Origin of the sequence: Kytococcus aerolatus (assembly GCF_900187395.1) — a bacterium.
GTDB lineage: Bacteria > Actinomycetota > Actinomycetes > Actinomycetales > Dermatophilaceae > Kytococcus > Kytococcus aerolatus.
In genome coordinates this window covers 1,294,008-1,351,279 of sequence record NZ_FYEZ01000001.1, presented here as the reverse complement: position 1 = coordinate 1,351,279, position 57,272 = coordinate 1,294,008, and the positions used below count along the sequence as shown (strand labels likewise).

The 57,272-nt window shown below is 72.8% G+C and carries 45 protein-coding genes and 3 tRNA genes (1 of these 48 only partly in view); 24 read left to right on the top strand and 24 right to left on the bottom strand.

Translation table 11 applies throughout. From position 1 onward, the window contains the following. Positions 1-405: 405 nt before the first annotated feature. The 11 genes from dnaN to CFT82_RS12050 all read left to right on the top strand — a co-directional run bounded on the left by dnaN (position 406) and on the right by CFT82_RS12050 (position 10,766). Complete coding sequence (gene dnaN, locus CFT82_RS06365; protein WP_088818137.1) at positions 406-1,542, top strand: DNA polymerase III subunit beta; 1,137 nt, start codon at positions 406-408, stop codon at positions 1,540-1,542. 101 nt (positions 1,543-1,643) lie between these two features. Then, a complete protein-coding gene (gene gnd / locus CFT82_RS06360) occupies positions 1,644-2,624 on the top strand; it encodes a phosphogluconate dehydrogenase (NAD(+)-dependent, decarboxylating) (protein ID WP_088818136.1) in 981 nt (326 codons plus the stop codon). Between the two features lie 37 nt (positions 2,625-2,661). Then, positions 2,662-3,831, top strand: coding sequence for a DNA replication/repair protein RecF (gene recF / locus CFT82_RS06355; protein WP_088818135.1), 1,170 nt, complete (start codon positions 2,662-2,664; stop codon positions 3,829-3,831). After that, complete coding sequence (locus tag CFT82_RS06350) at positions 3,828-4,373, top strand: DUF721 domain-containing protein (RefSeq protein WP_234994295.1); 546 nt, start codon at positions 3,828-3,830, stop codon at positions 4,371-4,373. The genes recF and CFT82_RS06350 overlap by 4 nt, the downstream gene beginning before the upstream one ends. Positions 4,374-4,601: 228 nt before the next feature. Then, positions 4,602-6,692: a DNA topoisomerase (ATP-hydrolyzing) subunit B gene (gene gyrB / locus CFT82_RS06345; RefSeq protein ID WP_088818134.1), complete on the top strand. Its 2,091-nt coding sequence runs from the start codon at positions 4,602-4,604 to the stop codon at positions 6,690-6,692. A gap of 189 nt (positions 6,693-6,881) precedes the next feature. After that, on the top strand, positions 6,882-9,473 hold the full coding sequence (gyrA, locus tag CFT82_RS06340; RefSeq protein WP_088818368.1) for a DNA gyrase subunit A: 2,592 nt from the start codon (positions 6,882-6,884) through the stop codon (positions 9,471-9,473). Further along, on the top strand, positions 9,470-9,943 hold the full coding sequence (locus tag CFT82_RS06335; protein WP_088818133.1) for a DUF3566 domain-containing protein: 474 nt from the start codon (positions 9,470-9,472) through the stop codon (positions 9,941-9,943). The genes gyrA and CFT82_RS06335 overlap by 4 nt, the downstream gene beginning before the upstream one ends. 124 nt (positions 9,944-10,067) lie before the next feature. Beyond that, positions 10,068-10,144 (top strand) — tRNA-Ile (locus CFT82_RS06330). A gap of 12 nt (positions 10,145-10,156) precedes the next feature. Then, a tRNA-Ala gene (locus tag CFT82_RS06325) sits at positions 10,157-10,232 on the top strand. 82 nt (positions 10,233-10,314) lie between these two features. Then, positions 10,315-10,617 (top strand): hypothetical protein, encoded by a 303-nt coding sequence (locus tag CFT82_RS06320; protein ID WP_088818132.1) that lies wholly within the window; start codon positions 10,315-10,317, stop codon positions 10,615-10,617. Positions 10,618-10,634: 17 nt separating this feature from the next. After that, positions 10,635-10,766: a DLW-39 family protein gene (locus tag CFT82_RS12050; RefSeq protein WP_234994294.1), complete on the top strand. Its 132-nt coding sequence runs from the start codon at positions 10,635-10,637 to the stop codon at positions 10,764-10,766. 110 nt (positions 10,767-10,876) lie between these two features. Here CFT82_RS12050 and CFT82_RS06315 read toward each other — a convergent pair whose 3' ends face one another. Then, positions 10,877-11,983: a hypothetical protein gene (locus tag CFT82_RS06315; protein WP_088818131.1), complete on the bottom strand. Its 1,107-nt coding sequence runs from the start codon at positions 11,981-11,983 to the stop codon at positions 10,877-10,879. A gap of 118 nt (positions 11,984-12,101) precedes the next feature. On the opposite strand from CFT82_RS06315, the gene CFT82_RS06310 reads away from it, so the two are divergent. Both CFT82_RS06310 and CFT82_RS06305 read left to right on the top strand, forming a co-directional pair. Next, positions 12,102-12,620, top strand: coding sequence for a peptidylprolyl isomerase (locus CFT82_RS06310; protein WP_088818130.1), 519 nt, complete (start codon positions 12,102-12,104; stop codon positions 12,618-12,620). A gap of 11 nt (positions 12,621-12,631) precedes the next feature. Continuing rightward, positions 12,632-13,579: a rhomboid family intramembrane serine protease gene (locus CFT82_RS06305; RefSeq protein WP_088818129.1), complete on the top strand. Its 948-nt coding sequence runs from the start codon at positions 12,632-12,634 to the stop codon at positions 13,577-13,579. Between the two features lie 143 nt (positions 13,580-13,722). Here the strand turns inward: CFT82_RS06305 and CFT82_RS06300 are convergent, their stop codons facing one another. Continuing rightward, a complete protein-coding gene (locus CFT82_RS06300; RefSeq protein WP_088818128.1) occupies positions 13,723-13,986 on the bottom strand; it encodes a cell division protein CrgA in 264 nt (87 codons plus the stop codon). 186 nt (positions 13,987-14,172) lie between these two features. On the opposite strand from CFT82_RS06300, the gene CFT82_RS06295 reads away from it, so the two are divergent. Continuing rightward, on the top strand, positions 14,173-14,898 hold the full coding sequence (locus tag CFT82_RS06295; RefSeq protein WP_088818127.1) for a DUF881 domain-containing protein: 726 nt from the start codon (positions 14,173-14,175) through the stop codon (positions 14,896-14,898). Here the strand turns inward: CFT82_RS06295 and CFT82_RS06290 are convergent. The 7 genes from CFT82_RS06290 to CFT82_RS06260 all read right to left on the bottom strand — a co-directional run bounded on the left by CFT82_RS06290 (position 14,881) and on the right by CFT82_RS06260 (position 25,943). After that, complete coding sequence (locus tag CFT82_RS06290) at positions 14,881-17,835, bottom strand: protein kinase domain-containing protein (protein ID WP_159461876.1); 2,955 nt, start codon at positions 17,833-17,835, stop codon at positions 14,881-14,883. The genes CFT82_RS06295 and CFT82_RS06290 overlap by 18 nt on opposite strands. A 94-nt stretch (positions 17,836-17,929) precedes the next feature. Continuing rightward, on the bottom strand, positions 17,930-19,843 hold the full coding sequence (locus CFT82_RS06285; protein ID WP_088818125.1) for a serine/threonine-protein kinase: 1,914 nt from the start codon (positions 19,841-19,843) through the stop codon (positions 17,930-17,932). Next, a complete protein-coding gene (locus CFT82_RS06280; RefSeq protein ID WP_088818124.1) occupies positions 19,840-21,312 on the bottom strand; it encodes a peptidoglycan D,D-transpeptidase FtsI family protein in 1,473 nt (490 codons plus the stop codon). Before CFT82_RS06280 ends, CFT82_RS06285 begins: the two co-directional genes overlap by 4 nt. Then, positions 21,309-22,790, bottom strand: a complete 1,482-nt coding sequence (locus CFT82_RS06275) for an FtsW/RodA/SpoVE family cell cycle protein (RefSeq protein WP_088818367.1) — start codon at positions 22,788-22,790, stop codon at positions 21,309-21,311. The genes CFT82_RS06280 and CFT82_RS06275 overlap by 4 nt, the downstream gene beginning before the upstream one ends. Before the next feature lie 14 nt (positions 22,791-22,804). Then, a complete protein-coding gene (locus CFT82_RS06270; RefSeq protein ID WP_088818123.1) occupies positions 22,805-24,199 on the bottom strand; it encodes a PP2C family protein-serine/threonine phosphatase in 1,395 nt (464 codons plus the stop codon). Between the two features lie 2 nt (positions 24,200-24,201). Beyond that, positions 24,202-24,711 carry an FHA domain-containing protein FhaB/FipA gene (locus CFT82_RS06265; protein WP_088818122.1) on the bottom strand — a complete coding sequence of 170 codons (510 nt, stop codon included), beginning with the start codon at positions 24,709-24,711 and terminating at the stop codon, positions 24,202-24,204. Beyond that, positions 24,708-25,943: an FhaA domain-containing protein gene (locus CFT82_RS06260; RefSeq protein ID WP_088818121.1), complete on the bottom strand. Its 1,236-nt coding sequence runs from the start codon at positions 25,941-25,943 to the stop codon at positions 24,708-24,710. Before CFT82_RS06260 ends, CFT82_RS06265 begins: the two co-directional genes overlap by 4 nt. Positions 25,944-26,256: 313 nt before the next feature. Here CFT82_RS06260 and CFT82_RS06255 point away from each other — a divergent pair. Then, a tRNA-Leu gene (locus CFT82_RS06255) sits at positions 26,257-26,343 on the top strand. Positions 26,344-26,383: 40 nt separating this feature from the next. After that, positions 26,384-26,749, top strand: coding sequence for a hypothetical protein (locus tag CFT82_RS06250; protein WP_088818120.1), 366 nt, complete (start codon positions 26,384-26,386; stop codon positions 26,747-26,749). A gap of 72 nt (positions 26,750-26,821) precedes the next feature. Here CFT82_RS06250 and CFT82_RS06245 read toward each other — a convergent pair whose 3' ends face one another. Then, the gene (locus CFT82_RS06245; protein ID WP_088818119.1) at positions 26,822-27,535 is read right to left on the bottom strand and encodes a Pr6Pr family membrane protein; all 714 of its coding nucleotides are present in this window, start codon (positions 27,533-27,535) and stop codon (positions 26,822-26,824) included. A gap of 49 nt (positions 27,536-27,584) precedes the next feature. Beyond that, complete coding sequence (locus CFT82_RS06240; protein WP_143469505.1) at positions 27,585-29,633, bottom strand: glutaminase; 2,049 nt, start codon at positions 29,631-29,633, stop codon at positions 27,585-27,587. Between the two features lie 201 nt (positions 29,634-29,834). On the opposite strand from CFT82_RS06240, the gene CFT82_RS11735 reads away from it, so the two are divergent. After that, a complete protein-coding gene (locus CFT82_RS11735; RefSeq protein WP_159461875.1) occupies positions 29,835-30,581 on the top strand; it encodes a hypothetical protein in 747 nt (248 codons plus the stop codon). A 65-nt stretch (positions 30,582-30,646) separates the two neighbouring features. Here the strand turns inward: CFT82_RS11735 and CFT82_RS06230 are convergent, their stop codons facing one another. Together CFT82_RS06230 and CFT82_RS06225 are read right to left on the bottom strand one after the other, a co-directional pair. Further along, entirely contained in the window at positions 30,647-32,146 is a 1,500-nt protein-coding gene (locus tag CFT82_RS06230) for a DUF222 domain-containing protein (protein WP_088818117.1), read from the bottom strand. 195 nt (positions 32,147-32,341) lie between these two features. Continuing rightward, positions 32,342-33,901, bottom strand: coding sequence for a DEAD/DEAH box helicase (locus CFT82_RS06225; RefSeq protein WP_234994336.1), 1,560 nt, complete (start codon positions 33,899-33,901; stop codon positions 32,342-32,344). A gap of 203 nt (positions 33,902-34,104) precedes the next feature. On the opposite strand from CFT82_RS06225, the gene CFT82_RS11730 reads away from it, so the two are divergent. After that, positions 34,105-34,563 (top strand): hypothetical protein, encoded by a 459-nt coding sequence (locus tag CFT82_RS11730; protein WP_088818116.1) that lies wholly within the window; start codon positions 34,105-34,107, stop codon positions 34,561-34,563. Positions 34,564-34,599: 36 nt separating this feature from the next. On the opposite strand, the gene CFT82_RS06215 is transcribed toward CFT82_RS11730, so the two are convergent. Both CFT82_RS06215 and CFT82_RS06210 read right to left on the bottom strand, forming a co-directional pair. Continuing rightward, a complete protein-coding gene (locus tag CFT82_RS06215) occupies positions 34,600-35,190 on the bottom strand; it encodes a GNAT family N-acetyltransferase (RefSeq protein ID WP_088818115.1) in 591 nt (196 codons plus the stop codon). 13 nt (positions 35,191-35,203) lie between these two features. Then, positions 35,204-36,433 (bottom strand): acetyl-CoA hydrolase/transferase family protein, encoded by a 1,230-nt coding sequence (locus CFT82_RS06210; protein WP_088818114.1) that lies wholly within the window; start codon positions 36,431-36,433, stop codon positions 35,204-35,206. Between the two features lie 400 nt (positions 36,434-36,833). Between CFT82_RS06210 and CFT82_RS06205 the strand changes: the two genes are divergently transcribed. Continuing rightward, complete coding sequence (locus CFT82_RS06205; protein ID WP_088818113.1) at positions 36,834-37,925, top strand: YeeE/YedE family protein; 1,092 nt, start codon at positions 36,834-36,836, stop codon at positions 37,923-37,925. Positions 37,926-38,005: 80 nt separating this feature from the next. After that, the gene (locus CFT82_RS06200; RefSeq protein WP_088818112.1) at positions 38,006-38,233 is read left to right on the top strand and encodes a sulfurtransferase TusA family protein; all 228 of its coding nucleotides are present in this window, start codon (positions 38,006-38,008) and stop codon (positions 38,231-38,233) included. A gap of 57 nt (positions 38,234-38,290) precedes the next feature. Here the strand turns inward: CFT82_RS06200 and CFT82_RS06195 are convergent, their stop codons facing one another. From CFT82_RS06195 to CFT82_RS06180, 4 genes are all read right to left on the bottom strand, one after another. Then, a complete protein-coding gene (locus tag CFT82_RS06195; RefSeq protein ID WP_088818111.1) occupies positions 38,291-39,700 on the bottom strand; it encodes an amino acid permease in 1,410 nt (469 codons plus the stop codon). A gap of 33 nt (positions 39,701-39,733) precedes the next feature. Further along, the gene (locus tag CFT82_RS06190; protein ID WP_088818110.1) at positions 39,734-40,870 is read right to left on the bottom strand and encodes an ABC transporter ATP-binding protein; all 1,137 of its coding nucleotides are present in this window, start codon (positions 40,868-40,870) and stop codon (positions 39,734-39,736) included. Between the two features lie 102 nt (positions 40,871-40,972). Further along, positions 40,973-42,253 carry an NRAMP family divalent metal transporter gene (locus CFT82_RS06185; RefSeq protein ID WP_088818109.1) on the bottom strand — a complete coding sequence of 427 codons (1,281 nt, stop codon included), beginning with the start codon at positions 42,251-42,253 and terminating at the stop codon, positions 40,973-40,975. Positions 42,254-42,431: 178 nt separating this feature from the next. After that, complete coding sequence (locus CFT82_RS06180) at positions 42,432-43,946, bottom strand: sugar porter family MFS transporter (protein WP_088818108.1); 1,515 nt, start codon at positions 43,944-43,946, stop codon at positions 42,432-42,434. 97 nt (positions 43,947-44,043) lie between these two features. Here CFT82_RS06180 and CFT82_RS06175 point away from each other — a divergent pair, with 97 nt between their 5' ends. Further along, positions 44,044-44,358 (top strand): DUF4190 domain-containing protein, encoded by a 315-nt coding sequence (locus tag CFT82_RS06175; RefSeq protein ID WP_143469503.1) that lies wholly within the window; start codon positions 44,044-44,046, stop codon positions 44,356-44,358. A gap of 64 nt (positions 44,359-44,422) precedes the next feature. On the opposite strand, the gene CFT82_RS06170 is transcribed toward CFT82_RS06175, so the two are convergent. Then, positions 44,423-48,082 (bottom strand): TM0106 family RecB-like putative nuclease, encoded by a 3,660-nt coding sequence (locus tag CFT82_RS06170; protein ID WP_088818106.1) that lies wholly within the window; start codon positions 48,080-48,082, stop codon positions 44,423-44,425. A 155-nt stretch (positions 48,083-48,237) separates the two neighbouring features. Here CFT82_RS06170 and CFT82_RS06165 point away from each other — a divergent pair, with 155 nt between their 5' ends. Beyond that, a complete protein-coding gene (locus tag CFT82_RS06165; protein ID WP_088818105.1) occupies positions 48,238-49,848 on the top strand; it encodes a phosphodiester glycosidase family protein in 1,611 nt (536 codons plus the stop codon). A 69-nt stretch (positions 49,849-49,917) separates the two neighbouring features. Here CFT82_RS06165 and CFT82_RS06160 read toward each other — a convergent pair whose 3' ends face one another. Further along, on the bottom strand, positions 49,918-51,771 hold the full coding sequence (locus tag CFT82_RS06160) for an NAD-dependent malic enzyme (protein ID WP_088818104.1): 1,854 nt from the start codon (positions 51,769-51,771) through the stop codon (positions 49,918-49,920). A 105-nt stretch (positions 51,772-51,876) separates the two neighbouring features. On the opposite strand from CFT82_RS06160, the gene CFT82_RS06155 reads away from it, so the two are divergent. Further along, positions 51,877-53,145, top strand: a complete 1,269-nt coding sequence (locus tag CFT82_RS06155; protein ID WP_088818103.1) for a globin domain-containing protein — start codon at positions 51,877-51,879, stop codon at positions 53,143-53,145. Positions 53,146-53,420: 275 nt separating this feature from the next. After that, positions 53,421-54,719 (top strand): M20/M25/M40 family metallo-hydrolase, encoded by a 1,299-nt coding sequence (locus CFT82_RS06150; protein ID WP_088818102.1) that lies wholly within the window; start codon positions 53,421-53,423, stop codon positions 54,717-54,719. Positions 54,720-54,800: 81 nt separating this feature from the next. On the opposite strand, the gene CFT82_RS06145 is transcribed toward CFT82_RS06150, so the two are convergent. The 3 genes from CFT82_RS06145 to CFT82_RS11520 all read right to left on the bottom strand — a co-directional run. Beyond that, positions 54,801-55,880: a phosphatase PAP2 family protein gene (locus CFT82_RS06145; protein ID WP_159461874.1), complete on the bottom strand. Its 1,080-nt coding sequence runs from the start codon at positions 55,878-55,880 to the stop codon at positions 54,801-54,803. Positions 55,881-55,989: 109 nt separating this feature from the next. Then, positions 55,990-56,352, bottom strand: coding sequence for a hypothetical protein (locus tag CFT82_RS06140; protein ID WP_143469501.1), 363 nt, complete (start codon positions 56,350-56,352; stop codon positions 55,990-55,992). Positions 56,353-56,506: 154 nt separating this feature from the next. After that, positions 56,507-57,272: the 3' portion of a hypothetical protein gene (locus CFT82_RS11520; RefSeq protein ID WP_143469499.1), read on the bottom strand. 539 nt of this gene lie beyond the right edge of the window; the window shows 766 of its 1,305 coding nt (coding positions 540-1,305); its start codon lies beyond the right edge, outside the window — the gene reads right to left on this strand; its stop codon occupies positions 56,507-56,509.

The following is a 57,272-nucleotide window of genomic DNA, read 5'->3' as shown; positions in this document are numbered from 1 at the left end:
GGAGGAGCCTGTGGTCTCCGGTCGGGCCGCTCGGCCCCTGTGCACGGCCTGTGGGGTGCTGGGGACCACTCCGGGGTGACCGGTGGACGGGGCGGCGGGGTGCTGTGGGATCGCCTGTGGACGGTTCTCGTCCGTCCACGGGCGTCCACCGGGGGCAGTCCCTCCTCCACATCTCCGGTCCCCAGCCGGATTCGGCACGGTGCCGCGCTCCGATCGCCTTCTCCACAGATCCCACAGCCGTGATGACGACGACTACTCCCCGTTCCTGATGAGGGGTGGGGGCCGCGAACGTCAGGCTTCGGGGAGGCACGGGCGGTCCGGGCCGGACGCTAGGCTTCGGCCAGATCCACGGCCTGCCGGTTCCCACCGCGCGGGCCGTCGCCGGCGAGAGCAGTGAGGGAAGCCATGGAGTTCCAGGTTCAGCGCGACGTGTTGTCCGAGGCCGTTGCTTGGGTGGTCCGCGGGCTGAGCAACCGTCCGCCGGTGCCCGTGCTCGCCGGTGTGCGGATGACCGCCGACCCGGCCGGCACGCTGACCCTCTCCGCCTTCGACTACGAGGTCTCCGGCACGGTGACCATCGAGGCCGACGTCGTGACCGGTGGCGAGGCCCTCGTCCTGGGCCGCCTGCTGGCCGAGATCTCCCGCTCCCTGCCGGACAAGCCGGTGCGCGTGCAGCAGGAGTCGGGCAAGCTCCAGGTGACCTGCGGGTCCAGCCGCTTCGCGCTCCTGGAGATGCCGCTGGCCGACTACCCCGCCCTGCCCACCTCCCCGGAGTCCAGCGGCACCGTGGACGGTGCGACCTTCACCAAGGCCGTCGGGCAGGTCTCGGTGGCGGCGGACAAGAGCGACGCGCTGCCGATCCTCACCGGTGTGCACGTGGAGTTCGACGGCGAGAAGATCACGATGCTGGCCACCGACCGGTACCGGATGGCCCGCCGCGAGCTCACCTGGACCCCTCGCGACCCCGCGGGCCACCACATCGCCCTGATCCCCGCGCGCACCCTGGCCGACACCGCCCGCTCGCTGGGCGCGGTCGGTTCGGTGGACATCGCGCTGGGCGACGAGGCCGGCGGCAAGGGCCTCATCGGCTTCGCGGCCGGGCAGCGCCACAGCACCACCCGCCTGCTCGACGGTGAGTACCCGAAGGTCTCCAGCCTCTTCCCCACCACCAGCGAGGTCGAGGCCGTGGTGGAGACCGCGGCGCTGGTCGAGGCGGTCAAGCGCGTCGCCCTGGTCGCCGAGCGGACCACCCCGGTGCGGCTGCGCTTCACCCCCGGGTCGGTCGCGATCGAGGCCGGCACCGGTGAGGACGCCCAGGCCTCGGAGGCGGTGGAGTGCACCCTGGACGGGGACGACATCGACGCGGCGTTCAACCCGGGCTTCCTGCTCGACGGCCTGAACGCCGTGGGCCTGCCCTTCACCCGCATCAGCTTCACCCAGCCGGGCAAGCCGGCGATGATCACCGGCCAGGAGGAGGCCGGCGGCGTCTCGGACGGCTCGTTCGCCTACGTGATCATGCCGGTGCGCTTCCCGGGTGCCTGAGAACGCCTGAGCCCGTTACGGTGGGAGCGTGGCGACCGTGCGCCCGTGAGTCCTCTGACCTCCCACGATCCCCCCAGTCCTCTGATGACGCAGGAGTTGGCATGCAGCTCGGAATGATCGGCCTCGGCAAGATGGGCGGCAACATGAAGACCCGGCTCGAGCGGGCCGGCCACGAGGTCGTCGGGTTCGACCTCGACCCGGAGCTGCGCGACGTGGAGAGCATCGCCGAGCTCTGCGAGACGCTCCGGGCCCCGCGGGTGGTGTGGGTGATGGTCCCCCACGGCCGGCCGACCCGGATGAACATCGAGATGCTGGCCGACCACCTGGAGGCCGGGGACCTGGTCATCGAGGGCGGCAACTCGCCGTACCAGGACGACCTCGCGCACGACCAGCTGCTCTCGGAGAAGGGCATCGGCTACGTGGACTGTGGCGTCTCCGGTGGCATCTGGGGCCTGGAGAACGGCTACGGTCTGATGTGTGGTGGCCGCGAGGAGCACGTGGGGCTGGCCATGCCGATCTTCGACGCGCTGCGTCCAGAGGGCCCCCGTGAGGAGGGCTTCGTCCACGCCGGCGAGGTGGGCGCGGGCCACTACGCGAAGATGGTGCACAACGGCATCGAGTACGGCCTCATGGCGGCCTACGCCGAGGGCTACGAGCTGCTCATGGCCAAGGACATCGTCAAGGACGTCCCCGGGGCCTTCAAGGCCTGGAGCCGCGGCACGGTCGTGCGCTCCTGGCTGCTGGACCTGCTCGTGGACGCGCTGGAGAAGAACCCCGGCCTGGAGGGCGTCTCGGGTTACACGACCGACTCCGGGGAGGGCCGCTGGACGGTGCAGGAGGCCATCGAGAACGCCGTCCCGATGCCGGTGATCTCCGCGGCGCTCTTCTCCCGCTTCACCTCCCGCCAGGAGAACTCCCCCGCCATGCAGGCCGTGGCGGCCCTGCGGGGCGGCTTCGGTGGTCACGAGGTGATGCAGCTCGGTCAGGAGCCGTGGGACCGCCCGACCCAGGTGCACCAGGCGGCCGAGCAGCAGCACACGCGAGGGAAGGCCACCCCCGGGGCCGCCGACAACGACGCGTGAGGAGCGCCGTGCTGCCGCTCCCGGGCGTGGGAGCGGCATGAGGCTGCGTCACCTGGCGGTGCGGGACTTCCGCTCGTACGCGGAGAACGATCTGGACCTGCAGCCCGGGGTCACCGTCCTGGTGGGTCGCAACGGGCAGGGCAAGACGAACCTGGTGGAAGCCGCCGGGTATCTCGCGACGCTGGGCTCCCACCGCGTCTCCAGCGACGCGCCGCTGGTGCGGATGGGGGCGGAGCACGCCATCGTGCGTGCTGTGGTGGAGCGCGACGGCCACGAGACCGTCGCCGAGATCCAGATCGTGCCCGGGCGGGCGAACCGGGCCCGGCTGGGGCGGACGACGCTGCCGCGCTCCCGGGAGCTGCTCGGCACGCTGCGTACGGTGCTCTTCTCCCCGGAGGACCTGGCCCTGGTGAAGGGCGACCCGGCCGGGCGGCGGGGTTTCCTCGACGCCCTGCTCGTGGCGCGCCAGCCGCGCTGGGCGGGGGTGCAGGCCGACTACGCGCAGGTGCTCAGGCAGCGCAACGCCCTGGTGAAGGACCTGCGGGCCCGCCGGGAGCGGGGTCCGCAGGCCGATGCGCTGATCGATGCGTGGGACGTGCACCTCACGATGCTGGGTTCTTCCCTGCTCTACGCCCGTCTACGTCTGATCCGAGATCTGCGGAGATTTGTCTCGACGGCCTACGCGGAGGTGAGTGACTCCCCCAGCCGGGCCGAGATCGCCTACCGCTGGTCGCTCACCGGCGCCGAGGCCGAGCGCCTCGAGCAGGAGCTGGCCGAGGGCGCCGAGGTGCCCGAGCGGGAGGTGCTCGCCGAGCTCATGACCGCCTCCCTGCAGGAGCTGCGGCCCCGCGAGCTGGACCGGGGCATCACCCTGGTGGGGCCGCACCGCGACGAGCTGGAGCTGCGGCTGGGCGAGCTGCCGGCCAAGGGCTACGCGAGCCACGGGGAGTCGTGGTCCTTCGCGCTGGCCCTGCGGCTGGCGGCCTTCGAGCTGCTGCGCACCGACCTGGAGACAGACCCGGTGCTGGTGCTCGACGACGTCTTCGCCGAGCTGGACGCCGGGCGGCGGGAGCGGCTCGCGCAGCACGTGGCCGGGGCGGAGCAGGTGCTGGTCACCGCAGCCGTGGAGGAGGACATCCCGGAGTCCCTGCGGGCGACGGCGCACTACGTGGACGTCACCCCGGGGCAGGCGGTGGCACGCGCGTGAGCACCGAGCCGACGCACCGGGACCCCCGCCCCCCGGCCGAGGAGACGGTCGCCGAGCCGGAGTTCGACGCCGCGGACCTCACCCTGGCCCGGTTGCGGGACATGGCCCGGGCCCGGGGGCTGCGCCCGGGCGCACCGGGGCGGCGGAGGAAGAAGCGCACCACCGGTGGCGGCTACCGGCGGTCGAGCCGCGACCCGCAGACGCTCGGCTCGGAGCTGGGCCGGCTCGTCGGTGAGCGCGGCTGGGAGGACGACCTCAAGATCGGCCGCGTCATGGGTGACTGGTTCGGCATCGTGGGGGCCGACGTGGCCGCGCACAGCCAGCCGATCTCCTTCGAGGACGGGCGGCTGGTGGTGCGGGCGGAGTCCTCCACCTGGGCCACGCAGCTCACGATGCTCACCGCGACGCTGCAGTCCCGGCTGGACGACGAGCTCGGGTACGGGGTGGTGACCGAGGTCCGGATCGTGGGGCCGGCGGCGCCGTCCTGGAAGCACGGGCGGCGCAGCCTCCCCGGCCGGGGCCCGCGCGACACCTACGGCTGAGGTCCCGCGCCGTGGACGGCGGTTCTGCCCGTCTGAGGGGTGCGGAGCCATACCCGCCCACGGCGCCGGGCCCGCTCGTCCGGTCTGAGGGGCACAGCGCGTCGAATTCGGGCCGGTGTCGGCCGCTCGGGGTGCCCCGATCGGGGCCGCGCGAGGTAGAATGCCGTGTTCGCGTGCGCCCGCGCGGGCGCAGCAGTCGAAGCCCACCTATGCAGGGAGTGCCCCTTCGTGTCCGACCAGACCTCGTCGCCGACCTACGACGCCAGCTCGCTCCAGGTGCTGGAGGGCCTCGAGGCGGTCCGCAAGCGCCCCGGCATGTACATCGGCTCCACCGGTGAGCGCGGCCTGCACCACCTCGTGTGGGAGATCGTCGACAACGCCGTCGACGAGCACCTGGCCGGCCACGCCAGCCGCGTCGAGGTGACGATCCTCCCCGACGGCGCCGTCCGCGTCATCGACGACGGTCGTGGCATCCCCACCGACATCCACGCCCAGGAGGGCATGTCCGGTGTGGAGCTCGTGCTCACCCAGCTGCACGCCGGTGGAAAGTTCGGCGGCGACTCCTACGCCGTCTCCGGTGGTCTGCACGGTGTGGGCTCCTCGGTGGTGAACGCCCTCTCCACCCGCATGGAGGTGGAGGTCCGGCAGAAGGGCCACGTGCACCGGGTCGCCTTCGACCATGGCGCGCCCACCGCCCCGCTGAGCCGGGACGAGGCGATCGACCCCGAGGACACCGGCACCTCGATCACCTTCTGGCCGGACGGTGACATCTTCGAGAGCACCGACTTCGACTACGAGACCCTCCGGGCCCGCTTCCAGCAGACCTGCTTCCTCAACAAGGGCCTCACGATCCAGCTCACCGACGAGCGCGTGCGCACCTCCGACGCCGGGGACGAGGGCCTGGACGACGAGACCGGTGACATCGCCGAGGCCACCGACGCCCCCGAGGGTGCCGAGGCCTCTGCCACCGCCGCCTCCCCCGAGGACGCCCCGGAGGCCGGGGCGCCGGCCAAGCCGCGCACCGTCACCTACCGCTATGACGACGGTCTGCTGGACTACGTGCGCCACCTCAACCGGTCGAAGAAGACGGACACGGTCAACGACGAGATCATCGCCTTCGAGACCGAGGACGCCGAGCGGATGCTCCAGGTGGAGATCGCGATGCAGTGGACCACCGCCTACTCGGAGTCGGTCCACACCTACGCCAACTCGGTGAACACGCACGAGGGCGGTACCCACGAGGAGGGCTTCCGGGCGGCCCTCACCCGGTTGGTCAACGAGTTCGCCCGCACCCACAAGCTGCTCAAGGAGAAGGACCCCGCGCTCACCGGTGACGACGTCCGCGAGGGCCTGACCGCCGTCGTCTCGGTGAAGCTCGGCGAGCCGCAGTTCGAGGGCCAGACCAAGACCAAGCTCGGCAACTCGGAGGTCAAGGGCTTCGTGCAGCGCGCGATGTCCGACCAGCTCGGCTACTGGCTGGAGGCCCACCCCACCGAGGGCAAGGCCATCGTCAACAAGGCCGTCCAGGCCGCCACGGCGCGCATGGCCGCCCGCAAGGCCCGCGAGGCCACCCGCCGCAAGGGCCTGCTGGAGTCCGGCGGCCTGGCGGCCAAGCTCAAGGACTGCCAGTCCAACGACCCGACCGTCTCCGAGGTCTTCATCGTCGAGGGCGACTCCGCCGGTGGCTCGGCCGTCGCCGGGCGCAACCCCTTCAACCAGGCCATCCTGCCGATCCGCGGCAAGATCCTGAACGTGGAGAAGGCGCGGCTGGACAAGATCCTCGCCAACACCGAGGTGCAGGCGCTCATCTCGAGCTTCGGCACCGGCGTCGGCGAGGAGTTCGACATCACCAAGGCGCGGTACCACAAGATCGTGCTCATGGCCGATGCCGATGTCGACGGCATGCACATCCGCACCCTGCTGCTCACGCTGCTCTTCCGCTTCATGAAGCCCCTCATCGAGCACGGGTACGTCTACCTCGCCCAGCCGCCGCTGTACCGGATCAAGTGGACCAATGCCGAGCACGACTTCGCCTTCACCGACCGGGAGCGCGACGCCCTGATCGCCGCCGGGCAGGCCAAGGGCCGCCGGCTGCCCAAGGAGAACAGCATCCAGCGCTACAAGGGTCTGGGCGAGATGAACTACCAGGAGCTCTGGGAGACCACCATGGACCCGGACTTCCGCGTCCTGCGCCAGGTGACCATGGACGACGCCGCGGCGGCCGACCAGGTCTTCTCGGTGCTCATGGGCGAGGACGTCGAGTCCCGCCGGTCGTTCATCCAGCGCAACGCCCACGACGTGCGATTCCTGGACATCTGATCCCGTCTTGTACGACGTTCTAAGACTTTCTAGAGACCACGAGAGACTGAGGAAGAGACTGTGAGCGAGCAGCCCCCGCAGGACCCCACGGGCGACGAGCCGAACGACGACGCCCTCGGGGACTCCAGCGACTCCGTCGACGCGATCCTCGGGAACGACGACCAGGCCGACGACCAGGCCGACGAGGCGATGGCCCCGGAGGCCGAGGAGCCGGTAGACGGCGAGGACGCCGACACGCTCCCCGGGCCGCAGCCGGTGGACGACGTGATCCCCCAGGGCGGCCGGGTCGAGCCGGTCGACCTCAACGCCGAGATGCAGCGCAGCTACATCGAGTACGCCATGAGCGTCATCGTGTCGCGCGCGCTCCCGGACGTCCGCGACGGCCTCAAGCCGGTCCACCGCCGCATCGTCTACGCCATGTACGACGGCGGGTACCGACCCGACCGCGGGTACAACAAGTGCTCCCGCGTCGTCGGCGAGGTCATGGGCAACTACCACCCCCACGGCGACTCGGCGATCTACGACGCCATGGTGCGCCTCGCCCAGCCGTGGGCCATGCGCTACCCGCTGGTCGACGGCCAGGGGAACTTCGGCTCCGCCGGTGACGACGGTGCCGCCGCCCCGCGGTACACCGAGTGCCGCATGCAGCCGCTGGCGATGGAGCTGGTGCGCGACATCACCGAGAACACGGTCGACTTCCAGGGCAACTACGACGGCCGTGCGCAGGAGCCGAAGGTCCTCCCGGCCCGCTTCCCGAACCTCCTGGTCAACGGGTCCGCCGGCATCGCCGTCGGCATGGCCACGCAGATCCCCCCGCACAACCTCCGTGAGGTCGCCGCCGGCTGCCAGTGGCTGCTGGAGCACCCGGAGGCCACCAAGGAGGAGCTCCAGGCCGAGCTCATCAAGACCATCAAGGGCCCGGACTTCCCCAGCGGCGCCCTCGTCATGGGCCAGTCCGGGATCGAGCAGGCCTACCGCACCGGCCGCGGCAGCATCATCATGCGCGCCGTCGTCGAGGTCGAGGAGATCCAGGGACGCACCTGTCTGGTGGCCACCGAGCTGCCCTACCAGGTCAACCCCGACGCCCTGGCGCGGAAGATCGCCGAGCTGGTGAAGACCGGCAAGCTGCAGGGCATCGCCGACCTGCGCGACGAGACCTCCGGCCGCACCGGCCAGCGTCTGGTCATCGTGCTCAAGCGCGACGCCGTGGCCAAGGTCGTGCTCAACAACCTCTACAAGCACACCCAGCTGCAGCAGTCCTTCGGGGCCAACATGCTCGCGCTGGTCGACGGCGTGCCCCGCACCCTGCCGATCAACGCCTTCGTGCGCCACTGGGTGGACCACCAGATCGAGGTCATCGTCCGCCGGACGCAGTTCCGCCTGAAGCGCGCCGAGGACCAGATCCACGTCCTGCGCGGCCTGCTCAAGGCTCTCGACATGCTCGACGAGGTGATCGCCCTCATCCGCCGCTCGCCGACCGTGGAGGAGGCCCGTGACGGCCTCATGGAGCTCCTCGAGATCGACGAGATCCAGGCCCGCGCGATCCTCGACATGCAGCTGCGCCGCCTGGCCGCGCTGGAGCGCCAGAAGATCATCGACGAGCACGATCGCCTGCAGGCGATGATCGAGGACTACCAGGACATCCTCGCCAGGCCGGAGCGGCAGCGGAGCATCGTCTCCGAGGAGCTCGCCGAGATCGTCGACAAGTACGGCGACGAGCGACGCACCCAGATCGTGCCCAGCGACGGCGAGGTCAACATGGAGGACCTCATCCCCGACGAGAATGTTGTGGTGACCATCACCCGCGGCGGCTACGCCAAGCGGATCCGGGTGGACGCCTACCGCTCGCAGCGCCGCGGTGGCAAGGGGGTGCGCGGGACCGCCCTGCGGGCCGACGACGTGGTGGACCACTTCTTCACCACTCGCACCCACGACTGGCTGCTCTTCTTCACCGACGCCGGCCGGGTCTACCGGGCCCGCGCCTGGGAGCTGCCGGAGGGATCGCGCGACTCCAAGGGCCAGCACGTCGCCAACATCATGGCCTTCGGCCCGGACGAGAAGATCGCCCAGGTGCTGACCATCAAGGACTACCAGGCGGCCGACTACCTGGTCCTGGCCACCCGCAACGGCCTGGTCAAGAAGACCCGTCTGGCCGAGTACGACTCCCCCCGCTCCGGCGGCCTCATCGCGGTGAACCTCCGTGAGGGCGACGAGCTGGTGGGCGCCGAGCTGTGCGGCGCGGAGGACGAGCTGGTGCTGGTGAGCCGCAAGGGCCAGAGCCTGCGCCTCCAGGCCAGCGACGACCAGCTTCGCCCGATGGGCCGCGCCACCTCCGGCGTGACCGGGATGCGCTTCCGCGAGGACGACGACCTGCTCGCCATGCGCGTGGTGCCGGCCGACCACGTCTCCGACGCCGAGATCTTCGTCGTCTTCGAGAACGGCATGGCCAAGCGGACCGAGCTCGAGCAGTACCGTCTGCAGGGTCGCGGTGGGCTCGGCGTGAAGGTCGCCAAGTCCACCGACAAGGGCGGCGACCTCGTCGGCGCCCTCGTCGTCGGCGAGGACCACGAGGTCATGGTGGTCATGTCCTCCGGCAAGGTCGTTCGCAGCCGGGTCGCCGAGGTCCGCACCACCGGGCGCGACACCTCCGGTGTCCGCTTCGCCGACCCGGGCAAGAAGGAGCACATCGTGGCGGTCGCCCGCACCGAGCCCGAGCACGACGAGGACCCGGTCGAGGAGCTCGACGGGGCCGAGAGCACCGAGCCGCAGGAGGCCGAGTGAGCACCACCCCGCGTCGAACGGCATCCTCCCGCGGTGCCACCCCCACGGGCGCTCGTCGGGTCGAGGGCGGGCGCTCCGCCCGGTCGGAGGCCGGGGAGCGCACGCTGCGTCCGGCCACCCTCGGGTGGGTCTCCCCCCTCTCCGCCCTCAAGCTGTCCTTCCTCACCGGGGTGGCGCTGGGGCTGGCGGCCATCGGGCTGGTGACGATCCTCTGGGTCGCGCTCAACACCCTGGGCGTGTTCGAGGACGTGAACTCCCTGGTCGGCGAGTTCGCCGGGAGCTCCACCGAGGAGGAGGGGGCCAGCAGCTTCACCGACATGATGGGGTTGGGCACCGTCCTCACCTTCACCACCGTCTTCGCGGTGATCAACACCGTGGTGGTCGCCCTGCTCGGTCTGCTGCTGGCGCTCATCTACAACCTCATGAGCTCCCTGGTGGGCGGTCTGCAGGTGGAACTCTACGAGGACTGACCGTCGTGGAGGCGGCGGACACCGGGCCGGGCGTGCTGCGCCCGGAGGTGGCCGCCACCGGACGATTGGTCCGATCGCAGGAAGTCGTGTACCGTATCCCCTCGCATCACGGTGACGTGGTCACGGGCCTATAGCTCAGTCGGTTAGAGCGCTGTCCTGATAAGACAGAGGTCACTGGTTCAAGTCCAGTTAGGCCCACCAGCAAGCCCCCCCGGGGCCTTGGCGCAATTGGTAGCGCATCTGCTTTGCAAGCAGAGGGTTAGGGGTTCGAGTCCCCTAGGCTCCACCACCAAGGGTCGTCCTCGCCAGAGGGCGGCCCTTCGTCGTGTCCGCCGCGCCGGCCCTCCCCCGCACCGGTTACGCTCCACGGCATGAACACTGTCATCGCCCGCGCGGAGAACGTGGCCCACGTGGACCGGGAGGACGAGGTGGTGCTCGCGCTGCTGCCGTCGGGGCCCATCCGCATCCTGCAGGGGCCGGCGGTGCTCGTGTGGGACGAGCTGCTCGAGGGCAGCCTCCGACGTCCCGATCTCGTCAAGGCGGTGCTCTCCTACTTCCCGGACCACCCCGCCGAGGCCGTGGACCAGCTGGGGGAGGTCGTGGACGAGCTCGTGGCCGAGGGATTCCTCCGCCTGGTCCCGCAGGCCACGGTGGCGACGCCCGAGGCCTCCTGAGCACATAGGCTGGTCCCATGAAGAAGCTGATCATCGCCGCCACGCTGGCCGGTGCCGCCGCCCTGGCCGCCCGCCAGATCTCCCGCCGCAGCGTCCGCACCGCCGAGCTGTGGGCCGTCGCCACCGACGACCTCCCGCCGCAGGCCTGAGCGCCGGCCACGGGCGAGGGCGCGGATCCCGTGCCGGGAAGGCCCGCACGTGCTGAGGGGGACCACCCAACGGGTGGTCCCCCTCAGCACGTGCCCCGCGGGGCGCGGCCTCAGCTGCGCTGGTCGGCCTCGTCCTCGAGATAGGGGTTGTTGTCCGCCGGGCGCTGGTCGCGCGGGTTCAGCCGCTCACCGACGGTCGGGATCGACTGGGTGGGGGCGTTGTCGCCGGCGATCTCGTCGGCGCTGCGGGCGTGACCGGTGGCGATGGGGCCGGTCGCGGCGTCCTGACCCAGACCGGAACCGGCCGGGGCCACCGACTGACGGCCGTCGCCCGTGGGGCGCTGCGCGGCGTCACCGACGGCCGAGGTGGTCGTGGTGGCCGCCGGGGTGGAGGTGGTCGTCGTGGTGGTCACGGTGCCCGCCGGGGTGGCGGAGGTCGTGGCCGGGGTCGCCAGCGCGGAGACCGGGCCGGTGCCGGCGCGGGCGGCGGCGGCCTCGGACGGGGTGCGGTGGTGGCCCTCGGCGGACGTGTGGTCCACCTGCTCGGTGTGGGTGGTGTGGCGGCTCGGCAGGGTGCCGGCGCCCGGGTTGGCAGCGGCGGAGACGGCGCGGCGCTCGTTGCGGGCGGCCCACGGGTCCTCCACGACGGTGCGCACCTTGCCCCACGGGTCACCCTGACGACGCTTCTCGTCGGTGTACCAGAAGTACCCGGCGCCACCCAGCAGGGCCAGGCCGAGCAGCATGAGCACGCCACCCTTGCGGGGGCGCTTGCGGACGGTCTCCCCGGCGAGGGCCGAGAGGGCGCCGTCCTCGTCCGCGGCCTCGTCCTTGGCGTCCACCGCGTGGTCGACCATCTCCTGGATGCGCGGGAGCAGGTCCTCGACCAGCCAGTCACGGGCGGAGTCGATCTGGTCCGGGGCGGACTCCAGGCCGGAGCTCACGCGGGAGGCGGAACGCTCCACGCCCTCGTCGACCCCGCGGGCGGTGGCGGAGCGGGCGGCGGCGAAGGCGCCGGCGATCGTGGGGACGATTGCCGCGTAGAGGGAGTCACCAGCCCCCTTGGCCGTGGAGGCGACCGAGTCGGCCGCCTCGAAGCCCTTGTCGCGGGCGGACAGGCCAGCGCCCTGGGTGGCGCCCGCGGCAGCCGAGAAGCGGCTACGGGCCCCCTCGGCGAGACGCTCGCTGGCGGTCTTCTTGCGGAACGGGTTCTCGAGCACGGATCCTCCTCGGTCGTGGTGATCTCCCACCATCCTGCACCCAAGGGGGGGCAGTTCTCCACCTCGGGGTGGCGGGTGTGAGGCGCGTCGTCGGACCTCCGTCTGGGAGGATGACGCCATGGACATCATCCTGCACACGAATCACGGGGACATCCCGGTCGAGCTCTTCGAGAACCAGGCGCCCAAGACGGTCGAGAACTTCGTCGGCCTCGCCCAGGGCACCAAGGAGTACAAGGACGACGCCGGGCGCACCAACCCGACCCCCTACTTCGACGGCCTGACCTTCCACCGCATCATCGACGGCTTCATGATCCAGGGCGGCTGCCCGCTGGGTACCGGCACCGGCGGCCCGGGCTACATGTTCGACGACGAGATCTCGCCCGAGCTGTCCTACGACCGTCCCTACCTGCTCGCCATGGCCAACGCCGGCAAGCGCATGGGCAAGGGCACCAACGGCTCCCAGTTCTTCATCACCGTGGCGCCGACCCCGCACCTGCAGGGCAAGCACACGATCTTCGGCGAGGTGAAGGACGCCGCGGGCCAGCAGGTCGTCGACGCCATCGCCCAGGTCCCGACCGGCCGCATGGACGCCCCGGTGGAGAAGGTGGAGATCACCGGCGTCACCGTCCAGGGCTGACGCAGCACCGCATGAACCCGACCTCCCCGCCCGGCCCGCACGACCCGCACGGACCCTCCGAGCCCCCGCCGCTCGGTGGCCCGACGGAGGGCCCGGGTGGGGAGGTCGACCTGTGCCCGCGCCACCCCGAGGTGGCCACACGCATCCGCTGCCAGCGCTGCTCCCGCCCGGTCTGCCCGGACTGCCGGCGCCAGGCCCCGGTGGGCTTCCAGTGCAGCGAGTGCGTGCGTGCCTCCTCGGCCGCGATCCCGCGCCAACGGGCCGCCCTGGGGGGAGTCCGGATCGGATCCTGGGACAGCACGCCGGTCACGTACGTCCTGCTCGGCTTGTGCGTCGCGGCCTGGCTGCTGCAGCTGGTGGTGCCCGGGACCACCGACCGGGGGTCCTTCGTGCCGGCCCTGGCCGCCAGCGAGCCGTGGCGCTTCCTCACCAGCGTCTTCCTGCACTCACCGAGCGGGCCGACGCACCTCATGATGAACGGCCTGGCCCTGTGGATGGTGGGCTCCCACCTGGAGCGCACCCTCGGCCAGCTCCGCTACCTGGCGCTCTTCCTGGTGAGCGGCCTCGGGGGCAGCGTGGGCTCCCTGCTGCTGGCGCGGAAGCCGGACCTCCTGGCGCACGACCTGGGGGACTGGTTCTCGCCCAGCGTGGGGGCCTCGGGCGCCGTCTTCGGGCTCTTCGCCGCGATGCTCGTGGTGGGTCACGCCCGGGGCGAGAGCCCCACGCCCATGCTCGTGCTGCTGGGGATCAACGCCGTGATCGGCTTCGTGGCCCCCAACATCGAGTGGCAGGCGCACCTGGGGGGAGCGCTGACCGGCCTCGTCCTGGCCTGGGGGATGGTGCGCGGTCACCGCACGCGGCGGACCGGCCTCGTGTGGGGCACGGTGGCGGCTGTGCTGGGACTCCTCGTGGCCCTGTCGGTGTGGAGCCTGTGGGGTGTCCCGAACTACCTGGGCTGAATGACAACGGTGTGGTTCTCCCCAGCCTGTGGATGAGCTGGGGATAACCACACCGTTGTCATTCGCTCCGGGAGTCTTCTGGGGACAACCTGTGGAGAAACCCTGGAAGTCCTTGTGCTGCAGGGGAAACGCCTGTGGAGGGATTACTGCCAGCGGGTCGCCAGGACGAAGCCCGACATGAGCAGACCCATCCCGACGGCCACGTTCCACTGCCCGATCGAGCCGATCGGGTACTGCCCCTGGGTCACGTAGTAGACGACCACCCACAGGATCCCCACCACCAGCAGGCCGACCATGAGCGGGACGAACCACCGCGGGTTCACCCCGGCGGCCTGGGACTGGATCTCCGCGCGACGCGGGTCGTCGTGCTCCTCGGCGTCACGCAGTTCGGGGGGAAGGTTCGTCATCGTCGCTCCTCGGTGATCGGCTGCGGGGGCCCGGCGGGCCGCGCCACGTCGGGAGACATCCTCCCGCACCTGCGTGCGAGACTGGCTCGCACCCGCCGGGAGCAGACGCATCGAGTGCCGGGGAAGCCGACACCGCCGGCGGGGACGAAGGGGCAGGAGGGCCGGTCGATGACATCACGATGGGGCATGGCCGTCCCCCTGGTCGGCGTCGCCGCCGGGCTCATCTTCGCGGTGTCCGCGACGGTCTCCGAGGGGGAGGACATCCGTCCCGCCCAGGCGGACCGCTCCGAGGCGCTCGCCGAGCTGGACCGCACCGTGGGGGCCAAGCAGGACGAGGTCGGTGCGCTGCGGGCGGAGGTGGAGCAGATCGCCGTGGAGCGGGGCGTCAGCGACCGGGACGACCCCGTGGCGCGTCAGGCCGGTCTGACCGAGGTGCGCGGCGAGGGGATCGAGGTGCGTCTGGACGACTCCCCCCTGCGCGGCAGCCGCGTGCCCGAGGGATTCGGTCCGAACGACCTCGTGATCCACCAGGAGCAGGTGCAGGCGGTCGTCAACGCCCTGTGGGCCGGTGGTGCCGAGGGGATCCAGCTCATGGACCAGCGGATCGTCTCCACCTCGGCCGTGCGCTGCGTGGGCAACACGCTCATCCTCCAGGGACGGGTCTACTCGCCACCCTTCGTCATCCGTGCCGTGGGCCCGGTGGAGGACATGGAGGCGATGCTCGACGGGTCGGTGGAGGTGCAGATGATGCGTGAGTACACCGACCTCGTCGGCCTGGGTTACGAGCAGACGCCCCAGGAGACCGTGGAGCTGCCGCCCTACAGCGGAACGATCCTGCTCGAGGAGGCCGTGGCCGAGAAGTCCCGGCCCGGGGCCCGGACCGGGAGCTCCGGCTCAGACCGCGCTGGGTGAGGTGGGGCCCGGCTCCTGCGAGCCGCTCTCGCCGGGGGTGGGCTCGCTCGAGGGGTCCGGCTCGGGGTCGCTGACCGGGTCCGTCGGGGACGGATCGTCGGAGACCGAGGAGGTCTCGGAGGTGGGGTCCGGCTCGGTGGTGGTCGGATCGTCCTGGGTCGGCTCGTCCTGCGTCGGGGCGGGATCAGCCTCCGTGGGCGCGGGCTCGGTCGCCGACGTGCTCGGGTCCGGGTCGGTGGTGGTCGGGTCGTCCTGGGTCGGGCTCGGCTCGGACGTGGTCGGGTCCGGCTCGGTCGTCGTGGGGCCGTCCTGGGACGGTGCGGGCTCCGGCTCGGTCGTGGGCTCGTCCTGCGTCGGGTCGTCCTGCGTCGGGTCGTCCGGCGTCGGGCTCGGCTCGGACGTGGTCGGGTCCGGCTCGGTCGTCGTGGGGCCGTCCTGCGTCGGCGCGGGCTCCGGCTCCGTGGTGGTCGTCTCGTCCTGGGTCGGGCTCGGCTCGGTGGTGGTCGTCTCGTCCTGGGTCGGCTCGGGTGCGGGTGCGGGTTCCGTGGTGGTCGGATCGTCCTGCACCGGGTCGTCCGGCGTCGGCTGCTCGTCCGGACGGCCCTCGGTGGTGGTCGGTTCGTCGTCTCCGGTGCGCCCCTCGTCGACGGGTGCCGTGGGCTCGGCGGCCGTGCCGTCCTCCTCCGGGGAGTCGGTCGACCTCTCCCCGGTCGGGGCACCCTCGTCCTCCGCGGGGCTGCCGGAGGACTCCTCCTGGGTGGAGGACGTGCTGGAGGAGTCACCCTCCTCGGAGGTGGAGCTCCGCTCACCCTCCGAGCTCTCGTCGGAGGTCTCCGAGGAGGCACTGCCGCTGCTCCCCGAGCTCGGGTCGGCCGAGCCGAGCTCGGAGCTGGTGCTCTCGGCGGCACCGCCGGGCTCCGGGCTGTCGGTCACGCTGGGGCCCTGGGGCTCCGGGTCGTCCCCGCCGAGCAGGCCGAGTGCTGCAGCACCTCCTCCGGCCAGGGCCAGGGCTCCCAGACCACCCGCCAGCCACGCCCACCGGGGGAGGCCGCCGCCTTCGCCGCCCTCGCCGCCCTCGCCCTCGCCCCACGGATGGTCGTTGCCGGTCCCACCGGCCCCGGAGCCCTCCGAGGCGCCGAGCACGGTGGTCTCCGCGCCGTGCTCCGTGTGCACGTGCGCGGCCTCGTCCGCACCGTCGTTCCAGCCGCCGAGCCCGGGCTGGCCCGTACCCGTCGCGGCTCCGGTGACGCCGGCCGCGGCCGCAGCACCCCCGGCGGTGACGGCGGTGGCCCCCGCGAGCCCGGCGGCTCCGGCCACCCGGTCGTCCCGCTCGTCGTCCCGCTCGTCGTCCTGCCCGGCGGGCGCCGCGGCGGCCTCCTCGACCTGCATGCGGGTGGTGTGCCCGAGGCGGATCACCTCGCTGTCCGGCGGGGCGTCACCGGAGGTCGACCCGGACACGGCAGTACCCGCCTCCGCGGCGGCCACGCGCGCGGCCGGGCTGTCGTCGGCCGCCCGGTCGATGCGGGCGGTCGGGGCGGGGTCCGGGGCCGGCACCCGGCTCGTCTCGTCGGCCGAGAAGCGCGGGATGTCCTCCCAGGGACTGGCGGGCTGTTCCGTGGGCTCCGCAGTGGGCTCCGCAGTGGGCTGCGTGGCGGGCTGTTCCGTGGGCACGGCCGCGGTCACGTCGGTGTCCAGCGGGGTGAGCGGGCTGGGCTCGGGATCGCGCACCTCGCCCGACGCGTCAGCGCCCACCTCCAGGGGGGTGAACGGGGTCTGGGCGGGATCCGTCGTCTGCTCCGGGCCCGTGCCGGTGCTGTCGTCCACGGGGAGCGGGGTGAACCCTCCGACCCCCTGCGCCGACCCGCCAGCGGTGCCGGTGTCCTGCGGGCCGGCGGCGGCACCCACGGCCGTCACCCCGGCCAGTGCCCCCGCCGCCCCGGCGACCCCGGCTGCAGTCGTCGACCCAGCCGCCGTGGAGGACCCGCCGGAACGGGCGGACGGGCGGCGCGTGGCCTCGTCGGCGGCCACCGCGCTCTCCCGGTCGGTCCGGGCGCTGCCCACCACGTTCGTGGCGGCGCGCTCGTCGTCGACCAGATGACGCGCGATCTCCCGCAGCTCGGCCTCGAACTCCGCGGCGGACGACCAGCGCGCGGACGGCGACTTGGCCAGGGCGTGCTGGATGGCGGCGTCCAGGTCCGCGGGCAGGCCCGGCTGGATGGCCGACAGACGTGGCGGGGAGACGTTGAGGTGCTGGGTCACCAGCGCACCGGGGTCCCCGGTGAAGGGCGGGCGGCCGGTCACCATCTCGAAGAGGACGCAGCCCAGGGCGTAGATGTCCGACGCCGCGACGGCCGGGTTGCCCATGGCCACCTCGGGCGCCATGTACTTCGCGGTGCCCAGCACCGTGCCCGGCTGCTCGATGAGGGTGACCGAGAGATCGCTCAGGGCCCGGGCGATGCCGAAGTCCATGAGCTTGACCTGCCCGGAGGCGGTGATCATCACGTTGCCCGGCTTCACGTCGTTGTGGACGATCCCCTGCTGGTGGCTCACCTCCAGCGCTGCCAGGACGTCGGCGGCGATGTCGGCCGCCTCCCGCGGCGGCAGCGGAGCGCGGGCGTCGAGGACGGTGCGGAGGGTGGATCCGTCCACGCGCTCCATGATGATGAACGGGCGGGCCAGCCCACCGCGCACCTCCGGTGCGTCCTCGCCGACGTCGAAGACGGAGACGATGCCGGGGTGGTTCAGCCGGGCGGCGGCGAGGGCCTCGGACTCGAAGCGCTTCACGAACTCCGGGTCCCGGGAGAGGTCCTCGCGGAGCAGCTTGATCGCCACGGTGCGCGCCAGCCGGAGGTCGTGGGCCTCCAGGACGTCGGCCATGCCGCCGTGCCCCAGGGTCCCGGTGATCTCGTAGCGGTCACCCAGCCGGCGGTCGTTCATCGTGCACCTCTTCGTGAAGTCGGGTTCTGCTGGGGCGGCGTCCGTGGGGCCAGCGGGCCGTGGCCGTTCGTCCCCCACCATCGATGGTAGGTGGTCAGGCGAGACTGCCGGCGCCGATCCGGCTCGGGTCCGGCAGCGGGATCTCGGTGGGGTCCGGCGTGGTGGTGGGGTCCGGCGGGGTGGACGGGTTCTCCGGCGGCGGGTCGATCGTCAGGCTGCTCTCGCTGGGGCCCGGGTCGGTCGTGGGGTCGCTGGTGGGCTCGGTGGTGGGTGCCGGCTCGCTGGTGGGGTCTGTGGGGGCGGGCTCGCTGGTGGGGGCGGGCTCGCTGGTGGGGGCGGTGGGGGCGGGCTCGCTGGTGGGCGCCGGCTCGCTGGTGGGGTCTGTGGGGGCGGGCTCGCTGGTGGGGTCCGGCTCGCTGGTGGGTGCCGGCTCGCTGGTGGGATCCGTGGTCGGCGCATCGTCCGAGCTCGGGTCCGCGGCGGGCTCGTCAGCGGTGGTCGAGGGGGTCGGCTCGTCCTGCACCGGCTCGCCCGTGGTGTGTTCCTCCCCGGTGGTCGGGCCCGTCGGCTCGTCCTGCCCGGGCTCGTCCGGCGTCGGCTCCTCGAGCGGTTCGTCGTTCTCCTCCACCGGCACGTCCGTCCCCGGCTCGTCCTGCCCGCTGTCCTCCGGGGTCGGGTCCTCCGGGCTGTCCCCGCCCCCGTCCACGGACTCCACGGGGGCGGGCTCCGTGACCTCCTCCGGCGAGGACTCCTCGGCCTCACCGGAGGAGGTCACGGTCCGGTGGCTCGTCACCGTGGTCACGGGGGCCGGCTCGTCCTCGCCCCGGGCGAAGAGCTGGGTCATCCCCACCAGGAGGGCCAGCAGCACCAGTGCTGCCAGGAGCCACAGCCACGGGAACCCCCGACGACGCGGCTCGTCCTGCTCCGGCGCGGTGTCGGTGCCCCCGGTGCCCGGGCCGTCGGCGCGGACGGCCCCCGTGGACGCCCCGGCCCCGGCGATGCCGCCGGCGGTGGCCCCCCGGCCGACCCGTCCCGTGCTGCTCCGGCCGGTGGGGGCCGCGCCGGCCGGGTCGAGATTCCGCATGATCGGGTGACCCTGCGTGGTGGCGACGCTGCGCCGCACCGGGCGGGTCATCACCTGAGTGTCCTCCGGCGCCGGGCGCTGCGGGGCCGCGGGGGCGGCCCGGAAGGCGTCCGGGTTCTCCAGCATCGCCACCAGGTCGCGGGCGTTCTGCGGCCGCTCCGCCGGGTCCTTGGCCATGAGTCGCACGACCACGGCGGCCAGGGCCGGCGGGGTGGACTCGGGCAGCGGCGGGATCGGGTCGTTCACGTGGGCCATCGCCGTGGCCACCACGGACTCCCGCTCGTACGGGCGCTCGCCGGTGAGCATCTCGTGGGCCACCACGCCGAGGCTGTACAGATCGCTCACCGGGGACGCCCCGCGCCCCATGAGCTGCTCGGGGGCCAGGTACTGGGCGGTGCCCATCACCTCGCCGGTGCGGGTCAGACCGGCGCCGTCCACGGCCCGGGAGATGCCGAAGTCCGTCAGCTTCGCCACGCCCGCGGGGCTGACGATGACATTGGCCGGCTTGACGTCGCGGTGGACCACCCCGGCGGTGTGGGCGGCCCCCAGCGCACGGGCGGCCTGGGTGAGGAGCTGGGCGACCTCCTGCGGTGGCAGGGGGCCCCGCTCCCGGATGAGCTGTGCCACGGTGCGACCGGGCACGTACTCCATGACCAGCCAGGCACCCTCGTCGTCCTCGCCGAAGTCGTGCACCGCCGCGATGTTGTGGTGGTGCAGCTGTGCCGAGTGCCGGGCCTCCGAGCGGAAGCGCTCGTCGAACCCCTCGGTGTGCTTCAGGCCCTTCGTGAGGAGCTTCACCGCCACCGGGCGCTGCAGCACCTCGTCGTCGGCCTTCCACACCTCACCCATGCCGCCGCTGGCGATGTGGTCGGTCAGGCGGTACCGCCCGGCCACCAGGTCACCCGAACCGTGTCCCCTGCTCATCGACTCACCACCTCCTCCATGATCGATCGTGCGACGGGAGCAGCCACGGAGCCACCCGTCCCGGTCTCGCCGGTGGCGAACCGGCCGACGCCCTCGACGACGACGGCCACCGCCACCTGCGGGTCGTCCGCCGGCGCGAAGCCGGTGAACCAGGCGTGCACCCGACCGTCGGCGTCGTCGTACTCGGCGGTGCCGGTCTTGCCGGCCACCTGCACGCCCTCGATGGCGGCCGCCCGACCGGTGCCGCTCTCCACGACACCCACCATCATGTCCCGCAGCTCGCGGGCCGTCTCGTGCGACACCGCTCGCTCCATCTCCCGGGGGTTGTGCTCACTGATCACGTCGAGGTCCTCGTCGAGCACCTGGTCCACCAGGTGCGGTTCCATGGCCTGCCCCTCGCGGGCGATGGCCGCGCTGAGCAGGGCCACCTGCAGGGGCGTGGTGCGGACCTCGAACTGCCCCAGGGCCGAGAGGGCCGTCTGCGGGTCGTCCGGGTCCTGCGGGAAACGGCTCGGGGTCACCGACATCGGGACGCTCAGCTCCTGCCCGAAGCCGAAGGCCGAGGCGGTCTCGGAGAGCTGCTCGGCCCCCAGCTCCACGCCCAGCCGGGCGAAGGCGGTGTTGCACGAGACCCGCAGCGCGTCGGCCAGCGACTGGGTGTCCGACCCGTCGTCGGTGCACTCCTTGTTCCCGAAGTTCCGCAGCTCGCGGGAGCTGTTCGGGAGCCGGTAGGTGTGCGGGGCCGCCACCTCCGTGTCCGGCTGGTGGTCGCCGGCCTCCAGCGCCGCCGCGGCGGTCACGAGCTTGAACACGGAGCCGGGCGGGTAGCCGTTCCCCCGCAGGGCGCGGTTCAGCAGCGGCTGGGAGGGGTCGGCGTTCAGCTCCGTCCAGGCCTCCTGCACGGCGGTGAGGTCGTTGCCGGTGAGGCGCGTCGGGTCGTAGCTCGGGTTGCTCACCATCGCCAGGATCGCCCCCGTCCGCGGGTCCAGCGCGACGGCCGCCCCGCGTCGCCCGTCGAGGGCCTTCTCCGCCGCGGCCTGTGCGCCGGGGTGGAGAGTGGTCTCGATGCTGGCGCCGGCCGGCTCCCGGCCCATGAACAGGTCCGGCAGGCGGCGGTAGAAGAGCGAGTCGTCCCGCCCCGAGAGCAGCGCGGACTCCGTGCCCTCCAGCCCGCCTCCGCTGCCGTAGATCATGCTGAAGTAACCGGTGACGTGGGCGCTGCCGGGCCCGCCCGGGTAGGTGCGCAGCCAGGGCAGGTCACCCTCGGCGGGGACGCTCGTGGCGAGCGGCTCACCGTCCACGAGGATGTCGCCGCGCTGCCGCCCGAACTCCTCCAGCATCGTGCGCCGGTTGTCGGGGCGCTCGCGGAGCGACTCGGCCTGGACCACCTGGATCCACGTGGCGGCGACGAGCAGGGAGCCGAGCAGCAGGGTGATCACCCAGGCCAGGGAACGCACGGGGCGGTTCATGCCATCACCACCCGGGGGGAGGCCTGCGGGCCGGTTCCGTGGGCGCGGCCGCTCTCCGCGGCAGGGGTCCCCCGCTGCAGGGCGGCTGCCCGGGCGGCCGGGGAGTCGCCGGTCGGGGTGGGCTCGTCGTCGAGGGGGATCGGTGCCCGGGCGTCGTGGGAGAGGCGCAGCAGGAGCGCCGCGATGGTCCAGTTCGCCAGCAGCGAGGAGCCACCCGCGGAGAGGAAGGGCGTGGTGAGTCCGGTGAGCGGGATGACGCGGGTGACGCCCCCGACGACGACGAAGACCTGCAGCGCCACCGAGAAGGAGAGACCGGCGGCCAGCAGCGTGCCGAACCCGTCGCGGGAGCCCAGCGCCACCCGCAGGCCGCGCTGCACGAGGATCCCGTAGAGCACGACCATCGCCATGAAACCGGCCAGACCGAGCTCCTCGGCGAAGCTGGGCATGATGAAGTCGCTCTCGGCGAAGTAGGTCAGGTCGGGGCGGCCGCGCCCCAGGCCGGTGCCCAGGAGGCCACCGTTGGCCATCCCCATGAGCCCCAGCGGCACCTGGTTGGAGACCGAGAGGGCCTCCGGGCTGAAGGGGTCCAGCCACATGGTGACCCGCTGCTGCACGTGCCCGAAGAGACGCCAGGCCAGGACGGCCCCGCCGGCGAACATCGTGAGGCCCAGCAGCACCCAGGAGAGCCGTTCGGTGGCCACGTAGAGCATCGCCACGAACAGACCGAAGAAGAGCAGCGAGGAGCCGAGGTCCTTCTCAAAGACGAGGATGAGGATGCTCAGCACCCACACCATGAGGATCGGCCCCAGGTCGCGTCCCCGGGGGAGCTGCAGGCCGAGGAGGCGGGGACCGGCGGTGCTCAGCGCGTCCCGGGCCCCCACGAGATAGCCGGCGAAGAAGATCGTCAGCAGGATCTTGGCCACCTCGCCGGGCTGGAAGCTGAACGGGCCGATGCCGATCCAGATCCGCGAGCCGTAGTTCGCCACGCCCAGCCCCGGCACCAGCGGGCTGAGCAGCAGGACGAAGCCGAGCAGGGCGCAGGTCCAGGTGACCCGGCGCAGCACCCGGTGGTCGCGCAGCAGGACGAGCACGGCCATGGCCACCACGACCGCCAGGGCGGTCCACATGAGCTGCCGCGAGGCGACCCCGGCCCCCAGGCTGCGTCCCTCGGCGATGTCCAGGCGGTGCAGCATCACCAGGCCCAGCCCGTTGAGCAGGGTCACCACCGGCAGGATCACCGGGTCGGCGTACCGCGCCCGCCACCACAGCACGAGGTGGAAGAGCAGGGCGATGCCCGCCATCCCCCCGGCCAGGGTGGCCATGTTCTCCGGCGGGGCGCCGGTGGTGGCCAGGTTGAGGTTCAGGTAGGCCAGCGCCGTGATGCCGATCGCGGCGGCGAGCAGCAGCAGCTCGCGCCACCGGCCTCGTCGCGGCGCGAGCCACCGCTCGTCGGCGCGCGCCGACGAGGCGGTGGTGATCGGCTCGGTGGGGGTCACGTCCAGGAGTCCTTCGCGGCCCGCTCACGCAGCTGGTCGAGGCGTTCCCGGGCGTCGTCGAGGTCGTCCGCGGCGATGCCCTCCCGCACCCGCTCGGCGTAGTGGCCGGGCAGGTCGCTGACCTTCACGTCGCTCTCCTCGGCGTGCACGGAGAGCTCCCGGCCGGCGAGGTCAAGGTCCAGCCCGCGACGGATCTCCACCCTCCCGTCGGCCTCGGTCAGGAAGTACGAGCGCGAGGCCCACCACCACACTGCTCCGGCGGCCAGGAGCAGCAGGGCCAGCAGGCCGATCAGCCAGGACAGCCAGCGGCGGCCGCCCCCCCGCCCGGCACGGGGCTGGGCGTCGAGGACGTCCTCGTCCTCCGACAGGGCGGTGACCGGCTCCCCGTCGTCACGGGTGGCGACGCCGATGCTCGTGCTGCCGACGAGGCTCTCCCGGGTGATGGTGCGGGGGGCGAAGGCCCGCTCCCCGATGACCAGGCGGCGCCCGTCCAGGGTGATCGACCCGTCGTCGGCGATCGGGACGGCCTGCGTGGGGGCGTCCTGGGACTCCGGCTCCCGGAAGTCCTCCAGCAGCAGGTCGTCCTCGGCGGGCTGGAGGTGTTCCTGCCCCGGGGCGAGGCGGGCCGCCGCGCCGACGGTCTGCGGGGTCGTGCTGGGGGCCGCCCCGGCACGGACCACGTCGGCCACCACCACGGTCACGTTGTCGCGCGTCCCGGCCCGCCGGGCCAGGTCGACGAGGGTCTGGGCCGTCTCGCCGGGATCCTCGCCGGCGGCGAGGACCTCGTGGATGGTCTCGTTGCGCACGTAGTCGCTCAGACCGTCGGAGCACAGCAGGAAGCGGTCGCCGAGGGTCAGCGGCATCACGCCGTGGTCCGGCTCGTCGTCCGGTCGGCCCGAGAGCACCCGGGTGATCAGCGAGCGCTGGGGGTGGCCCCAGGCCTCCTCCTCGGTGAGGTGCCCCTGGTCGATGAGCAGCTGCAGGAAGGAGTGGTCGTGCGTGATCTGCGTGAGCCCGCTCTCGTGCAGGCGGTAGGCCCGCGAGTCACCGATGTGGGCGATCGCCAGGGTCTCGGCGCTGCGCAGCAGGGCGATGCAGGTGGTGCCCATCCCCCGGGTCTCGGGGTGCTCCTCGACGATCTCGGCGAGTCGCTCGTTGGCGACCGCGATCTCGCCCAGGAGGGTGTCGCCCACCTCGTGGGCGACGTGGGTGTCCCCGTCGAGCTCCGCGAGGTGGTGCACGACGACGGCCGAGGCGGTGTCACCCCCGGCGTGCCCGCCCATGCCGTCGCACAGCAGCAGCAGGTTGGGGCCGGCGTAGCCGGAGTCCTCGTTGCGCTCCTTGGAGCCCAGCCCGAGGTCGGAGCGGGCGGCGTAGTGGAGGTCGAACATGCTCAGGGCCTCGCTTCGAGATGGGTCTCACCGACGCGGATGCGGGTCCCGACCAGGACGGGGACGATCTCGTCGCCCAGCCGCTCGTCATCGACCCAGGTGCCGTTGGTGGAGCCGAGGTCCTCGATCACCCAGCCGTGGGCGTCGGGGCTGATCATGGCGTGTCTCCCGGAGGCGCTGTCGTCGTCCAGGGAGAGGCTCGCCTCGGGATTGCGTCCGATGAGGACGGGGCGCTGGCCCAGCTGCAGGGAGGCGCCCCGCAGGGGGCCCTCCACGACGACCAGGCGGTGTGGCTCGCGGGGTGCGTCCTCCCGGCCGGGGCGGTCCGGGTGGGCCTCGTCGGGCATGGGCGTGCGGACGGTGCTGCGCTCGCCCGAGCCCCGGCGACCGCGGTGGGTGACGACGCGCGCGCCGTAGAGGTCCGACTGGAGCACCTTGAGGGCGAGCAGCACGAACAGCCACAGCGCCACGAGGAGCGCCAAGCGCAGCACCGCGACGGTCAGCTCGCTCACGGGGCGTCGAGGTGCACGGTGACGCGGGTGCGGCCCATCACGACGACGTCCCCGTCGGCGAGCCGGGCGTTGCGGACCAGCTGGCCGTCCAGGTAGGTGCCGTTGGTGGAGCCGAGATCGCGCAGGGAGACGTCGGAACCGTCGGCGGAGACGGTGATCTCGGCGTGACGGCGGGAGGTGCCGGGGTCGGCCAGGGTGATGTCGCAGCCCACGTCACGGCCCAGGGTGGTGGTGTCCTGCTCGAGGCGGTGGCGGGCGCCCTCGATCTCCAGCCACGGGCGGGCCACCGAGCGGGTGCTGCGGGCCGCCGGGACGGTGGCGGCCGGGCCCGTGTCGGGGGTGGAGTCGCCGTCGGCCGGGGTGCTCGCGGCAGCTGCTGCGGGGGCCGCCGGGGCCTGCACCGGGTGGTCGACCCGGGCCTCGGCCTCGCTGCGCTGTGCCTCCTCCTGCGCCTGGCGCTGTGCCTCCTGCTCGGCGCGTTCCTGGGCCGCCTGCTCCCGGCGCTGGGCCTCCTGCTGCTCAGCGCGTTCCCGGGCCTCCTGCTCCCGGCGCTCGGCCTCCTCGCGCTCCCGCGCCTCCCGCTCGGCGCGCTCGGCCTCCTTGCGGGCGGCCTTCTCCTCCTTGCGCTGCTGCCGCGTGCTCACCGGGGCCGCCACGATCTCCTCGCCGGCCTCCGGGGCCGTCTGCTCGGCGGGAGCGGCCTGGGCCTCGGCGATGGCCTGCTCGTCGACCTCCCCGAGGTAGCGGGCGTCGGTGGGCAGGCGCTGGCCGGAGGTGTGGCGGTCGATCACGTCGTCGAAGCGCTCGTGGCTGGCGTCCCAGGTGTCGATGTCGCCGCGCTCCTCGAGCGTGGCGGGATTCCGCACGGTGGCGTGGTGCAGCTTGTACACGCCGGGGTTCAGCTCGGGGTCGGCCACGAGCTCGATCTGCAGCGGACCGCCGGGGGTGTAGCGCTGCTGGGTCACGTACTCCTGGGCGTCGGCGATGAGCGCGTCGGTGATCGCCTCGTCGTAGGAGATGAGACGGTCGAAGTCGTCGTCGGAGAGCTCGACCGTGAAGACGTTCGGGACGATGGTGCGGTGGCGGTTCACCACGGCGGCCCGGGAGTCCATGGCCTTGCGGATGGCCGACCCGATCTCCACCGGCTGCAGGCGCTCCTTGCGGAACAGGCGGGCGAAGGGAGCGGTGAAGGCGCGCTCCGTGCCAGCCTCGAAGCGGTCGAGCATGCCCATGTGGTGCCTCCTGGGGCGGTTGGTGTGCCGGGGCGGCGACGTCCTGACGAGGCAGCGGACGCGGCCGTGCTGGACGGACGGGACTGCCTTGCCCTCGATGGTACTTCCCGCCGCCTCCCGCGGGCTGGTCCTCCCGGTGGATCCTGGCCTCCTCGCGACCGGGGTGGCGGTGGGAGGGGCAGGCCCCGGGCAGGTCCCGAGCAGACCCCGACCTGCGTGATTCGTGCGTACCGCCCCGGAGGTGCTAATGTGTGCCGTCGTTCCCCCGGGAGCCGACTGCGGATCGTTCGCAGGGTCCTCCGGAGAAGCCCACGCGCGAGTGGCGGAATAGGCAGACGCGCACGGTTCAGGTCCGTGTGCCCGAGAGGGCGTGGGGGTTCAACTCCCCCCTCGCGCACCAGACGAAGAGGCCCGGCAGAGATGCCGGGCCTCTTCGCGTCGTGGGGGTCTGGTTCCTGCTCTTCCTGCCCCAGCGCTGGGAGCGTTCCCGGATGCTGGCCCTGCTCCACCGCCTGCGCTCGGCCGCCCACGTCGTGGACATGCACCAGCTCACGGAGGACCCGGAGAACCTCCGCCCGGGCTACCGCCCCACGGAGGCGTCGGTGCAGGACCCGATGGGGCGCCCCGAGATGGGGCACTACCTCGAGTACTGCGCCGAGCTCCTGCACCTGGTGGGCAAGGTGGCCGCGCTGTGCGCCGAGGCCTCGGACGACGACCTGGTGCTCGACACCGTCTCGGACGTGGAGCAGCTGACCAGCGGACTGGCCGGCACCATCTGGCGGAAGATCGCGCTCCTCCCCGACTGAGCACCGGAGGGCGGCGTGCCTGGGCGCGTTAGCGCGCCCCGCGCGGGACGTGGGGTGGCGCGTCTGCTCGGCTCAGCCCCGGCCGCGGGCCCGGTCCAGCCCCACGAAGCCGGCGGCGAGGACGAGCCCGAGGGCGAGGACGCCCAGCACGTTGAGCCCGGCCCGGGCGGCCCCGAGGTCCACCACGTCGAGGAATCCGTACGGGTAGGTGCCCGTGGCGGCGCCGCGGGCCAGGGTCCAGGCCACCCACACCAGCGGGATCACCAGGGCCCGGGGCACGTGCCCCCACCGCAGCAACCGGCGGGGGCCGACGAGCCACCAGGTGCCCAGCGCGAGCAGCGGGGTGAGGCCGTGGATCCACGGGTTGGTCACGTGCTCCAGGCCACGCACCTCGGTGGTGGGGGCGAGGACCACCCAGTAGACGAGTGCGGTGATCGTGATCATGAGCAGGGCGTCCAGGAGGAGGACCGGCAGCCATGGGTGGTGCCGCCTCCCGGCCCGGCCCGGTGCGTCCTCCCGTGCGCCCCGGCGGGTGGGGCCCCCGGCCGCGGTGGTGCCTTCTCCTCGGGTGCCCCGGCGTGCGAGGGCACCGGCCGCGAGGGCAACGACGACGTTCGACCAGATCGTGAAGTAAGAGAGGGCGTCCACGAGTCGGGCGGGCACCCCTGCCCAGCCCGCCGGGTGACCACCGAACTCCGAGGTCCTCTCCGGCGGCACTGCCTCGATCCCCGAGGTCGACAGGGCGACCGTGGCGACGACACCGGCCCCGGCAACGAGCGCGACCATGCGCCACGTCGGGGCGACGCCGGACAGCCCAGATCGCCCGCCGGCCACGTCAGCGGGCCTCCGACGCGCGGGCGGTGATCTCCGCCAGCTGGACCTGCACCCGGTGGTAGGCGTCGGCGCTGATCGCCTTCCACAGCCGGAGTGCCAGGCGCGGGTCGTCCTCCTCGAGCCGGGCCAGGGCGGCCGCGTCGAGCACCCGGGTCTCGACCTCCTCCAGCGCGGTGACGGTCAACCAGTGCCGGTGGTCCCCGACGAGGCCAAACTCGCCGAAGCTGCTGCCCGGGCCGAGGACGTTCACGCGGTGCTCCTCGTCGTCCTCGTCGGCGTGCGTCGTCTGCACCGATCCGGTGACGACCACGTGGATGCCCGCGAAGTCCTGCCCCTCCTCGATGATCACGTCCCCCTCCCGGTGGGTGCGCGGGCGCATGATCTCCTCGAGCTGCTCCACGTCGGCGGGGTCGAGGGCGGTCATGAGGATCGCGTCGGAGACCTCGATCGTCTCGGGGCGCAGGTCCTCGTCCCCGTGGCGGGACAGCAGGAAGTCCTCCACCGCCTCGATCGCCGCCCGTCGCTGGCGGCGGACGATGACGCCCGGCTGGTTCCTCCGGGACCCGTCCGGTGGCGAGGTGGTGCGCGTGGTGAGCCGCTCCGTGGCGTCCTCGGTGAACACGTGCCCGGAGTCGTCCACCAGCACCACGAGCCGTCCCTCGTCGGCGTGCTCCGCGGCCACCCGGACCAGTCCCTCGCGGGCGAAGCGGGTGACCTCGGTGACGCGGCGGACGTCGAGGACCACGGCGTCGACCTCGGTGAGCCGGCTCAGCTGCCGCATCACGGACTCGGCGGGGCCGAAACCCAGCTCGCCCTGGATCTCCACCACGCGGCTCCGGTCCCCGTGCTCGGTGAGGAGTCGCTCGGCGGCGGGGGCGCGGCGCACCCCGCTGGGGGTGTCCGAGACCGGGTAGGAGCTGCGCACCGCGGCGTGCCGCACCCGGGCGCCGCGCATGAGGTGCAGGTCGAGGGCGTCGGAGAGGGCCTCGCAGGCCAGGACGCCACGTTCGGAGTTGCCGTGCTGGTCGAGCAGGGGGGAGTAGACGGCCAGCCCCACCTGGCCGGGCACGACGGCGATGATCCCCCCGCCGACCCCGGACTTGGCGGGGAGGCCGACCCGCACGATCCACTCGCCGGCGTCGTCGTACATGCCGCAGGTGGTCATGACGCCCAGGACGCGGTCCACGACGGCCTGGTCGAGGAGGCGCCGTCCGGTGCGGGGGTGGATGCCACCGGTGGCCAGGAGGGTCGCCATCATCGACAGGTCGGTGACGGTGACGTCGATGGAGCAGGCGGCGAAGTAGTCGTCGGCGATCGCCTCGGGGCCCTCGCTGATGAGGCCGAAGCTGCGCATGAGGTGGGCGAGGGCCAGGTTGCGGTCCCCGTCCTCGCGCTCGAAGGCCAGCACCTCGGGGTTCACGGTGAGCTCGCGGTCGGCCATCGTGGAGAAGGCACGGCGCAGGCGCTCGCGGCGGGTCTCGCCCTCGCGGGGGCCGGTGGGGGCGTCCGCGCTGACCCCGCCGGTCGGTGTCGCCGCGCGGGTTCCGTCGGTGGGTGTCGCCGCACTGGTCCGGCCGGTGGTCTCGTCGTGCGAGCTCGCACCCTGGTCGGGGGTGTAGAGGCTGGCGCCGTCCTCGACATAGGGGTTGCTCGAGCGCCCGGCCACGAGGGAGGTGGCGGCGATGGCCCCGGCGTTGATCATGGCGTTCGAAGGGCGGCCGCTGCCCTCCTGGAGCGAGATCTCGTTGAAGGCCTCGCCGGAGGGTTCCACGTCGATCACGGCGTCGACCGCCTCGAAGCCGGAGTCCGCGAGGGCCACCGCGTAGGTGAAGGCCTTGGAGATGGACTGGATGGCGAACTCGGTGGTGGCCTGACCGTGGGTGTAGGTGTGGCCGTCGACGGTGGTGAGGGCGATCCCGAAGTCCGTCTCGTCGACGGTGCCGAGGGCCTTGACGAAGGCGGCGGTCTCACCGTCGGCATGGTCCCGGAAGCGGGCGTGCACCCGGGCCAGCAGGTCGTCGAGCGGGTTGGCGTGCTGTGGGTCGGCCATGGGAGGGATCCTTTCACCGCGGGTGGCGGGTCCCCCCCCGGGGTGTACGAACCCACCTCCCATGGTAGGGGTTCGAGGAGATCCGGGGGTGGTGATCTCCTCCCACGAGCGGTTGACGGGATCTGGGGTGGTCGCCAGCATGAGAGGCGCCGGAGAGTTCCGGCCGGTGCCGTCCGGTGCCGCAGACACCTGAGGAGAATCATGAAGTTCTCGAAGTTCGCAGCCGTCTCCGTGGCCGGCGTCGTGGCCGCTGGCGCCACCTTCGCCGGTGGCACCGCCGCCCAGGCCGCTCCCGGCGACCTGCCGGCCTGCACCAAGTTCACCGGCAACGGCACCCACAAGATCACCGACGTCGACGGCGACGGCAAGGCCTCCGCCGGCGACAAGATCGCCCTGACCGTCACGCTGACCAACGGCACCAACGGCGACGTGCCCTTCCACAGCTTCAGTGCCCCGTACCAGGACGCCAACGGTGGCAACGCGTACTACACCGTCCGCACGGAGCAGGACACCCTGCCGGCCGGTGGCACGGTGACTCTCACCGGTGAGCACACCATCGCCGACGGTGACTTCGGCAAGACCGACCCGGTGACCCTCCTGGGTCCGGCCTTCGAGTACACCGTCAATGGTGTGCCGTCCTGCATGGTGCAGCTGGACAACATTTCCTTCCAGGGTGACGACCTCGGTGGTGAGGAGCCCAAGCCCGAGCCGGCCCCGAAGCCCGAGCCCGAGCCCAAGCCGGAGCCCGAGCCCAAGCCGGAGCCCGAGCCCAAGCCGGAGCCCGAGCCCAAGCCGGAGCCCGAGCCCAAGCCGGAGCCGAAGCCCGAGCCGGCCCCCGTCATCGACACCGGTTACATGACCGAGGACAACACCGCGCTGGCCGGTGCCGCTGGTGCCGCCCTGCTGCTGGCCGGTGGTGGCGTGGCCGCCGCCGCTCGCCGCAACTGACCGATCCGGTCCCTCTGAGGGGCGCGCGCACCACCTGGTGCGCGCGCCCCTCGCCGCTGTTCGCGTCAGGGCACGTGTGAGGGCACGCCGGAGCAGTCGAAGTGCACCACTGCTCGCCCGTCGGCCTCCCGCTCCACGCTGTGCCGCACCCCCGGCGCCTCCACGAGCCGGTTGTGTCTGCCGCACAGGGGAATCGCGTTCCGCAGGTCCGTCCTCCCACGAGCTCTGCTGACTCCCTCTCCTGCCCGCCCGTCACCCGGTGAGCCGCGCCTCGCCGCCCACGGTTGATCGTGATGGACCTGGCACCAGCTGAACGGTCGATCGCACTCGGCGGCCGCGCACTCGTCGTAGATCCGTGACAGGACCACCCGCTGGGCGTCGGAGAAGAACCGGCGCTGCGTCCCCAGGTCCAGCGGGAGGCTGTCGCCGCCCAGGACGCTCGGGATGATCCCCGCCGCTGCGGCGAGCCGTCGCACCTCCCCGGGCGAGATTCGGTGCGCGCCGTCGGTGACCCCGGCCCGGTCGGTCTCACCGCGGAGCGTCGTGAGGTCCGTGTGCACGACGACCGCCGCCGCCACCTTGTTGTGCAGGTGGTCGGTCGGCACGCGCTCGACGAGCTCCGCGAGGGCCAGGCCCCGCAGGTGCATGAAGTCCTCCTGCTGCTCGCGCCAGTCGTCACTCCCGTGCGCTGCCGGGGCCGCCGCCGGCGAGGGCGCCCGGCCGCCTGCGCTCGACGCGGCCTGCTCCCCGGGACGGATGCGCCGGCTCGGCGACACCATCGCCTGCAGAACCCGCTCCAGCGCCAGGGCTGGGAGGGTGGGCAGCACGGCGTGGAGCACGGAGGTCCCGTCGTCGCGGTGCGTGATCGAGGCACGGGTCTTCCGCCAGGCAGCCTGTTCCTCGGCCTCGACGAGCCGTGCCTCGTGGGCATCCACCGCCGGGGCCGGGCGTTCGAGGGCCTCGAGCGCACGGCGCGCCGCGCTGCGCAGCGCCGAGGGGGAGAGGCGCTGGGCGCGCTCCACGAGGTGCTCCTCCACACGCTGCCGCTCCGGGGCGGTGACGTCGTCCGGGAGGTCACGCAGCGCGCGGTGGATCACCTCGGCGTGGCGACTGCTCAGCAGTCCCCGGTCCAGTGCGACCCCGGTGGGCGTGCGTGCGACCGCGGCCCCACCAGCGGTGTCCGGCCGGTCGTGCGTCGGTTCCACGGGCAGCCCGCCGACCGGCGCCGCGGGGCCGTGCCCCAGCTCCCGTGCGAGGGCGGCGTCGCGCCGGGCCTCACGCAGGTCGCGCCGCCCTCCCCGGGCGAAGAACTGACCCTCGTCGAGGTGGGGGACGGCTCCGGCTTCCCGGTGGTGGGTCATGAGGGAACCCACCCGGAGCCGGGCGGACTCCAGCCGGTTCACTGCCCGGGTGATCTCCCCCTCGAGCCGTGCGAGGTCCCCCGGGGTGTGGCTCCGCGCGTCAGGGTCGGCCCCGCCCAGGGCGTCCAGCAGATGATCCACGGCTCGGTGCGTGGCGACCAGGGCCGAGGCCGCATCGACCGGCTCTCGTGTCTCGATGGCCATGCCCACCCCCTGCGCGCTCGCGTCGTGCCCTCACCGGCCAACCCCCGTTGCCAATGACCCCATCATAGTACACAAGATCCAAGTAGGCAAACATCTGTACCAAGGGTGTGGAGGGAGGCCCCCGGGCACGAGGAAGGGGGCGGACCGCAGCGGTCCGCCCCCTTCCTCCCGCGACAGGGTCACCTGCCGCGTGCGTCAGCCCTGGCTGCCGCGCGTCGTGATGCGGGGCGCGCGCGACGGGCGCGAGGACCGACCGGAGCCGCCCTGGTTGCTACGACCGGAGCCGCCCTGGTTGCTACGACCCGAGCCGTCCTGGCTGCCACGGCCCGCGCCGCCCTGGCCCGCGCCCCGGGACCGGCCGCCCTGACGGGGCCCACCCTGACGGGAGTCGCCACCCTGGCCGGACGAGCGCCCGCCACCGGCGCCCTGGCCACCGCGGCCGGAACCACCCTGGCCACCGCCGCGGCGTGAGCGCGAACGCCCGCCACCACCGCCCTGGCCGCCACGCGACGGCTGCTGCTGCGGGGCCGGGACCACGGGCTCGTTCGAGGGCTCGGCGAAGACGCGCTCACCCGGGGCCAGCTCCGTCAGGATCGGAGAGCCCGCCACAGCCGTGCTCTGGCTCTCCGGGCGGATCTTCGCGGCCCGCATCAGCGACCGGACCTCACCACGCTGGTCCGGCATGGCGAGCGTGATGACCGTGCCCTCGGCGCCGGCGCGGGCGGTGCGGCCCGAGCGGTGCAGGTAGGCCTTGTGCTCGGAGGGCGGGTCGGCGTGCACCACGAGGGCCACGTCGTCCACGTGGATGCCACGCGCCGCGATGTCGGTGGCCACCAGGGTCTTCGCGGTGCCCTCGGAGAAGGCCGCGAGATTCCGCTGGCGGGCGTTCTGGGAGAGGTTGCCGTGCAGGTCCACGCTGGGCACGCCCATCGCGGTGAGCTGCTTGGCCAGCTTCTTCGCGCCGTGCTTGGTGCGGGTGAAGACCACGGTGCGGCCCGGTGCGGCGGCCAGGTCGCGGAGCACGCCGACCCGGTCGTCCTTGGCCACCTCGAGCACGTGGTGGGTCATGGTCGACACGGGCGACTCGGCGGAGTCGGCCTCGTGGGTCACCGGGTCGTGGAGAAACTTGTCGGCGATGACCTTGATGCCGCCGTCGAGCGTGGCGGAGAAGAGCAGCTTCTGCCCGTTCCGCGGGGTGGCGGTGAGGATGCGCTTCACGCCGGGAAGGAAGCCCAGGTCGGCCATGTGGTCGGCCTCGTCGAGGATGACGATGCCGGCCTCGGAGAGGTTCGCGTGGCCCTGACCCATGAGGTCCTCGAGGCGGCCGGGGCAGGCGATGAGAATGTCCACACCCTTGCGCAGCGCGTTGACCTGCGGGTTCTGCCCCACGCCACCGAAGATGGTGCGCGTGGTGAGGCGGGCGGTGGCGGCCAGCGGGGCGATGGCGGTCTCGATCTGCGTGACGAGCTCGCGGGTCGGCGCCAGGATGAGGGCCCGCGGGCGGCCCGGGGCGGGACGGCGGTTCTCGGCGGCCAGGCGGGCCACCAGCGGGATGCCGAAGGCCAGCGTCTTGCCGGAGCCGGTGCGGCCGCGGCCCAGGACGTCGCGCCCGCCGAGGGAGTCCGGCAGGGTGGCGGTCTGGATGGGGGTGGGGGTCGTGATGCCGGCCTCGGTGAGGACGCGGACGAGCTCCTCCGGGACGCCGAGGGCGCCGAAGGAGGCACCCTGGTCGGCGGCGGGCAGGGTGGGGTGCACAGAAGTCAAGGGGGTATCTCTCGTGATTCGTCGGTGTCTCGCGCGGCACCGTCCTCCACGTCGTCGTGGTCGGTGCGGCAACAGGGCTCCGTGTTCATCCGCGACCTGAGGGTCGGGGTACGGGCATCATCACCGGGGGCCCGCCGCAAGACGGAGCGGGCCAAGCACGCGCCACCCTACCCCGCTGAGGCACGATCTCCCTCATGGACACCCTCCAGCACGCCGATGCCGTGACCCGCCGGGTCGACCTCCTGCCCACCGGGCCGGTGGTCTCGCTGGCCCGTCGATTCCCCGTGGACCCGCGGCGCCTGTGGCAGGCCCACGAGGCGCTCGCGCTCCCCGAGGGGGAGCTGCAGGTGGAGCTGGGGGAGGCACCCAACCGGCTGCGCGGCACCCACGAGCGGGGCGGACGGACGGTCGCGCTGGTGGCCCTCGACGTAGTGCGGGAAGGTGGGCACTGCCTGGCCACCCTGCAGGTGGCGCCGGTGGAGGAGGAATGGCGGGAGGCGGCCCTGCGCTGGGACCGGGTGCTCTGGCAGCTCGGCCGTCGCGTCGACGACGACGCCCCCACCACCGCCGAGCCCACCGCCGCGGAGGTCGAGCAGTTCACTGCCGCCGCCCGCGAGCTCTGGGAGGTCGCCGCGGTGCAGGCGGGGGCGTGAGGGGAGCCCTCCTTGCCGCGCCCTGCCCACCTCGGCTCAGGCGGGCGGCACCAGGGTGAGCCAGTGCTCGTCGATGCGGAACCCGAGGGCCGCGTTGGCGCGCAGGATCGCGGTGTTCCGCATCGACCCACCCGAGCGGATGCGGGTGGCCCCACCGCGGAGGAGCTCGACCACGGCTGTTGCCTTGAGCGCACTGGCCACACCGCACCCTCGCCACGCGGGTGCGACCACGGTGATGTGCACCTCGGCGTACGCGGAGTCGGGACGGGCGTCCACCCAGGTCATCGCGACGAGTGATCCACCGTCGAAGGCGCCGAATCCCCGGCGGCCGGGGCCGGGAGTGGCCTGCTCGAGGGTGAGCCCCGGGTGCGCTGTCGCCGGGCCACCCGGGTAGTCGGCTGCGGTGGCGGCGTCGAGCGCCAGGACGGCCTCGACATCGTCCGCGGTGAGCGGTCGCAGACGCAGCGCAGGATCCAGCGCCGCCGCTCGGGCGTCCAGCGTCTCCAGCATCCCGGGGCCCGCGTCGAGCTGGGCGCCGAAGGACTCCTCGCTCACCTGCCAGCCGGCTTCCACGAGCTCGCGGTGGCGAGGGCTGCCTTGGCGCACGACGGCAGGGGAGTCGGTCATGACGCGTCCTCCCTCAGGCCAAGCCGAGCTCCCGGGCCTCGTCCCACAGCTCCTCGCGGACCCGCGGGTGGGCCGCCTGCTCGATGAGGGCCGCCGCCTGCTCCCGCTCGGAGCGCCCGAGCAGCTCGGCCACGCCCTGCTCGGTGACGATGGCGGTCTGCTGGAAGCTCGTCACCGGCTCGTCGAGCAGCGGCACCACCGTGGAGACGTCCGCCTTCGGGTGCCAGGAGCGCAGCCCGATGAGGCTCTGCCCACCCTTGGAGTGCAGCGCGCCGACGATGAAGTCAGTCTGCCCGCCGAACCCGGAGTGGATCCGGGCGTCGATCCGGGAGGCGTTGGCCTGGCCGAACAGGTCCACCTCGAGCGCCGAGTTGATGGACACCATGGCCGGCTGCTGGGCGATGAGCCCGGGATCGTTCGTCCGCTCGGTGCGCAGCATCCGCACGCGCTCGTTGCCGTCGAGCCACTCGTAGAGCTCCGTGGAGCCGAAGCAGAACGAGGAGACGATCGGCTCGGACTCGTCGAGCGCCCCGAGCCGATCCAGGGCCAGCACCCCGTCGCTGAACATCTCGGTCCACACCCGCATCCCGCGCCGGTCGCCCAGGCGGCTGAGCACGGCGTCGGGGATGGCGCCGATGCCGGTCTGCAGGGTGGCGCCGTCGCCGATGCGGGCCGCGATGCGCTCGCCGATCACCTGGCCGGCCTCGTCCAGCGGCGGAACCTCCCCCGGGGTGGTGAGCGGTTCGTCGATCTCCAGGGCGAGGTCGATGTGCTCGACCGGGATCTGCGAGTCGCCGAAGGTGTAGGGCATGCGCGGGTTGATCGCGGCGACGACCAGCCCACCACGGGCGCGGCAGGCCTCGACCACCGCTGGCATGATGTTCGTCTCCACACCCAGGCTCACCATGCCGTCCCGGGGCGGGGCCACGTGGACGAGCACGACGTCCGGGGGCAGGGTGCTGCTGAAGAGCAGCGGCACCAGGGAGAGGCGGCAGGGCACGTAGCGCAGCCCGGGGCGGCGACGCTGCCCGCCGCCGACGAAGCAGGTCTCCAGGGTGACGCCCTCGCGCTCCGGCAGGCCGGGGGCGGCGTTCAGCGCGTGGAGGGTGTAGCGCTCGAGCGCGCCGTCCACCACCTCGAGCCCGGCCCCGGGGGCGGCCATGCTCCCGGAGCAGACGACGCGGGGCTCGCCGGGGAGGGCGGACAGGGTGGTGGCCAGGGCCTCAGCGCTCACGACCTTCATACGAGCCATTTTCACCTACGACGAAAGCCGCCGCGCAGACGGTCGGGCCGGCACGGGGTGGTTCACGCCCCTGCCGTCCGGGAGGCGCGACCCCGACGGGAGAGAAGAAACCAGACGTGACGCAGGTCCTCACGGTGCGTTATCGTTCTGTGCCCCTCGCCGGGCACAACGCCACGAGACGCAGACCAGGAGGAACGATGCCGCGCCACCGCACCACCCCGCGCACTCCCCTGGTCCGTCGTCTCCACGTCGACCTCATGCGCACCCACACCAGCGCCTGTCGGTGACCTGACGCACCGCACCGCCCCTGCCCCGGCTCCCCGGGGCGCACCACCCCGCGTGCCCGCGCCGCCCCTCTCCGGGGGCACGACGCGTGCGCGCCCCCTCGTCAGGAGAACGCATGATCCTCACCGGCCTCGCCGTCGGTCTCGCCCTGGGCTTCGTCTTGCAGCGCGGTCGCTTCTGCATCACCGGGGCCTTCCGTGACGTCTGGCTCACCGGCTCGACCCGCTGGCTCACCGCCTTCGGAGTCGTCATCGCCGCCCACGCCGTGGGCCTGCTCGTCCTCACCACCACCGGGGTCGTCACCCCGCAGGTCGACCCGCTGCCGCTGGGCGCCGCCCTCGTCGGAGGCCTGGTCTTCGGTGTCGGAATCATCCTCGCCGGCGGGTGCGCCACCGGCACCTACTACCGCTCCGGGGAAGGCCTCGTGGGCAGCTGGTTCGCCCTCGTGCTGTACGCCCTCACCGCCGCGGCCATGAAGTACGGCCCGCTCGCCCCGCTCACCACCTGGGCCCGCGAGCAGACGGTGGGCGCGACCACGATCGACGCGACGCTGGGCGTCCCCGCCTGGACCGTCGTGGCGGCCCTGGCCGTCCTCGTCGGGGCCGCGGTGGTGCACCACCTGCGCCGCGACGCCGCCCGTCCCGCCGTCGCCTCCCTCCCGCCGCGCCGCTCCGGCCTCGCCCGGGTGCTCCTGGAGGCCCGCTGGCACCCCTTCGCCACCGCCCTGGTGATCGCCGCCATCGCCCTCGTGGCCTGGCCGCTCAGCGCGGCGACGGGCCGGGTCGGCAGCCTCGGCATCACCACGCCCTCCGCCAAGGCCGTGAACTTCCTGGCCACCGGTGACCTGGCGATGGTCGACTGGAGCGTGCTGCTGGTGCTCGGCATCCTGGCCGGCTCGTACGTGGCCGCCCGTGCCAGCGGCGAGTTCCGGGTCCGGGTGCCCGACGCCTCCACCGTCCAGCGGTCCATCGTCGGCGGCGCACTCATGGGAGTGGGTGCCGCCCTGGCCGGTGGGTGCACCGTCGGCCACGGCATGGTGGCGACCGCCCAGCTCAGCTGGGAGGGCTGGGTGGCCACCGGCGCGATGCTGCTCGGCGCGGGCCTGGCCGCCCGGGTGGCCGTGGCGGGCCGTGCGTCGGTCAACGAGGCCGTGCCCGAGGCGTCCCCGGCCGCAGCCGGCCCCGCGCCGGTCCTCACCCCGGCCTGAGGCCCACCCCGCCCTCCGGCCCCCGTCGTCCGTGCGGCCCACGCCCGTGAGGCCGCCCACCCCCACCGAGGAGGAACACCATGGCCCGCTACACCCTCGAGACCGCCGGGCAGGTCTGCCCCTTCCCCCTGCAGGAGGCCACCCGCGCCATGCAGCAGCTCGAGCCGGCCGACGAGCTCGTCATCGGCTTCGACTGCACGCAGGCCACCGAGTCGCTCCCGCTCTGGGCGGCCGAGCACGGCCACCAGGTGACCGAGTTCGACCGCACCGGCGACGCCAGCTGGAGCATCACCGTCCGCAAGGGCTGACCAGCCCCGCCCGAGTGGCCGGGCCGCGGGGACCCCCCCGCGGCCCGGCCACCTGCGTCAGGCGTCGGCGCGCTCCCGGGCCCGCACGGAGACCCAGCCGATGGCCGTGAGCACCACCGTCGCCACGAGACCCACCACGAGGGCCGGTCGGGTGTCGGCGCTCCATCCCATCGCCCCGAAGACCACCAGCAGGAGCGCCGCGGCCACGAGGGACAGCCCCGGCCACAGCGGCACCGGGAAGGCCCCCGGCTCCAGCTCGCCCCGGGCCACGCGCCAGCGCATCACCGCGTGCGCGGCGAGGATGACCAGCCACACGAAGACGGTCGCAAAGCTGGCGAGCGTGGCCAGGGCCAGGAAGATGATGCCGGGCCAGACGATGTTGGCCACCAGCCCCACGACCAGGGCCGCGCCGACCACGAGCACGGCCGGCACCGGGACGCCGGAGGGGTGGACCTGCCCCAGGACCCGCGGGGCGCGGCCGTGGCGGGCGAGGCCCAGCAGGGTGCGGGCGGTGGCGTAGGTGATCGCGTTGAGCGCCGAGAAGGCGGCGATGATCACCACCGCGTTGAGCACGTGCCCGGCGGCCGGCAGGCCCACGGCGTCCAGGACCTGCACGAAGGGCGAGTTCTCCCCGGTGATGCCGGTCCACGGGGCGAGGCAGAGCATCACGCCGATGGAGCCCAGGTAGAAGATGGCGATGCGCCAGGGCAGCGTGTTCACGGCCTTGGGGAGGGCACGCTCCGGGTCGTCGGTCTCGGCCACCGTCATGCCGAGGGTCTCGATGCCGCCGAAGGCGAAGGCCACGATGCTCAGCGAGAGGACGATGCCGCTCAGCCCGTTCGGGGCGAACCCGCCGTGCTCCCACAGGTGGGAGACGCTCGGCTCGCTGCCGGGCAGGCCCGCGCCGGAGATCAGCAGGCCGATGCCGAGCACGATCATGGCCACGATGGCGCCGACCTTCAGCAGGGTCAGCCAGAACTCGGTCTCGCCGAAGAAGCGCACCGCCACGAGGTTGAGCACGAGCACGGTGGCGATCACGAGGGCCATCCAGATCCAGCCCGGCACGTCGGGCCACCAGTGGCCGAGGTAGATGCGCACGGCCGTGACGTCGGCGACCCCGACCAGGGCCATCTCCAGGGCGAACATCCACCCCATCACGAAGCCCATGACCCGGCCGAGGTAGGACTCGGTGAAGTCCACGAAGCTCGTGGCGTCGGGGTGGCGCAGGAGCATCTCGCCCATCGCCCGCATCACCACGAAGATGGCGAAGCCGGCCAGGGCGAAGGCGACGAGCACCGCGGGGCCGGCCACCTGGATGGCGCTGGCCGAGCCGAGGAAGAGGCCGGTGCCGATGGCCGTCCCGAGCGCGATGAAGGTGATGTGGCGGGTGGACAGGCCTCGCTCGAGGTGCTGGCCGGCGGAAGGGGCGTCCGTGGAGTCGGACCGGGCCGTGGAGGCAGTGGGCACAGGGGTCTCCTGGGAGGGGGCGGGCGGGTCGGGTCAGGCGGGGTCGGGGAGGCGCTCGCCGGTGGCGCCGTCGAACAGGTGCATGTGCTGCACCTCGGGGACCATCCACACGGTGTCGCCGGCGCTGGGCGGCGTGCGCCCGTCGACGCGCATGACGATCGTGGTGTCCGTGAGCTCCTCGTGGTCGTCCTCGTCGGTGACCACGGTCTCGAGGTGGCCGGTGCGGTCCTGGAGCACGCCGTGCACGTAGGCGTCGGCTCCGAGGGACTCCACCAGGGTCACCCTCGCCTCGGCGCCCTGGCCCTCGCCACCGGCGTTCATGTCCTCGGGGCGGATGCCGACGGTCACCGAGTCGGTGGTCAGGGCGGCCTCCTGCTCGCGGGTGAGCGGGATCTCGGTGTGGCCGAACTTCACCGCACCGTTCGCCACCGGGGCCTGGAGGAGGTTCATGGACGGGGAGCCGATGAAGCCCGCCACGAAGACGTTGCGCGGGCGGTCGTAGAGCTCGCGGGGCGGGGCCACCTGCATGAGGATCCCGTCCTTGAGCACGGCCACGCGGTCACCCATCGTCATCGCCTCGACCTGGTCGTGCGTGACGTACAGGGTGGTCACGCCGAGCTCGCGGGTGAGGGAGGCGATCTGCGTGCGGGTCTGGACGCGGAGCTTGGCGTCGAGGTTCGAGAGCGGCTCGTCCATGAGGAAGACCTGCGGGGAGCGGACGATGGCGCGGCCCATGGCCACGCGCTGGCGCTGGCCGCCGGAGAGGGCCTTCGGCTTGCGGTCCAGGTAGGGCTCCAGGTCGAGGATCCGGGCGGCCTCCTCGACGCGACGGTTGCGCTCGGCCGCGGGCACCTTGGCGATCTTCAGGGCGAAGCCCATGTTCTCCCGCACGGACATGTGCGGGTAGAGGGCGTAGTTCTGGAAGACCATCGCGATGTCGCGGTCCCGCGGCTCGACGTGGGTGACGTCGCGGTCGCCGATGAGGACGCGCCCCTCGGTGACCTGCTCCAGCCCGGCGAGCATGCGCAGGGTGGTGGACTTGCCGCAGCCGGAGGGGCCGACCAGGACGAGGAACTCGCCGGGGGCGATCTCCAGGTCGAGGTGGCTCACGGCCGGCCGGCTCTGGCCCGGGTAGACACAGCTGACGTCGTCGAAGATGACGTGGGACATGGGGGCGCTCTCTTCCCCGGCAGGTACGTGCCGGACGATCCGTCGGAAAGAAGGGGCACCGGCGGGTGGCCGGTGTGCGGGGAACCCTACGCGCGCCCCCGGTCAGCCGACCAGGCCGAGCTCGGTGGCCAGGAAGAGCAACGTGAAGGCGCTGAGGAAGACCACACCGGCCCAGGTGAGGCCGCGCAGCCAGCCGGGCAGGTGCTCCTCCCGGCGGACGAGCTGGAAGTTCAGCCAGGCGAACACGGGGGCGGCCACGAAGGCCGACATCATCGCGAAGCGGAGCAGCTCACCCATGTGCGCGTTGAACCACAGGATGATCGCCAGGGACACGGCCGCGATGCCGGTGCTCCAGGCCATGACCGCGCCGCGGCCGGCGTTGCCGGGGTTGCGGCGGATGTGGTGGAGGGCCTCGGCGCAGGCGCGGCCGTACCCGTCCACCACGGTGATGACCGTGCCGTACATGACCACGAAGGCCAGCAGGGCCATGAGCGGACGCGACCACTCACCCATGGTGCTGGTGTACATCGTGATGAGCTGCGGGATGTAGGCGCCACCGGACATCTCGATCTTCGTGCCGGTGCCGAACTGCACCAGGGAGCCCAGGACGACGAAGAGCACGGCCAGCAGGGCGGTCACGGCGAAGCCGACGTTGAAGTCCCACAGGACGTCCCGGCCGCTCGACTCGTGGTCCCGCTGCTTGCGCGCCACCCACAGGGACTGCAGCGCGGAGATCTCGATGGGCGCCGGCATCCAGCCCACCAGGGCGACGAGGAAGGGCAGGGAGGCCAGGGTCCAGGGGCTCGGCGGGACCGCGGCGGGGTCCCCCTGGGCGCCCTTGAACACGGCCACGACGACGGTGAGCACGGTGATGACCGTCAGCGTGATGACGATGACCTTGGTCAGCCCGTCGAGGACCGGGAACCGGCCGGCCATGAGGATGAGCCAGACACTGAGCATCATCAGCCCGGCGGTCCACGGCATGGACAGGACCCAGCCCGAGGGCAGGGCGAAGTTCAGGATGGTGGCGCTCAGGATGCCCACCCCGGCGGCCGAGATCACCGAGGAGACGGCGCACAGGATGAAGAAGACCCACACGTGCGGGCGGCCCCGGCGCGCGTAGCCCTCGACGAGGTTGTGCCCGGTCTCGACCGTGTACTGGGCGCCGAAGCGGAAGAAGGGGTACTTCAGGACGTTGGCCAGCACCACCAGCCCGATGAGCTGCCACTGGTAGAGGGCGCCGGCCTGCGTGGAGCTCACGAGGTGGGAGCCGCCGATGGCCGCGGAGGCCATGAGCAGTCCGGGGCCGAGCGCGGCCAGTCGGGAGCCCCAGGTGCCCGGGGCCTCGGGGGAGGGAGCTTGCGGAGTCGTCACGGTCGCCATGACGGGACGCTGCCACGGTGCCGGGCGGCTGTGAAACCACCCGCCTGTGGTTGGCCGGATCGAGACCGGATCGAGACCGGATCGAGACTGGATCGAGACCGGGCCGTGACCCGCGCAGCGCGCAGGTCACGGCCCGGTGGGGGTGGGAGGGCGTGGAGAGCCCGGTGGGTGGGGTGCCTCAGGCGGGAACCGGGGCGGCCACCCGCTGGTGGGCCCCGTCGCCCATCTCCTCGAGCTCCTTGCCCCGGGTCTCGCCGACGTACCGCCAGACGAAGACCAGGGAGAGCAGGGAGAACGCGGCGTACAGCCCGTAGGCGAGGGTGAGGCTCACGTCGGCAAGCCACGGGAAGGTCGTGGTGATCACGAAGTTCGCCAGCCACTGGGCGGCGGCGGCCACGCCGAGCGCGACCGAGCGGATGTTGTTCGGGAACATCTCGCCCAGCAGCACCCAGACGATCGGGCCCCAGGTGATGCCGAAGGCCACGATGAACAGGTTGGCCGCCGCCAGGGCGATCGGACCCCACGGGTCGGGCAGGCTCACCGACTGCTCGGCGCCGCTGCCGCTCACGGTGGCGTGGGAGAAGGCGAGGGCCATCGCGGCCAGGGAGAGGGTCATGCCGGCCGAGCCGGCCAGCAGCATCGGGCGGCGGCCGACCCGGTCGACGATGAGGATCGCCACCACCGTCACGACGATGTTGGTGATCGAGGTGCCGACGTTGATGAGCAGGGCCTGCGACTCGCCGAAGCCGACGGCCTGCCACAGCGTGGAGCCGAAGTAGAAGATCACGTTGATGCCGACGAACTGCTGGAAGACCGAGAGCAGGATGCCGATCCACACGATCGGCTTGAGCCCGGCGGCCGCGCCGGCGAGGTCGGAGAGGGTCTGCCGCTTCTCGGTGTTGATGGTGGCGCGGATGTCGTCCAGCTTGGCCTCGACCTCCTCGCCGCGCAGGCCGACCACGTCGCGCAGCAGGTGCGCGGCCTCGGCCTCCTTGCCCTGGGCCACCATGAAGCGCGGGGACTCGGGGATCGACAGTGCCAGGGCGCCGTAGACGAGGGCCGGGAGCAGCTCGGAGAGGAACATCCAGCGCCAGGCCTCCAGGCCGAACCACAGGTCCTGTGCGGCTCCGCCGGCGAGACCGGCCAGCCAGGCGTCGACGAGCAGGGCGGAGAACAGGCCGACGACGATGGCCAGCTGCTGCAGCGACCCGAGGCGCCCACGGACCTGCGAGGGGGAGATCTCGGCGATGTAGGCCGGGGCGAGCACCGAGGCCATGCCGATGCCGGCGCCGCCGAGGGCGCGCCACAGGACGAGATCCCAGGCGGTGACCGTGGCCCAGGAGCCGATGGCCGAGAGGGTGAAGAAGATGGCGGCGACGACCATCGCGCGGGTGCGGCCGATGCGGTCGGCCAGCGAGCCGGCGAACCAGGCGCCGGCCATGGCACCGAGCAGGGCGCAGGAGACGACGAAGCCGAGCATGCCCGGGGAGAGGTCGAAGCGCTCGCCAATGGCGTTCACGCCACCGTTGATGACGGCCGAGTCGTAGCCGAAGAGGAAGCCGCCGAGGGCGGCCACCAGGGCGAGCATCACGACCTGGGAGCCGGAGTTGGCCTCCCGGTCGGTGGGGACCACGGGTGCTCCGGCGCCACCGGAGGGGGAGGAGCCGCTGGGTGCGGCGTCTGCGGAAATCATGGCGCGCAGTGTGAGTCCCGGGAGCGGCGCCGGGCGGCAGATCCGCCGGGCGGGTCACGGATGTGGTATGGGTCACGGGTCGGGCTACGGTGGGTCCATGAGCACCTCGTCGGAGTGGACCCCGCCGCAGCCTCCCGCCTGGCCGCAGGAGGAGCACCCCGACGGCATCGCGGTGCTCGTCCTGGGCGCCCTCAGCCTGGTTCTCTTCCCGCCGCTGGGGATCATCGCCTGGTGGATGGGTGGGCGGGCGCGCCGCGACATCCTCCGCCAGCCCGGGCGCTACCGGAACGAGGGCCTGGTGACGGTGGGCTGGGCGCTGGGCATCGTCGGCACGCTCCTGACGGTCGTCATGGTGGCGATCTTCGTCCCGCTCTTCCTGCTGCCCTTCCTCCTCCTCGTGTTCGGCGCCTGACCGGTTCCCGTGCCCCACGGGCCCCGGCGTCCCGTGGGACGCGGGTGGGCGGTGCGGTCGGTGCTCAGCGGGCGCGGCCGAGGAGCTCCAGGAAGGCGCCGAGGGCCAGCAGGTCCCGGGGGCTGGCCGGGGCGATGTCGGTGAGCCGGGGGGAGCGCACCACGTAGGCGGCGAGCTGCCCGCGGGAGATGGCCACGTTCATCCGGTGGACGTCGAGCAGGAAGGCCAGCCCGCGGGAGACGCGGTCCCGTGCGGAGGCGGTCATGGAGACGATCACCACTGGTGCCTCCTGGCCCTGGAAGGCGTCGACGGTGCCCACCGGGGTCTCGGACAGCCCGGCGGCGTCGAGGCGCTGTCGCAGCAGGTTCACCTGGGCGTTGTAGGGCGCCACCACGAGGACGTCCGAGGCCTCCAGCGGCCGGGCGGTGCCGCCACCTGCCCCGTCCCGGAAGGCACGGCCCCGCAGGGACTCCACGAGGCGCACCACCTCCGCGGCCTCCTCGGGGGAGGCGACGGACTGGTCCCGGTGGTCCACCAGCACCTCGTGCACGCCGGGTTCCACCCCCTCGACGGTGCGGCCGGTGGTGACCGCCTCGTGGGAGCGCAGCCGGCCGTCGTAGGCGAGGCGGGAGACCGGCTCGGTGAGGGCGGGGTGCATGCGCCAGGTGGTGTCGAGGAAGTAGCCCAGGTCGGCCGGGAGGACCGCCGCGGAGCCGATGAGCCAGCCCAGCGCGGAGCGGTCCAGCGGTTCGGGGTGGATGCCCTGGGAGACCTGCGGGAGCTGCTGCGGGTCACCGAGCAGCAGCAGGTTCCGGGCGGCGCGGCTGCAGGCCAGCAGGGGCGCCAGGGAGAACTGGCCGGCCTCGTCCACCACCAGGAGGTCGAGCCCGCCGGGCTCCAGGGCGTCCTTGCTGAAGGTCCACGCGGTGCCGCCGACGACGAACCCGCGGCCGGCCTCGGACTGCTCGTCCATCCACGCCGCCGGCTGCCGCGAGCCCTGCAGCGCCGTCCAGGTCGGCTCGGCGTCCTCCGCGGACCGGCCGGAGCGGGGCACCTTGGCCACCTGCTCGGCGGGCACCCCGGCCCGTACGCAGGCGCCGAGGAAGTTCTCCACCGCGGCGTGCGACTGCGCCACCACGCCGACCTTCCAGCCCTGCTGCACCAGGGAGCGCACCACGCGGGAGCCCAGGTAGGTCTTCCCGGTGCCGGGCGGGCCCTGCACGGCGACATAGCTGTCGTCCAGGGCGCGCACGGCGGTGGTCACGGCGTCGAGCGGGGTGGGGGTCCCCGGGGCGCCGACCCGGGGCAGAGCCCCGCCACCCTGCAGACGGGGTGTGCGGCGGGTGAGCAGGTCGCTGGCCGCGCCGGGCGGCAGCCCGGGGTGGGCGCCCAGCACCTCCTCGGCCAGCTCGGCCAGGGCGGCGTCGAGCGGTCCGGTGCTCGGGGGCGGGGTGGGGACGAGGCCGACGGGCAGCTCGTCGGTCTCCGGCAGGCCGGGCCTGTCACCACGCGGCTGCGGGCAGGGAAGCTCCAGGGTGCAGAGCTCCAGCCCGGAGTCCGGGTGCGGGCCGGAGTCCACCACCGTGGCGGCCGAGGGCCACAGCGCGTGCGGGTGCCCGGGCTCCGCCTCCAGCCCCTCGGGCAGCGGGTGGGCGAACACCGCGTGGAGGGTGGTGCCCGGTGCCACGGGTCGGCCCCCGGTGTCGACGACGGTCCGAAGGGTGCGGCGCGGGTTCGAGCGCGGGGTGGGTCGGGCCCAGTCGTCGGTCCAGGCGGCGCGCTCCACGACGAGGACGTCCCCGGTGAGGGCCCACTCCGCGACCGGCAGCGCGAGCCGGTCGAAGTGCGCCCACCAGAAGGGCTTGTGCTCCCGCCGGTAGTACTGCGGGGCGGCCGAGACCATGGCGGTGGCCTGCTCGGCGGCGGTGCGGGCGCCGGGCTCGGGCAGGTCCAGGGCGCGCAGCGCCGCCTCGAGCCGCTCGGCCTCCACCCAGCGTTCCGGTGCCTGGGGTGCCGGGGCCTCGACGAGGGTGCCGCCCGAGGATGCCTCCTCCGGCGCCCGCTGCCCGTCGTCCTGGGCGTCGCCACCGGCCGCGGTGTGGCGCTGGGCCAGCAGCCAGTCCCGCAACCGCCAGGTCGACTCGCAGTCGAGCTCGTTGTACGCCCGGATCCGCTCCAGCAGCCCGGCCGCCCGGGGCGCGTCCCCGGCGTCGCGGGCCTGGCAGTATCGGTGGTACTCCACGATCGAGTCGCCGCCACCGGTCACGCCCTCGGCGTCACGGGCGGGCATGTAGAGCGGCTCGAGCTTCTTGATGGAGTACGACGCCTGCGAGACGCGGATGCCGGCGCGCACCGTGCCGTAGAGGTCCACGAAGACGTGCTCCCGGAGCAGCTGGTCGAGCAGCTCCGCCCCGAACCCGTGCACGGCGGTGAGGCGCTTGAGGGCGGTCACCTCGTAGGCGGCGTAGTGGTAGACGTGCAGGCCCGGGTGGCGCTCGCGGCGGTCGGCCAGCCAGCTGAGGAAGTCCCCCAGCGCCTGCCGCTCGCCGGCCCGGTCGTGGGCCCACCAGGCGCGGTAGCGGGCACCCGCGGCGTCCGGCGGGCCGTAGGCGGCGTCGTCCTCCCCGGCGTCGACGGTGAGCACCTCCACCCCGAAGAGGTACTCCAGCCCGGCGGGTGCGTTCGGACGGGGCCGCCACATCGGGTCGCCCTCGAAGTCGAAGAACACGTCGCCCGGGCCGGGGGCGGGCAGGGCCTCCAGCGGGGCGGGGTCGATCACCTCGGAGAGGACCACCGGCGGTGCCTCGGGGTCGGCTTCCCGGCGGCGGGCGGTCTCCGCGCGGGCTCGGACCTGCAGGGCGGCCTGGTCGCGCAGCTCGGCGAAGACCGCGGCGCGCATCCCGGCCGGGGGCGTGGTGCTTCCGGCCAGCTCGGCCATCGTGCGGATCCCGGCCTCGTGCAGCACCTTCCGACGGGCCAGGGACATGCGGGCCACCCCGAGCAGGTCGTCGGCGGCCTCGGCCAGCGGGGCGCACACCTCGCAGCGCCCGCAGGCGGCCACGCCCGCGGCGCCCCACCGGACCGGCCCCTCGGCCTCCCGGTGCTCGCTCAGCAGGCGGGAGAGGTGCGCCCAGCGGTCCCGCATCACCGCGACGGTCGGGCCCAGCGGGTGGGACTCCACCGCCCCGGTGCCCAGCACCAGGTCGACCTCGGGGGCGACGGTCAGGCCGCCGCGGGCCAGGGCGTCGGCGTAGGCGGCCACCTGCAGCATCGAGGCGACGGTCGAGCGGGCAGCGAGCTTGGTGTCGCCGACCCGCCAGCCCGCGGGGGTGCGGGTGAGGAAGTCGACCATGCCCACCAGCGGCAGCAGGCCCTCGCCGCCCTCGAGCAGCACGGGCGCCTGGTGGACGACCTGGGTGGCGGGGTCGGCGCAGGCCCTGAGCGTCCACGTGGCGCCCTTCCGGTAGCCCTCCAGCCCGAATCTGCGGGGTCGTTCCCCGATGACGACGCCGCCGGGGTGCTCGGTCTGCAGGCGTTCCAGCTCACGGGCCTCGTGGGCGTCACCCAGCTCGGCGAGGCGCTCGAGCATCGGGTCCTCCTCGGCGCGCCGCGGGGTGCGTCCCAGGGTGACGTCCAGCCGGTCGAGCAGGGCGAGCTCGCACTCGCTGACCAGCCGCAGGTCCTGGGCGCTGACGGCCAGCGAGCCGTCGTCGAGGAGGAACATGGGTTCACCGTAGAGGTGACCGGGGACAGGTCTGCCACGCAGCGTTCCGGTGCCGGACACCGGAACCTTGCCGGCGCGACACCCGGGGGTCACTCGGTGGTGGTGTGTTGGCGGGCGGCCCGCTGCCGGGCACCCCTCACCCACAGGAGATCCGAATGCCCCTCCACCCCGTCTCCCGCCGCCTTGTGATCGCTGGCACCGCCTGGACCGCCCCCGCCGTCGCGCTGGCCTCTGTCGCCCCTGTGGTGGCTGCCTCCCAGACGACTCCGGTCCGGGAGGAACCCCTGCCTCTCGGCCCGTCCGACCTGCTCGAGCAGCGCACGGTCACCCAGATCGCCCCTGGCGTCGCCCTCACGACCATTCACCGGGGCAAGCGCAGCGCTCACCAGAGGTGGGCGGTCGAGTTCGCCATCCCCACTGCCGGAGGTGACCCCGAGGACACCCAGCCGGTGCGCCCCCGGCGTGACGCGAGGGCACTCGTGGACGCGCTCGTGGCGGCCGGGTTCGAGGCCGAGGTGCAGCCCGTGCAGCAGACCGGTGCCGTGGACGTGCCGGACGGCCTGCTCGGGCACCGGGTGCGAGCCCGCGAGACCTTTTCCACCGAGGAGGCGGCGACCGCCTGGCTCGATCGCGCCGTGGAACAGGGATTCGCCGGGCGGGTGTGGAACACCGGCTGGGACGGCGGTACCGACGCGCCCGGCCCGTGGAACGTCCGCGTGCTCAGCGTGGACCCGGCCTCCTACCGGGGCAGTGTCGGCCTGGCCTTCGGTCCCGATCTGCAGCGCCGAGAGACGACCTCGGCACTAGCCGCTGCCGAGGGCGCCGTGGCTGCGGTGAACGGTGGCTTCTTCGTCATGGACCCCGAGGCGGGCGCCGAGGGAGACCCGGCTGGTGCCAGCGTCCAGCGCGGTGTCCTGCTCAGCGAGCCGGTCGGGGAGCGCCCGGTGCTGGTGCTCGACCGACGGCTGCGTCGTGCAGCCGTGGTCCGCCCCCGCTGGACCGGCAGCCTGCAGGTCGACGGCCGCACCGTCCAGCTGGACGGCCTGAATCGCGTGCCGGGCACCATCCGGAACTGCGGTGGGCTGGGCGACGAGCCGACCGAGGATCCGCGTCACGACGTGACCTGCGAGGACGATGCCGAGATCGTCGCCTTCACCGCTGCCTGGGGCGCCACCACCCCGCAGGGCGAGGGGCACGAGATCGTCGTCTCCCAGAAGACGGGCCGTGTTCTCGCGGTGCGTCCGCACCGGGGTGGTGACCTCGTGGAGGGGCAGACGATCGTGCAGGCCACGGGGGACCGGGTTGCGGAGATCTCGGACCTCGCGGTCGGGGACCACGCTGGCCTCGACGTCCGTCTGCTGGCGGACGGGCACGACCTGGACGATCCGCAGACCCTGGTGGTGAACGGTGGGCCGGAGCTCGTCCGGGGTGGTGAGCTGCACGTCACGCAGGCCGCCGACGGCATGGCCCACCCCGACTCCGCCGGGTTCGCCTACGGCTGGTTCCTGCAGCGCAACCCGCGCACCGTGGCTGGCCTCGACGCCGAGGGCGGCCTGCACCTGGTGACCATCGATGGACGCCAGCCGGGTGAGCTCGGTGTCTCCGTGCCGGAGGCCGCCGCCGTGGCTCGGGCGCTGGGGATGATCGCCGCGATCAACCTCGATGGAGGTGGCTCCACGACGATGGTCGTGGGCGGTGAGGTCGTGAACTCCCCCTCGGACGAGGCCGGTGAGCGCCCGGTCGGAGACGCGATCGTTATCCGCTGAGACGACCTGAGGGCGCTGGCCCCCTCCCGCGGCGTGCGGGAGGGGGCCAGCGCCCTCAGGCCGTCGGCCTCAGCCCTTGCGGCCGGGGAAGCGCGGGCGCCAGCGGCTCAGCGGCGAGTCGTCGCCCATGGAGCGCACGCCGATGCTGCCCCTGGCGGGCTTGCTCACGGGATCGGTGGGGCGGGGGCTGGGCTTCTCGATCTCGTCGACCACCTGCACCTCCGGGTACTCCGCGGTCCACATGAGCTTCTCGATCTCCTCGCGCGGGTTCTCGAGGATGAGTCGGGCCACGCCCTCCTCGGCGGCGGCCGCCTCGGCCACCCGCTCGGCCACTGCCGCGGAGACCGAGCGCAGGTCCTTCATGGAGGGCAGGATCGCCGCGCCCTCGGTGCCCACGGTGGTCATCTCCGCCACGGCCTGGGCGGCGGCGGTGATCATCGCGTCGGTGAGGCGGGTGGCCTGCACGGCCACGGTCCCCAGGCCCATGCCCGGGAAGACCAGCGCGTTGTTGGCCTGCGCGATCGAGTAGGTCGCGTCGTCGCGGACCACCGGCTTGAACGGCGAACCGGTGGCGATGAGCGCCTTGCCGTCGGTCCACTCCAACAGGTCCTCCGGCACGGCCTCGGCCTTCGAGGTGGGGTTGGACAGCGGCAGGATGATCGGCCGGTCGGTGTGCTCCGCCATCTCCCGCACCAGCTCCTCGTGGAAGGCGCCGGCCTGCGCCGAGGTGCCGATGAGGACGGTCGGCTTGGCCTGCCGCACCGTCTCCTCCAGCGAGTAGTTGCCGTCGTCGTCGGCCTTCCACTCCTCCAGCTCGGCGGTGTCGCGGGCGTAGCGCTCCTGGAAGGGACGCATCTTCCCGCCGGTGTGGATCAGGCCGCGGGAGCCCAGCCCCCAGAAGCGGGCGGTGGCCTCCTCCTCGGAGAGCCCCTCGCTGATCATGATGTCGCGCATCAGGTCGGCGATGCCGATGCCGGCGGTGCCCGCGCCGTGGATGACCACGCGCTGCTCGGAGAGCTTCTCCTCCTTGGCGCGGCAGGCGGCCAGGACGGAGGCCACGACGATGGCCGCGGTGCCCTGGATGTCGTCGTTGAAGGTGCAGATCTCGTCGCGGTAGCGCTCGAGGACCTGGTGGGCGTTCGTGGCGCCGAAGTCCTCCCAGTGGAGCAGGGCGTGCGGGAAGCGCTCCTTGACGGCCTCGACGAAGGCGTCGATGAACTGGTCGTAGCGCTCGCCGCGGACGCGCTCGTGACGCAGGCCCAGGTAGTTCGGGTCGTGCAGCAGGGCCAGGTTGTCGGTGCCCACGTCGAGCACCACCGGCAGCACGCGCATCGGGTGCACGCCCGCGGCGGTCGTGTACACGGCGGACTTGCCGATGGCGATGCGGATGCCGCCGACGCCCTGGTCGCCGATGCCGAGGATGCCCTCGGAGTCGGTCACCACGACGATGTCGATGTCGTCCGGGCCGTTGCCGTAGGCGGCCAGGGCGGAGGTGATGCCCTCGACGTCCACGTCGTGGTCGATGGACAGGTACATGCCGCGCTGCCGGTCGAAGGTGGAGGAGAACTCCTGGATCGCCTCACCCACGGTGGGGGTGTAGATGATCGGCATCATCTCCTCGAGGTGCTCGGCCACGAGGCGGTGGAAGAGGATCTCGTTGAGGTCCTGCAGCGAGTTCAGGTAGACGTACTTGGCCAGGTTGGTCGGCTGCATGCTGAACTGGCCGTAGCAGCGGGCCACCTGCTGCTCGATGGTGTTCACCGCCGGCGGGATGAGGCCGCGCAGGCCCAGCGCGTCGCGCTGCTCCATCGTGTAGGCGGACCCGTAGTTGAGCATCGGCCGCGCGAGGACCTGTCGCCCCCTCACAGCGATCTGCGCGGTCTCGTGACCGTCCTCGGTGTGGAACTGGAACTGGCGCGGCATGGGGTTCTCCGTCTGGTTCTCTCGGGGCACGTGTTGCCTTCGTCACTCCAACCTATCCGGGTGCTCCGGCTGTGCCGAACGGACCTGCCGCACTACCGTCGAGTCATGCGCAAAGCAACCCTCAGCCCCCAGTCCGCCGAGATCGTCGCCGCCACCGCCGGCGTCGTCGCCGAGCACGCGGTGGAGATCACCAAGACCTTCTACCCGAACATGTTCGCCGCCCACCCCGAGCTGATGCGGGTGTTCAACAAGGCCAACCAGGCCGTCGGCGAGCAGCCGGTCGCGCTGGCCTCCTCCGTGGTGGCCTACGCCGTCCAGCTCATCGACCCGGACGCCCCGGACTTCACCCCGGTGATGGAGCGCATCGCCCACAAGCACGTCTCGCTGGGCATCAGGGCCACCGAGTACACGATCGTCGGGCACTACCTGCTCGAGGCCGTCGGCACGGTGCTGGGCGATGCCGTCACCCCCGAGGTGGCCGCCGCGTGGGACGAGGTCTACTGGCTGTTCGGCACCCAGCTCATCGCCGAGGAGGCGAGGATGTACGCGCTGGCCGGGGTCGACCCGGACGAGCCGTGGCGCAAGTACGAGGTGATCGAGCGCACCGACGAGACCGACGAGGTCTTCTCGCTGACGATCAAGCCGGTGGAGGGCGACCTGCCCGAGCACCACACCGGCCAGTACGTGGCCGTCGCCGTGGACCTGCCCAACGGCGAGCGCCAGCCGCGCCAGTACACGATCTCCAGCCCGAAGGGCGCCGACCACTTCCGTCTCACCATCCGCCGGGTGGAGGGCGTCGACGGCGCCCCGGACGGGCAGGTCTCCACCTTCCTGCACGAGAACGCGCAGCCCGGCACGATCCTGGACGTCTCCACCCCCTCCGGTGACGTGGTGCTCGAGGAGTCCGACGCGCCGCTGGTGCTCGCCTCGGCCGGCATCGGCATCACCCCGATGGCTGCGATCCTCGCTGACGTGGCCGCGCACACCCCGGAGCGCCGGGTGATGCTGCTGCACGCCGACCGCAGCGCTGCCTCGCACGCCCTGGCCGAGGAGATGGCCGGCACCGCCGAGCAGCTCGCGAACGCCTCCAGCCGCCTCTGGTACGAGGAGGCCGACGAGAAGGCCACCGAGCGCGGCGCCGCCCAGGGCCGCATCGACCTGGCCGAGATCGACGTGCCCACCGACGCCCAGGTCTTCATGTGCGGCCCGCTGCCCTTCATGCGTGCCGTGCGCCGGACCCTGATGGACAAGGGTGTGGACGCCCGCAACATCTCCTACGAGGTGTTCGGCCCGGACCTGTGGGCGCAGGACCCGGAGTCCGGTGCCGAGGAGCACCTCGACGCGCAGGTCGAGGAGGCCCAGCAGGGCGCCTGACCGGCACGGACACACCCGCGCCGGACGCGCTCCCCCACGCTGCAGCGTGGGGGAGCGCGTCCGGCGCGACAGGGGGAGGGACGCAGGAGGGGTCGAGCCCGCCCCCGCAGGCCCCCAGCGGTCGGTCAAGGAGCGGTCAGGAGTCCGTGCAGGATCGCCCGGACCCGTTGCCCGGTCGGGGGCGGCACTCCCACGATGGCGAGGCCGGCTGCGTGCCGGCCCGCCCCACCCGGCGGTTCCCCCCTCCATCCCGACTCCTCCCAGGAGCCCGACCCATGCGCCGTCCGACCGCCCGTGCCCTCCTCGCCACCCCGGTGGCCGCCCTCTCCCTGACCGGCCTGGCCCTCTCGCCGATGGCGGGTGCCTCGCTGCCCTTCGGCCCGGAGACCGTGGCCGTCGCCGACTACACCGCCCCCCACGGCGGCGTGGACGAGTCCACCCGGTACGTGGTGACCTCCGCCGCCGAGCACGACGACCACTTCGCGGCCGCCGCCCGGGTCGACACCGTGCGGGACGCCAGCGGCCAGGAGCTGGTCATCTCCAAGACCACCGCCGACCGCATCCCGGCGATGAACTCCGCCGTGGCCGGTGAGCGCGCCCCGGGCTTCCGCAGCTTCGCCACCCTCGCCGAGGCGGAGGCCTTCATCGCCTCCGACCGCAGCGCCGAGGCCGTGCAGCAGCAGCTGGCCCTCCCGGCCATCGACAACCAGGCGACCGTCTCCCCGTGGCTGGAGGAGGTGCAGGAGTCCCGCATCCGCCAGACGATCACCGACCTCTCCACCAGCTGGCCGAACCGCTACTACGCCTCCAGCCACGGCAAGGCCGCCTCGGCCTACCTGCACGACGCGTGGAGCTCCATCGCCGGCGAGCGCGAGGACGTCACCGTGGCCTACGACGAGTCCTGCGGCAGCGACTGCGGCGTCCAGCAGAACGTGACCATGACCGTGCAGGGCACCGAGAACCCCGACGAGATCGTCGTCATCGGGGCGCACTACGACTCGATCTCCGACACCGGCTCCGGCGACTCGATGCAGGCCCCGGGGGCCGACGACAACGCCTCGGCCACCGCGACCGTCACCGAGGTCGCCCAGGTGGCGCTGGCCAACGGGTGGAAGCCGAAGCGCACCGTCGTCTTCGCCGCCTACGCCGCCGAGGAGGTCGGCCTCGTGGGCTCCGACGCGATGGCCCGCGACCATGCCGCGCAGGGCAAGAACGTGGTGGGCGTGCTGAACCAGGACATGACGAACTACGACGGTGGCAGCACCGACATGGCGCTCATGCAGGACAACACGAACACCGAGCTGAACAGCTTCAACAGCGAGCTCTTCGACACCTACCTGGCGCCGAAGGGCATGACCCTGGGCACGATGGAGTGCGGCTACGGCTGCTCCGACCACGCTTCGTGGACGGCCGCCGGCTACCCGGCCTCGATGGTCTCGGAGTCCGAGCTCTTCCCGCAGCTGCACACCACCGGCGACGCGCTGGAGAACACCGGCGGCACCGCGGACCACTCGGTGAAGTTCGCCCAGTTCGGGCTGGCCTTCCTGGGTGAGATGGCCAAGACCGGCGCCTGAGCCGACACCCCGTCACGACGCCGCGGGCCGCACCTCGCCAGGAGGTGCGGCCCGCGGCGTTCTGCGGGGTGCAGGCAGTGCTCAGGCGGCCACGCCGACGGGCTCCGGGAGAGCCGGGCGGGTGTCCTCGGCCCGCGTCCCCGCATCGGCGCCCCGGGTGCGCAGCCGGGCGTGGACTCCGGTGGCGCGGGCGCCGAGGGCCACGGAGAGCCACCCGATCGCCAGGCCGGCCAGGTTGTCGCTCAGGTAGTGCCACCCGAAGTACAGGGTGGCCAGGAAGGTGGTGCCGAAGAACGCCCACGCCGCCCAGCGCAGGAGCCAGTGGTAACCGAGGCGGTGGATGATCAGCGCCGCGGCGAAGGTGACCGAGACGTGCAGCGAGGCGAACGCGGCCACACCGTTGAGGCTGCTCGCCAGGTCCGGCGCGGCGAGGAACTCGAGGCGGTTGGCCAGCAGGGCGTCCTGGAGGCGCTCCACACCGGTGTACGGGAGGGCGGCGTCCAGGGTGGGGGAGGCGTAGACCGGGCCGAGGGCGGGGAGCAGGTAGTAGCTCAGCGCCCCCAGCGGCCAGTTGAGGCTCATCGCGGTGCAGTACCAGGCACCCACCCGCCGGTCGCGGACGCAGGCCAGGAAGATCGCCACCGTCAGCGGGACCAGGGGCATGTACAGCAGGTAGATCGTCGACAGGACGTGTGCGGCGAGGTCGACGCCGAGCACCTGGTGCAGGACGGCGGCCGGCTCGTGTCCCAGGAAGAGGGACCGGTCGAGGTCCAGGAGCTGCTGGTCGTAGAGCACGTCCTGGCGGACCAGGGGGAGCTGGCCCTTGAGGTTGCGGTAGCTCACGTAGCAGACGTAGAAGGCCACGGTGCCCGTGATGACGTGCAGGACCCGCCCGAGGTCCCACTCCTCGGTGACCACCCAGCGGACCGCTCCGGGGAGGCGCCGTGGACGGAACCCGCACCGGGCGGCGGCCGTCAGCAGGACGGCGAGCCCGACGAAGAACAGGGTGAGCAGGGGCATGCGGACGTAGGCGGGCCCGAGGAACCCCTCGGGGTCGCGGAGGGGAACTCCCTCGAGGCGGGAACCGGCCACGGCGAGCGTGCACGCGAGCACGGCCACCGCAGCCGCCAGCGTGTGCGGGTGCTTGTGGACGGTCTGCATCCGCAGAGGGTGACAGGAAAGTGTCCTGAAGGTGAACATTTGGGGTGGCGTGCCCCGTCACGGAGGGGCCGCGTGGCCTGACCGGGTGAGGGCGGGGCCCCTCACCCGGTCAGTCGAGGGGCAGGTCCCCGCAGTCCTGGCCGTGGGGGAGCGGGAGGAGCTCGCGGTGGGGCGTGAGCCTGCCCTCGCGGCCGTTCTCCTCGTGGTACGCGATCGTGAGGTGCTCGCTGGTGGTGCTCGCACCAGAGACCTCCAGGACGACGGCGACGCGTTTGGTCTGGCCGGGGTCGAGGGTGGGGGTGTTTCCGGTGGGGGGCAGGGGGATGTTCGGGGACGCCTCGGTAGCCAGGGGGTAGTTCTCGGGGACGAGGAACCAGTCCCGCACGGTGGCGCCGGAGGCCCCGGGGAAGGTGACCTCGTCGACGGTCAGAGCCTCGTCGCCGTTGTTGGTGATGACCTGTGTGGCGAACATCTTGAGATGTTGCGGAGGGGGGCCTACGGGTCCGCAGGTCTGGGCTCGACCTTCCGGGGCCACCAGGCTCGTGGAGGGGCGGAGCCAGACCCACCACACGGTGGCCGCCACCAGGAGCAGGACTCCCAGGGCGACCACTGCCGGGAGGGCTCGCTTAGCCACGGACGACCCACGTCCTGGGATCGGAGGCGGGACCGGTGTTCAGTCCACACAGCCTCAGGCCGTTGGTGTCGGACCGCTTAACGGCCGTGTTCACGGTCTGAGTGGAGGAGTGGCCGCTGCGGATGGCGAGGTCGATGCCGATCGCGCCGGAGGTGTCCACTCCGTTGGACCACCGGGTGGCACGGTTGCGATCGATGGATTCGGAATCACCGGGCTGGTAGCGGGCGCAGTGCCATGCGGAGGGGAGTGATCCCTTGGTGTTCCAGTGGCCGCCGTATCGGTTGATGGCCTTCACCTGGCGGGTGATGACGTAGCCCTCCTTGCAGCTCCAGTAGTTGTACCGGCCGTAGGTCCACCAGGTCTTCATGAGTTTTTGCTGGGGCCCTTCGGAGGGTGCTGCGGTGAAGGTGCTGGTGAGTTCCCGGTTCACCGTGCCGCCTCCCTTCCAGGCGTCCCCGACCTTGACGGCGATCTCGGTCTCGCTGGAGGAGCCGCTCTTCAGGGAGACGGTTGTCTCGTGACCGTAGGCGGTGGACCACACCTCACCCATGATGGCGGGTTCCCGCCACGTGCTGGTCAGCTCCAGCCCACAGCCGGCTGCGTTGGTGCGGGCGTCCCCCGGGGTGGTGCGCTGGGGCTTGACCCCGTCCAGTCGCATGTCGAGGTGCAGCGCATGGTCGCGGTCAGCAGCGCCAGAGATCCGTGCCGTCCCGGGGGCGGGTGCCTTCGCTGCGGCAGCTGCGGCGGTGGCTTCTGGT

Coding starts and splice junctions, on each gene's coding strand:
- CFT82_RS06245 (WP_088818119.1), bottom strand. CDS start 27,535: ATGGTCGCGCTCGTTGCCGGGGCCGGTGTCGTCGCCACGGTCGCCCTG.
- CFT82_RS06190 (WP_088818110.1), bottom strand. CDS start 40,870: ATGTCCCACGTCATCTTCGACGACGTCAGCTGTGTCTACCCGGGCCAG.
- dnaN (WP_088818137.1), top strand. CDS start 406: ATGGAGTTCCAGGTTCAGCGCGACGTGTTGTCCGAGGCCGTTGCTTGG.
- CFT82_RS06320 (WP_088818132.1), top strand. CDS start 10,315: ATGAACACTGTCATCGCCCGCGCGGAGAACGTGGCCCACGTGGACCGG.
- CFT82_RS06295 (WP_088818127.1), top strand. CDS start 14,173: ATGGCCGTCCCCCTGGTCGGCGTCGCCGCCGGGCTCATCTTCGCGGTG.
- CFT82_RS06165 (WP_088818105.1), top strand. CDS start 48,238: ATGCCCCTCCACCCCGTCTCCCGCCGCCTTGTGATCGCTGGCACCGCC.
- CFT82_RS06200 (WP_088818112.1), top strand. CDS start 38,006: ATGGCCCGCTACACCCTCGAGACCGCCGGGCAGGTCTGCCCCTTCCCC.
- CFT82_RS06160 (WP_088818104.1), bottom strand. CDS start 51,771: ATGCCGCGCCAGTTCCAGTTCCACACCGAGGACGGTCACGAGACCGCG.
- CFT82_RS11730 (WP_088818116.1), top strand. CDS start 34,105: ATGGACACCCTCCAGCACGCCGATGCCGTGACCCGCCGGGTCGACCTC.
- CFT82_RS06170 (WP_088818106.1), bottom strand. CDS start 48,082: ATGTTCCTCCTCGACGACGGCTCGCTGGCCGTCAGCGCCCAGGACCTG.
- CFT82_RS06215 (WP_088818115.1), bottom strand. CDS start 35,190: ATGACCGACTCCCCTGCCGTCGTGCGCCAAGGCAGCCCTCGCCACCGC.
- recF (WP_088818135.1), top strand. CDS start 2,662: ATGAGGCTGCGTCACCTGGCGGTGCGGGACTTCCGCTCGTACGCGGAG.
- CFT82_RS06205 (WP_088818113.1), top strand. CDS start 36,834: ATGATCCTCACCGGCCTCGCCGTCGGTCTCGCCCTGGGCTTCGTCTTG.
- CFT82_RS06230 (WP_088818117.1), bottom strand. CDS start 32,146: ATGGCCATCGAGACACGAGAGCCGGTCGATGCGGCCTCGGCCCTGGTC.
- CFT82_RS06305 (WP_088818129.1), top strand. CDS start 12,632: ATGAACCCGACCTCCCCGCCCGGCCCGCACGACCCGCACGGACCCTCC.
- CFT82_RS06210 (WP_088818114.1), bottom strand. CDS start 36,433: ATGAAGGTCGTGAGCGCTGAGGCCCTGGCCACCACCCTGTCCGCCCTC.
- CFT82_RS06260 (WP_088818121.1), bottom strand. CDS start 25,943: ATGGGCATGCTCGACCGCTTCGAGGCTGGCACGGAGCGCGCCTTCACC.
- CFT82_RS11735 (WP_159461875.1), top strand. CDS start 29,835: ATGAAGTTCTCGAAGTTCGCAGCCGTCTCCGTGGCCGGCGTCGTGGCC.
- CFT82_RS12050 (WP_234994294.1), top strand. CDS start 10,635: ATGAAGAAGCTGATCATCGCCGCCACGCTGGCCGGTGCCGCCGCCCTG.
- CFT82_RS06140 (WP_143469501.1), bottom strand. CDS start 56,352: ATGTTCGCCACACAGGTCATCACCAACAACGGCGACGAGGCTCTGACC.
- gyrA (WP_088818368.1), top strand. CDS start 6,882: ATGGCCCCGGAGGCCGAGGAGCCGGTAGACGGCGAGGACGCCGACACG.
- CFT82_RS06185 (WP_088818109.1), bottom strand. CDS start 42,253: ATGGCGACCGTGACGACTCCGCAAGCTCCCTCCCCCGAGGCCCCGGGC.
- CFT82_RS06310 (WP_088818130.1), top strand. CDS start 12,102: ATGGACATCATCCTGCACACGAATCACGGGGACATCCCGGTCGAGCTC.
- CFT82_RS06290 (WP_159461876.1), bottom strand. CDS start 17,835: ATGAACGACCGCCGGCTGGGTGACCGCTACGAGATCACCGGGACCCTG.
- gnd (WP_088818136.1), top strand. CDS start 1,644: ATGCAGCTCGGAATGATCGGCCTCGGCAAGATGGGCGGCAACATGAAG.
- CFT82_RS06285 (WP_088818125.1), bottom strand. CDS start 19,843: ATGAGCAGGGGACACGGTTCGGGTGACCTGGTGGCCGGGCGGTACCGC.
- CFT82_RS06270 (WP_088818123.1), bottom strand. CDS start 24,199: ATGTTCGACCTCCACTACGCCGCCCGCTCCGACCTCGGGCTGGGCTCC.
- CFT82_RS06280 (WP_088818124.1), bottom strand. CDS start 21,312: ATGAACCGCCCCGTGCGTTCCCTGGCCTGGGTGATCACCCTGCTGCTC.
- CFT82_RS06240 (WP_143469505.1), bottom strand. CDS start 29,633: ATGGCCGACCCACAGCACGCCAACCCGCTCGACGACCTGCTGGCCCGG.
- CFT82_RS06150 (WP_088818102.1), top strand. CDS start 53,421: ATGCGCCGTCCGACCGCCCGTGCCCTCCTCGCCACCCCGGTGGCCGCC.
- CFT82_RS06175 (WP_143469503.1), top strand. CDS start 44,044: ATGAGCACCTCGTCGGAGTGGACCCCGCCGCAGCCTCCCGCCTGGCCG.
- CFT82_RS06300 (WP_088818128.1), bottom strand. CDS start 13,986: ATGACGAACCTTCCCCCCGAACTGCGTGACGCCGAGGAGCACGACGAC.
- CFT82_RS06145 (WP_159461874.1), bottom strand. CDS start 55,880: ATGCAGACCGTCCACAAGCACCCGCACACGCTGGCGGCTGCGGTGGCC.
- CFT82_RS06155 (WP_088818103.1), top strand. CDS start 51,877: ATGCGCAAAGCAACCCTCAGCCCCCAGTCCGCCGAGATCGTCGCCGCC.
- CFT82_RS06180 (WP_088818108.1), bottom strand. CDS start 43,946: ATGATTTCCGCAGACGCCGCACCCAGCGGCTCCTCCCCCTCCGGTGGC.